Origin of the sequence: Bacteroides sp. 1_1_30, assembly GCF_020982715.1 — a bacterium.
Taxonomy (GTDB): domain Bacteria; phylum Bacteroidota; class Bacteroidia; order Bacteroidales; family Bacteroidaceae; genus Bacteroides; species Bacteroides xylanisolvens.
This window is the reverse complement of the sequence record NZ_JAJKHN010000001.1, coordinates 57,672-115,342: the sequence shown is the minus strand read 5'-3', so window position 1 is coordinate 115,342 and position 57,671 is coordinate 57,672. Positions and strand designations below refer to the sequence as shown.

The 57,671-nt window shown below is 42.1% G+C and carries 55 protein-coding genes and 1 tRNA gene (2 of these 56 cut by a window edge); 38 read left to right on the top strand and 18 right to left on the bottom strand.

Annotated elements, in window-relative coordinates:
• The 3 genes from LPH68_RS00535 to LPH68_RS00525 all read left to right on the top strand — a co-directional run.
• Nucleotides 1-80, top strand: the end of a protein-coding gene (locus LPH68_RS00535; RefSeq protein ID WP_004314386.1) for a hypothetical protein. 220 nt of this gene lie to the left of the window's left edge; the window shows 80 of its 300 coding nt (coding positions 221-300); its start codon lies beyond the left edge, outside the window; its stop codon occupies nucleotides 78-80.
• Nucleotides 81-97: 17 nt separating this feature from the next.
• Nucleotides 98-1,999, top strand: a complete 1,902-nt coding sequence (gene mutL, locus LPH68_RS00530) for a DNA mismatch repair endonuclease MutL (RefSeq protein WP_151922986.1) — start codon at nucleotides 98-100, stop codon at nucleotides 1,997-1,999.
• Nucleotides 2,000-2,102: 103 nt separating this feature from the next.
• Nucleotides 2,103-3,290, top strand: a complete 1,188-nt coding sequence (locus LPH68_RS00525) for an OmpA family protein (protein WP_004314384.1) — start codon at nucleotides 2,103-2,105, stop codon at nucleotides 3,288-3,290.
• Nucleotides 3,291-3,452: 162 nt separating this feature from the next.
• On the opposite strand, the gene LPH68_RS00520 is transcribed toward LPH68_RS00525, so the two are convergent.
• The 3 genes from LPH68_RS00520 to LPH68_RS00510 all read right to left on the bottom strand — a co-directional run bounded on the left by LPH68_RS00520 (nucleotide 3,453) and on the right by LPH68_RS00510 (nucleotide 5,236).
• Entirely contained in the window at nucleotides 3,453-3,713 is a 261-nt protein-coding gene (locus LPH68_RS00520; protein ID WP_227237090.1) for a DNA-binding protein, read from the bottom strand.
• Between the two features lie 325 nt (nucleotides 3,714-4,038).
• A complete protein-coding gene (locus LPH68_RS00515) occupies nucleotides 4,039-4,740 on the bottom strand; it encodes a hypothetical protein (RefSeq protein ID WP_118220094.1) in 702 nt (233 codons plus the stop codon).
• 37 nt (nucleotides 4,741-4,777) lie between these two features.
• Nucleotides 4,778-5,236 carry a hypothetical protein gene (locus LPH68_RS00510; RefSeq protein ID WP_015533043.1) on the bottom strand — a complete coding sequence of 153 codons (459 nt, stop codon included), beginning with the start codon at nucleotides 5,234-5,236 and terminating at the stop codon, nucleotides 4,778-4,780.
• 281 nt (nucleotides 5,237-5,517) lie between these two features.
• Here LPH68_RS00510 and LPH68_RS00505 point away from each other — a divergent pair, with 281 nt between their 5' ends.
• Nucleotides 5,518-7,941, top strand: a complete 2,424-nt coding sequence (locus tag LPH68_RS00505) for a DUF2339 domain-containing protein (RefSeq protein WP_151936681.1) — start codon at nucleotides 5,518-5,520, stop codon at nucleotides 7,939-7,941.
• A gap of 94 nt (nucleotides 7,942-8,035) precedes the next feature.
• Here the strand turns inward: LPH68_RS00505 and trpS are convergent, their stop codons facing one another.
• On the bottom strand, nucleotides 8,036-9,130 hold the full coding sequence (trpS, locus tag LPH68_RS00500; RefSeq protein ID WP_004314379.1) for a tryptophan--tRNA ligase: 1,095 nt from the start codon (nucleotides 9,128-9,130) through the stop codon (nucleotides 8,036-8,038).
• A gap of 426 nt (nucleotides 9,131-9,556) precedes the next feature.
• Here trpS and carB point away from each other — a divergent pair, with 426 nt between their 5' ends.
• The 8 genes from carB (at nucleotide 9,557) to LPH68_RS00460 (ending at nucleotide 19,931) form a co-directional block, all read left to right on the top strand.
• The gene (gene carB, locus LPH68_RS00495) at nucleotides 9,557-12,778 is read left to right on the top strand and encodes a carbamoyl-phosphate synthase (glutamine-hydrolyzing) large subunit (protein WP_004314378.1); all 3,222 of its coding nucleotides are present in this window, start codon (nucleotides 9,557-9,559) and stop codon (nucleotides 12,776-12,778) included.
• Nucleotides 12,779-13,021: 243 nt separating this feature from the next.
• Nucleotides 13,022-13,795 (top strand): peroxide stress protein YaaA, encoded by a 774-nt coding sequence (gene yaaA, locus LPH68_RS00490; protein WP_008641863.1) that lies wholly within the window; start codon nucleotides 13,022-13,024, stop codon nucleotides 13,793-13,795.
• 3 nt (nucleotides 13,796-13,798) lie between these two features.
• Nucleotides 13,799-14,353 (top strand): sugar O-acetyltransferase, encoded by a 555-nt coding sequence (locus tag LPH68_RS00485; RefSeq protein WP_008641864.1) that lies wholly within the window; start codon nucleotides 13,799-13,801, stop codon nucleotides 14,351-14,353.
• 312 nt (nucleotides 14,354-14,665) lie between these two features.
• A tRNA-Val gene (locus LPH68_RS00480) sits at nucleotides 14,666-14,740 on the top strand.
• Between the two features lie 142 nt (nucleotides 14,741-14,882).
• A complete protein-coding gene (gene purB / locus LPH68_RS00475; protein WP_151936680.1) occupies nucleotides 14,883-16,229 on the top strand; it encodes an adenylosuccinate lyase in 1,347 nt (448 codons plus the stop codon).
• Between the two features lie 74 nt (nucleotides 16,230-16,303).
• Nucleotides 16,304-17,791 carry a pseudouridine synthase gene (locus LPH68_RS00470; RefSeq protein WP_008641865.1) on the top strand — a complete coding sequence of 496 codons (1,488 nt, stop codon included), beginning with the start codon at nucleotides 16,304-16,306 and terminating at the stop codon, nucleotides 17,789-17,791.
• 105 nt (nucleotides 17,792-17,896) lie between these two features.
• Nucleotides 17,897-19,300: an asparagine--tRNA ligase gene (gene asnS, locus LPH68_RS00465; RefSeq protein WP_134985016.1), complete on the top strand. Its 1,404-nt coding sequence runs from the start codon at nucleotides 17,897-17,899 to the stop codon at nucleotides 19,298-19,300.
• 139 nt (nucleotides 19,301-19,439) lie between these two features.
• Nucleotides 19,440-19,931, top strand: a complete 492-nt coding sequence (locus LPH68_RS00460) for a DUF4488 domain-containing protein (protein WP_049701811.1) — start codon at nucleotides 19,440-19,442, stop codon at nucleotides 19,929-19,931.
• A 307-nt stretch (nucleotides 19,932-20,238) separates the two neighbouring features.
• Here the strand turns inward: LPH68_RS00460 and LPH68_RS00455 are convergent, their stop codons facing one another.
• On the bottom strand, nucleotides 20,239-20,415 hold the full coding sequence (locus tag LPH68_RS00455; protein ID WP_153882612.1) for a hypothetical protein: 177 nt from the start codon (nucleotides 20,413-20,415) through the stop codon (nucleotides 20,239-20,241).
• Between the two features lie 236 nt (nucleotides 20,416-20,651).
• Nucleotides 20,652-21,026: a helix-turn-helix transcriptional regulator gene (locus tag LPH68_RS00450; RefSeq protein ID WP_049701812.1), complete on the bottom strand. Its 375-nt coding sequence runs from the start codon at nucleotides 21,024-21,026 to the stop codon at nucleotides 20,652-20,654.
• A 78-nt stretch (nucleotides 21,027-21,104) separates the two neighbouring features.
• Here LPH68_RS00450 and LPH68_RS00445 point away from each other — a divergent pair, with 78 nt between their 5' ends.
• The 5 genes from LPH68_RS00445 to tsf all read left to right on the top strand — a co-directional run bounded on the left by LPH68_RS00445 (nucleotide 21,105) and on the right by tsf (nucleotide 25,353).
• Nucleotides 21,105-21,623, top strand: a complete 519-nt coding sequence (locus LPH68_RS00445) for a transposase (protein ID WP_225450273.1) — start codon at nucleotides 21,105-21,107, stop codon at nucleotides 21,621-21,623.
• 802 nt (nucleotides 21,624-22,425) lie between these two features.
• Nucleotides 22,426-22,887, top strand: a complete 462-nt coding sequence (gene rplM, locus LPH68_RS00440) for a 50S ribosomal protein L13 (RefSeq protein ID WP_087322380.1) — start codon at nucleotides 22,426-22,428, stop codon at nucleotides 22,885-22,887.
• 6 nt (nucleotides 22,888-22,893) lie between these two features.
• On the top strand, nucleotides 22,894-23,280 hold the full coding sequence (rpsI, locus tag LPH68_RS00435; RefSeq protein ID WP_004297203.1) for a 30S ribosomal protein S9: 387 nt from the start codon (nucleotides 22,894-22,896) through the stop codon (nucleotides 23,278-23,280).
• A 121-nt stretch (nucleotides 23,281-23,401) separates the two neighbouring features.
• Complete coding sequence (gene rpsB / locus LPH68_RS00430; protein WP_004297204.1) at nucleotides 23,402-24,238, top strand: 30S ribosomal protein S2; 837 nt, start codon at nucleotides 23,402-23,404, stop codon at nucleotides 24,236-24,238.
• Between the two features lie 122 nt (nucleotides 24,239-24,360).
• On the top strand, nucleotides 24,361-25,353 hold the full coding sequence (gene tsf / locus LPH68_RS00425) for a translation elongation factor Ts (protein ID WP_151936068.1): 993 nt from the start codon (nucleotides 24,361-24,363) through the stop codon (nucleotides 25,351-25,353).
• 204 nt (nucleotides 25,354-25,557) lie between these two features.
• Here tsf and LPH68_RS00420 read toward each other — a convergent pair whose 3' ends face one another.
• Both LPH68_RS00420 and LPH68_RS00415 read right to left on the bottom strand, forming a co-directional pair.
• Nucleotides 25,558-26,067, bottom strand: a complete 510-nt coding sequence (locus LPH68_RS00420; RefSeq protein WP_151936069.1) for a TlpA disulfide reductase family protein — start codon at nucleotides 26,065-26,067, stop codon at nucleotides 25,558-25,560.
• 36 nt (nucleotides 26,068-26,103) lie between these two features.
• Nucleotides 26,104-26,454: a translation initiation factor gene (locus LPH68_RS00415; protein ID WP_151936070.1), complete on the bottom strand. Its 351-nt coding sequence runs from the start codon at nucleotides 26,452-26,454 to the stop codon at nucleotides 26,104-26,106.
• Nucleotides 26,455-26,619: 165 nt separating this feature from the next.
• Between LPH68_RS00415 and LPH68_RS00410 the strand changes: the two genes are divergently transcribed.
• Genes LPH68_RS00410 through LPH68_RS00395 form a run of 4 tightly spaced genes read left to right on the top strand, consistent with a single transcriptional unit; the run spans nucleotide 26,620 to nucleotide 29,431 of the window.
• Nucleotides 26,620-27,270 (top strand): redox-sensing transcriptional repressor Rex, encoded by a 651-nt coding sequence (locus tag LPH68_RS00410; protein ID WP_004297208.1) that lies wholly within the window; start codon nucleotides 26,620-26,622, stop codon nucleotides 27,268-27,270.
• On the top strand, nucleotides 27,270-27,884 hold the full coding sequence (locus LPH68_RS00405) for a fumarylacetoacetate hydrolase family protein (protein ID WP_120067230.1): 615 nt from the start codon (nucleotides 27,270-27,272) through the stop codon (nucleotides 27,882-27,884). The genes LPH68_RS00410 and LPH68_RS00405 overlap by 1 nt, the downstream gene beginning before the upstream one ends.
• A 38-nt stretch (nucleotides 27,885-27,922) precedes the next feature.
• Complete coding sequence (gene ispF / locus LPH68_RS00400; protein WP_151936071.1) at nucleotides 27,923-28,405, top strand: 2-C-methyl-D-erythritol 2,4-cyclodiphosphate synthase; 483 nt, start codon at nucleotides 27,923-27,925, stop codon at nucleotides 28,403-28,405.
• 18 nt (nucleotides 28,406-28,423) lie between these two features.
• The gene (locus LPH68_RS00395; RefSeq protein ID WP_151936072.1) at nucleotides 28,424-29,431 is read left to right on the top strand and encodes a metallophosphoesterase family protein; all 1,008 of its coding nucleotides are present in this window, start codon (nucleotides 28,424-28,426) and stop codon (nucleotides 29,429-29,431) included.
• Here the strand turns inward: LPH68_RS00395 and LPH68_RS00390 are convergent.
• Nucleotides 29,421-30,284, bottom strand: coding sequence for a hypothetical protein (locus tag LPH68_RS00390; protein ID WP_015532290.1), 864 nt, complete (start codon nucleotides 30,282-30,284; stop codon nucleotides 29,421-29,423). The two genes, LPH68_RS00395 and LPH68_RS00390, sit on opposite strands and share 11 nt — an antisense overlap.
• A 110-nt stretch (nucleotides 30,285-30,394) precedes the next feature.
• Between LPH68_RS00390 and mnmA the strand changes: the two genes are divergently transcribed.
• From mnmA to LPH68_RS00350, 8 genes are all read left to right on the top strand, one after another.
• Nucleotides 30,395-31,480: a tRNA 2-thiouridine(34) synthase MnmA gene (gene mnmA / locus LPH68_RS00385; RefSeq protein ID WP_151936073.1), complete on the top strand. Its 1,086-nt coding sequence runs from the start codon at nucleotides 30,395-30,397 to the stop codon at nucleotides 31,478-31,480.
• A 24-nt stretch (nucleotides 31,481-31,504) separates the two neighbouring features.
• Nucleotides 31,505-32,860 carry a S8 family serine peptidase gene (locus tag LPH68_RS00380; RefSeq protein ID WP_118407944.1) on the top strand — a complete coding sequence of 452 codons (1,356 nt, stop codon included), beginning with the start codon at nucleotides 31,505-31,507 and terminating at the stop codon, nucleotides 32,858-32,860.
• Nucleotides 32,861-32,872: 12 nt separating this feature from the next.
• Nucleotides 32,873-34,105 carry an exodeoxyribonuclease VII large subunit gene (gene xseA, locus LPH68_RS00375; RefSeq protein ID WP_151936074.1) on the top strand — a complete coding sequence of 411 codons (1,233 nt, stop codon included), beginning with the start codon at nucleotides 32,873-32,875 and terminating at the stop codon, nucleotides 34,103-34,105.
• Between the two features lie 60 nt (nucleotides 34,106-34,165).
• Nucleotides 34,166-34,375 (top strand): exodeoxyribonuclease VII small subunit, encoded by a 210-nt coding sequence (xseB, locus tag LPH68_RS00370; RefSeq protein ID WP_004314727.1) that lies wholly within the window; start codon nucleotides 34,166-34,168, stop codon nucleotides 34,373-34,375.
• Between the two features lie 39 nt (nucleotides 34,376-34,414).
• Nucleotides 34,415-35,446 carry a branched-chain amino acid aminotransferase gene (locus LPH68_RS00365; RefSeq protein WP_255344217.1) on the top strand — a complete coding sequence of 344 codons (1,032 nt, stop codon included), beginning with the start codon at nucleotides 34,415-34,417 and terminating at the stop codon, nucleotides 35,444-35,446.
• 45 nt (nucleotides 35,447-35,491) lie between these two features.
• On the top strand, nucleotides 35,492-36,115 hold the full coding sequence (locus LPH68_RS00360) for a DUF975 family protein (RefSeq protein WP_118407946.1): 624 nt from the start codon (nucleotides 35,492-35,494) through the stop codon (nucleotides 36,113-36,115).
• Nucleotides 36,116-36,227: 112 nt separating this feature from the next.
• Entirely contained in the window at nucleotides 36,228-36,986 is a 759-nt protein-coding gene (gene trmB / locus LPH68_RS00355; RefSeq protein ID WP_004314730.1) for a tRNA (guanosine(46)-N7)-methyltransferase TrmB, read from the top strand.
• Nucleotides 36,987-37,080: 94 nt separating this feature from the next.
• Nucleotides 37,081-38,181: an Mrp/NBP35 family ATP-binding protein gene (locus tag LPH68_RS00350; protein WP_004309381.1), complete on the top strand. Its 1,101-nt coding sequence runs from the start codon at nucleotides 37,081-37,083 to the stop codon at nucleotides 38,179-38,181.
• A 309-nt stretch (nucleotides 38,182-38,490) separates the two neighbouring features.
• Here the strand turns inward: LPH68_RS00350 and LPH68_RS00345 are convergent, their stop codons facing one another.
• The 3 genes from LPH68_RS00345 to LPH68_RS00335 form a co-directional block, all read right to left on the bottom strand.
• Entirely contained in the window at nucleotides 38,491-40,404 is a 1,914-nt protein-coding gene (locus tag LPH68_RS00345) for a TlpA disulfide reductase family protein (RefSeq protein WP_151922989.1), read from the bottom strand.
• 190 nt (nucleotides 40,405-40,594) lie between these two features.
• Complete coding sequence (locus LPH68_RS00340; protein WP_008020471.1) at nucleotides 40,595-42,412, bottom strand: M56 family metallopeptidase; 1,818 nt, start codon at nucleotides 42,410-42,412, stop codon at nucleotides 40,595-40,597.
• An 18-nt stretch (nucleotides 42,413-42,430) separates the two neighbouring features.
• On the bottom strand, nucleotides 42,431-42,796 hold the full coding sequence (locus LPH68_RS00335; RefSeq protein WP_004305524.1) for a BlaI/MecI/CopY family transcriptional regulator: 366 nt from the start codon (nucleotides 42,794-42,796) through the stop codon (nucleotides 42,431-42,433).
• 398 nt (nucleotides 42,797-43,194) lie between these two features.
• Between LPH68_RS00335 and LPH68_RS00330 the strand changes: the two genes are divergently transcribed.
• Nucleotides 43,195-43,764 (top strand): porin family protein, encoded by a 570-nt coding sequence (locus LPH68_RS00330; RefSeq protein WP_004314733.1) that lies wholly within the window; start codon nucleotides 43,195-43,197, stop codon nucleotides 43,762-43,764.
• Between the two features lie 147 nt (nucleotides 43,765-43,911).
• Here LPH68_RS00330 and LPH68_RS00325 read toward each other — a convergent pair whose 3' ends face one another.
• From LPH68_RS00325 to mdh, 5 genes are all read right to left on the bottom strand, one after another.
• Nucleotides 43,912-45,171 (bottom strand): ABC transporter permease, encoded by a 1,260-nt coding sequence (locus LPH68_RS00325; RefSeq protein ID WP_004297229.1) that lies wholly within the window; start codon nucleotides 45,169-45,171, stop codon nucleotides 43,912-43,914.
• On the bottom strand, nucleotides 45,172-46,353 hold the full coding sequence (locus tag LPH68_RS00320; protein ID WP_004307832.1) for an ABC transporter permease: 1,182 nt from the start codon (nucleotides 46,351-46,353) through the stop codon (nucleotides 45,172-45,174).
• A 2-nt stretch (nucleotides 46,354-46,355) separates the two neighbouring features.
• A complete protein-coding gene (locus LPH68_RS00315; protein ID WP_004315462.1) occupies nucleotides 46,356-47,348 on the bottom strand; it encodes an HlyD family secretion protein in 993 nt (330 codons plus the stop codon).
• Nucleotides 47,349-47,447: 99 nt separating this feature from the next.
• Nucleotides 47,448-48,911 (bottom strand): TolC family protein, encoded by a 1,464-nt coding sequence (locus LPH68_RS00310; protein WP_128859338.1) that lies wholly within the window; start codon nucleotides 48,909-48,911, stop codon nucleotides 47,448-47,450.
• 268 nt (nucleotides 48,912-49,179) lie between these two features.
• Complete coding sequence (mdh, locus tag LPH68_RS00305; RefSeq protein ID WP_004297234.1) at nucleotides 49,180-50,121, bottom strand: malate dehydrogenase; 942 nt, start codon at nucleotides 50,119-50,121, stop codon at nucleotides 49,180-49,182.
• Between the two features lie 885 nt (nucleotides 50,122-51,006).
• Between mdh and LPH68_RS00300 the strand changes: the two genes are divergently transcribed.
• On the top strand, nucleotides 51,007-51,879 hold the full coding sequence (locus tag LPH68_RS00300) for a hypothetical protein (RefSeq protein WP_008020481.1): 873 nt from the start codon (nucleotides 51,007-51,009) through the stop codon (nucleotides 51,877-51,879).
• 8 nt (nucleotides 51,880-51,887) lie between these two features.
• Here LPH68_RS00300 and LPH68_RS00295 read toward each other — a convergent pair whose 3' ends face one another.
• Nucleotides 51,888-52,757, bottom strand: coding sequence for an NAD kinase (locus LPH68_RS00295; RefSeq protein ID WP_004307836.1), 870 nt, complete (start codon nucleotides 52,755-52,757; stop codon nucleotides 51,888-51,890).
• A gap of 148 nt (nucleotides 52,758-52,905) precedes the next feature.
• Here LPH68_RS00295 and LPH68_RS00290 point away from each other — a divergent pair, with 148 nt between their 5' ends.
• The 7 genes in view from LPH68_RS00290 to recG are tightly spaced (at most 27 nt apart) and all read left to right on the top strand, a layout consistent with a single transcriptional unit that may run on beyond the window.
• Nucleotides 52,906-53,622, top strand: a complete 717-nt coding sequence (locus LPH68_RS00290; protein ID WP_004307837.1) for a pyridoxine 5'-phosphate synthase — start codon at nucleotides 52,906-52,908, stop codon at nucleotides 53,620-53,622.
• Nucleotides 53,619-54,335 (top strand): MotA/TolQ/ExbB proton channel family protein, encoded by a 717-nt coding sequence (locus LPH68_RS00285; RefSeq protein WP_004307838.1) that lies wholly within the window; start codon nucleotides 53,619-53,621, stop codon nucleotides 54,333-54,335. The genes LPH68_RS00290 and LPH68_RS00285 overlap by 4 nt, the downstream gene beginning before the upstream one ends.
• 7 nt (nucleotides 54,336-54,342) lie before the next feature.
• Complete coding sequence (locus LPH68_RS00280; protein WP_004305499.1) at nucleotides 54,343-54,759, top strand: biopolymer transporter ExbD; 417 nt, start codon at nucleotides 54,343-54,345, stop codon at nucleotides 54,757-54,759.
• 6 nt (nucleotides 54,760-54,765) lie between these two features.
• A complete protein-coding gene (locus LPH68_RS00275) occupies nucleotides 54,766-55,638 on the top strand; it encodes a TonB family protein (RefSeq protein WP_015532306.1) in 873 nt (290 codons plus the stop codon).
• Between the two features lie 27 nt (nucleotides 55,639-55,665).
• Nucleotides 55,666-56,217, top strand: a complete 552-nt coding sequence (locus tag LPH68_RS00270) for a DJ-1 family glyoxalase III (RefSeq protein ID WP_008020485.1) — start codon at nucleotides 55,666-55,668, stop codon at nucleotides 56,215-56,217.
• 7 nt (nucleotides 56,218-56,224) lie between these two features.
• Complete coding sequence (locus LPH68_RS00265) at nucleotides 56,225-56,884, top strand: 2-C-methyl-D-erythritol 4-phosphate cytidylyltransferase (protein WP_015532307.1); 660 nt, start codon at nucleotides 56,225-56,227, stop codon at nucleotides 56,882-56,884.
• Nucleotides 56,885-57,671, top strand: partial view of an ATP-dependent DNA helicase RecG gene (gene recG / locus LPH68_RS00260; RefSeq protein WP_151922990.1) — the beginning only. Its footprint extends 1,310 nt past the window's final position; the window shows 787 of its 2,097 coding nt (coding positions 1-787); the start codon lies at nucleotides 56,885-56,887; the stop codon falls past the right edge of the window.

Sequence of the window (57,671 nt, the reverse complement as noted above, 5' to 3'; positions counted from 1 at the left end):
CTTTCGGAATCATACTGATAATCATTGCTTTCCTTCTTTATCTGTGGCATTATTTGGCGACAGGAAGCTGGAACTTTTAATTATTAATTTACGAAGAATGAGCGATATAATTCATTTGTTACCTGATTCGGTAGCTAACCAGATTGCTGCCGGTGAAGTGATACAACGTCCCGCGTCTGTCATCAAGGAGCTAGTGGAGAATGCGATTGATGCAGATGCACAAAATATACATGTATTGGTGACTGATGCAGGTAAAACCAGCATTCAGGTGATTGATGATGGAAAAGGAATGTCCGAAACGGATGCCCGTCTTTCTTTTGAGCGACATGCCACTTCCAAGATACGTCAAGCGGCGGATCTGTTTGCTTTGCGTACAATGGGATTTCGCGGAGAGGCATTGGCTTCTATCGCTGCTGTGGCACAGGTAGAGTTAAAGACACGTCCGGAATCGGAAGAGCTGGGCACGAAACTGGTGATTGCAGGCTCTCAAGTGGAAAGTCAGGAGGCTGTGTCCTGTTCTAAAGGAAGTAACTTCTCTGTAAAGAACCTATTCTTTAATGTACCTGCCCGTCGTAAATTTCTAAAGGCTAATTCAACGGAATTGAGTAACATCCTTGCCGAATTTGAACGGATCGCTTTGGTGCATCCGGAGGTTGCTTTTTCGCTTTATAGTAATGATTCGGAGTTATTTAATCTTCCGGTATCACAATTACGTCAACGTATCCTTGCTATTTTCGGTAAGAAGCTCAATCAGCAGTTACTCAATATAGAGGTCAATACTACCATGGTGAAAATCTCCGGATATGTAGCCAAGCCGGAGACAGCCCGTAAGAAAGGGGCACATCAGTATTTCTTTGTCAACGGGCGTTATATGCGTCATCCTTATTTTCATAAGGCAGTCATGGAGGCTTATGAACAGTTGATTCCCACTGGTGAACAGATTTCCTACTTTATCTATTTCAATGTAGATCCGGCTAATATTGACGTGAATATCCATCCGACAAAGACTGAAATCAAGTTTGAAAATGAACAGGCTATCTGGCAGATACTTTCAGCATCCGTGAAGGAGTCGTTGGGTAAATTCAGTGCGATCCCTTCTATTGATTTTGATACGGAAGACATGCCTGACATTCCGGCATTTGAGGAGAAAATGTCTTCCGAGCCTCCGAAGATACATTATAATACAGATTATAATCCGTTTAAAGTTTCTGCCGGTGGCGGTGGTGGCGGATCGTACAGCCGTTCGAAAGTGGAATGGGAAGATTTGTACGGAGGGCTGACGAAAGCCAGTAAGATGAATAACCCGCAACCGGAACCAGAAATGGATTGGGAAGACTCTTCTATTGGCGGCCAACCCACTTTCGTTGAAGAAAAGATGGAGACGGTCACCTCTGCCGCTTCTTCTACTTTGTATGCCAGTGAACCGGTGATAGAGAAAGGAAATCAGCATTTGCAGTTTAAAGGGCGGTTTATCCTGACTTCAGTTAAATCCGGTTTGATGCTAATCGATCAGCACCGGGCACACATACGGGTGCTTTTTGATCGTTATATGGTACAGATCCAACAGAAACAGGGGGTATCACAAGGCGTCCTGTTCCCGGAAATCTTACAGTTGCCGGCTTCGGAAGCTGCTGTACTGCAAAGTATTATGGATGATTTGTCTGCAGTCGGTTTCGATTTGAGTAATCTGGGAGGCGGTAGCTATGCCATTAATGGTATTCCTTCGGGGATTGAAGGTCTGAATCCGGTGGAACTGGTGCGTAATATGCTGCATACGGCGATGGAAAAAGGAAGTGACGTCAAGGAAGAAATCCAAAGTATTCTGGCATTAACATTGGCTCGCGCGGCGGCTATTGTTTACGGACAGGTGTTGAGTAATGAAGAAATGGTAAGCCTTGTAGACAACCTTTTTGCCTGTCCCTCACCGAATTACACCCCTGATGGGAAAACTGTTTTGACAACAATCAAGGAGGAAGACATCGAAAGATTATTCAAATAAAACAAATAATTTCATCTTTTTCTAAAACCTTTTAGTTCGGTTCGTGTTATTTAAATAGTTCAACAAAGAAAAAGATTTAAATAACCACTTAACTATTAGGTATATGAAAAAGATTCTGATGTTGCTGGCATTTGCCGGCGTTGCGTCTGTCGCTTCTGCGCAGCAGACAATGACTGTAACTGAATACGAAGTGATTCAGGTACAAGATAAATATCAAGTAATAACTAATCCTTTCTGGAGTAACTGGTTCTTCTCTGTAGGAGGCGGCGCCCAGGTGCTATATGGAAACAATGACCATATCGGCAAATTCAGAGACCGTGTTGCTCCTACATTTAACGTGTCTGTCGGCAAATGGGTAACTCCGGGATTCGGATTGCGTTTGCAATACAGCGGATTGCAGGCAAAAGGATTCACTACCAGCGAAACTGCTAATTATGTAGTGGGTGGTCCGAGAGAAGACGGTTCTTACAAACAAAGATGGGACTACATGAACTTGCATGGTGATTTGATGATTAACCTGAACGCACTTTTCGGTGGATACAATCCGAATCGCGTATATGAAATTATCCCTTATATAGGTGCCGGTTGGGCTCATGCTTATTCTCGTCCTCACACTAACTCCGCTACTTTCAATGCAGGTATTATCAACCGCTTCCGTTTGTCGAATGCTGTTGACTTGAATCTGGAGTTGAGCGCAACAGGTCTGGAAGGCAAGTTTGACGGAGAACATGGAGGTAGACCCGATTATGATGGTATCTTAGGTGCTACCCTCGGTGTGACTTATTACTTCCCTACCCGCGGATTCCAACGTCCTACTCCACAGATTATCTCTGAACTTGAATTGAATCAGATGCGTAATCAGATGAATGCAATGGCAGCAGCTAATATGCAATTGCAACAACAGTTGGCAAATGCACAACAACCAGTAGAAGTAGAAGATACTGAAGAAGTTGTTATCACAGATACTAACATTGCTCCGCGTACCGTATTCTTCAAGATCGGTTCTGATAAATTATCTCCGCAAGAAGAAATGAACTTGTCATATCTTGCCAGCAAGATAAAAGAATCTCCGAATGCTACATACACAATCAACGGATATGCTGACTCTGCAACCGGTACTCCTGCTTTCAATCAGAAGTTAAGTTTGGAACGTGCACAGGTTGTTAAAGACTTGTTAGTTAAGAAGTATGGCATCTCTGCCGATAGACTGAAAGTTGCAGCCGGTGGTGGTGTTGACAAATTCGGTCAACCGATTCTGAACCGTGTAGTATTGGTAGAATCTGCACAGTAATAAAAAGTAAAAAAGCGATTTCAGCATTCAGCGATTCTCTGTAATCGCTTGCTGGAAAGAGATAGCGGCTGAAAGCGAACCCTGAAAAGAGGGGTTCATGCTTTCAGCCGCCTTTTTTATATCTGTTCTTTGGGGGTATCTCCTCTGATATTTTGTTTTAGTTTATTTGACAGGCTGATAATCTCTGGACTTTCCATAAAATCCTGGGGCCGGCACATAAGTAGGTTGACTGGGAATGCCGATATTCTGCGGCTTGCCTTCCTGACGGAGTCGGCGAATATGAATCATGGCTGTGGAACGTACCATCCCCGTGATGCCTTGAAAGTCGGAACGTTGCATAATCTGATGATCGCTGAAATACTCTTTTAGCCGCATGTCTATCTCTATTTCCGATAATTTGGCAGAGTGCTTGACCCGCTTCATTTGCTTTATTTTTATATATCCGACAGATTGTTTCAGCTTCTTGTCCGAACGAAACTGTATCGCTTTTAATTTTACTTTTGAATTTCTGCGGGGAGTATCTGCAGAGATCTGTTCAATCGGATTTTTAACCTGTTTAATCGGATTTGTAATCCGATTGCTTTGAGCATCAGGATTTTCAATCCGAACTATATATTAAAGTATAGGTGTATTGCGGATTATAAATCCTGATACTCGGAGAACGGCGGATTGCAAATCCGCCGGGACGCATAATGTTTGGTAACTAGCTAACCTTCCGCTGTTATTTTTTCTAAGTATATGTCCTTCTTTAGCTAAATATCGGCAATGAGACTTTCAAATTAGGATATTTGTCACCCAATTGTTTCAAGAAGTCATTGCCAATGATAATATCCTGTATTGTTTCTTGTGGATCTGTCGGAATCTCCGGGATATTTGTAAATATCAGACAGGAGTAGATAATGAGTTCAACAGGTTTCTCGTCGGTTTGCAATGAAAGTTTGTATGCTTTCACGTTGTTTCCTCTGGCTTGTGCCTGTGCTTGTACTTGTCCCTCCATAGGAATTGCGATGAGACGGGAGTTTTCAAGACGCGCCTGATTGAATACAAAATGATTGTCGATTTCTCCATCTGTGTCTGTATCGAATAGGTGCAGATTGTCTCCGCTTAATACCAGATATTTGGGAGTTTGTACGGTATTGAAACGTACAGTTCCTAAGGTGGCCATTCCTTTCAGCTTATCTTTCATTCCGTCTTTGAGTGCGGATGCTACACCATACTCATTGCTGGCATAGTTGAAAGCGTCAATTTTTTCTTCTCCCATAGCTTCTTTCAGGAAAGATAAATCAGAGTTTAAGCAGAGTTTTTTATACTGTTCTGCATTTGCAAATTCAGCTTTGAAATCGGTGTTGTTCACTACTTGTGCCTGTTTCGAGTTTTTGTTTTTCATGTAAAACCAGTATCCTAGATATAGAACAATGAAAATGACCGGAATAAAGGTGTAAATAGACATAGTTTGTACTTTTTAATGTTATTAATAATGGTTTGTTTTATACTTCCACGGGTTTCACTTCTTTCTTTTTTCCAGGAATACATCCCCAAATGATAAGGGCAATTATAAGAAGTCCGACAGCTTTACCGCCATAACGGGAATAGAAACCGATCTTGTTCAACTTCTCTCCATCCAAATTATTTTCTTTTAGGATGGTAGCCAGTTGTTCTTCCGTCAGTTCATAGTAAGTGTCTTCCTTTTCGCAATAGCCGACCAGGCGAGGCTCTTTCTCTATGTATAGAGGGAGAAGGTAAGCGATGTTGAACTCCTGATGGAAAGTTGCCAGATCAATGTAGTTTCCATCGTCTGTTTGGTACTCTTCGGTATCAGGCAAATCTGCTACTTTGGTTAATACTTCGCGGTCGCCGAAAGGGATTTTTAAACCACGTGCGGATACTGTTTGGCAAGATAAGAAAAGAATGCCGCCAAGTGCAAATAGAAATTTAAGATGCTTCATGCTTCTTGTGTTTAAGTGAATAATTTGTGTGATTTTTATTGATATTGTGGCAAAGATAGGAAAAAGAAGAATAAAAGCCGTATAATTGTTTGGAATTTGTAAGCTCTATTCTTTTTTATAAAAAGAGGAGATTTTTTTCCTGATTTAGAGGATTTGTATCCTGATTTATGTAATTGATGTAAAATTGCATTATTGGGATAATCCAAATAATTTAATAACAATTGATTGGAGCTATTAATAATTATCTATATTTGTGATATAGAACTCAAATCTGGAATATTATGGACGACTTTAATACCGTATATGCACTACTTGTTTTAGTTATGTTATTTATTTTATTGAGTAGGTTGGACAATCGCTTCGGAAAGATAGAGAAAGAGTTGAATGAGATAAAGAAACGGATGGAAGATTATCTCAAGGTTCAGCAAAATTCTGTTGCTGAAGCCTCCAAGCCGAAAGAGGAAATATCAGAAAAAGAAACAAAAGATATTCCTGTGATGCCTCAAGCGGCAGAGCATGTTACGGTAGTAAAGACCGGACAACGAGAAGAGGCTGTTCAGGAAAAACACGAACCGGTTGTTGAAGCAGTTGTCCGTGAGACATTGGAAAAGACGCCTGAAAAGACGCTTGAAACAAGAATGGAGGAAGTTTGTGTAGAGGCTGTTCGGAAGGAATCCGCTAAATCTTCGACTGTGCCAGTTGTATTGGTTACTCCGGCTACTCCGGTTGTTCCGGTTGCCCCGACTGTTCCGAAACAAAAGAAACAGGTGAACTATGAAAAATTCATCGGTGAGAATCTTTTCGGGAAGATTGGTATCCTTATATTTGTAATCGGTGTAGGTTTCTTTGTAAAGTATGCCATTGATAAAAACTGGATTAATGAAACCTTCCGTACCGTGCTTGGTTTCTTGACGGGAGCTGTATTGCTGGCTGTTGCCGAACGGTTGCAAAAGAAATACCGAACCTTCAGTTCGCTGCTTGCGGGTGGTGCTTTCGCTGTGTTCTATCTTACAGTTGCCATTGCTTTCCATTATTATCATATTTTCTCGCAGACTATGGCCTTTATCATTCTGATTGGTGTCACAGTGTTTATGTCTATTCTGTCTGTGGTATATAATCGGCGTGAGTTGGCTATCATTTCTCTTGTAGGAGGATTCCTTGCGCCATTCATAGTGAGTAGCGGGGAAGGAAGTTATTTGGTACTGTTCACTTACGTGAGCATATTAAACCTGGGTATGTTCGGACTTTCCATTTATAAAAAGTGGAGTGAACTTCCAATGATTTCATTTGTCTTTACTTGCCTGATAATGGGAATCTTTCTTTTGTTTAACTATACCTCTAGTTCTACGGTTATTTCGAGCCATCTGTTTTGGTTTGCTACTCTGTTCTATTTTATCTTTCTACTTCCGGTGTTCTCTATCCTTCGTGGAGAGAATATGCGGACGATGAGCCGGGGATTAGTATTCGTCATTATAACGAATAATTTTATCTATTTGCTTTCAGGAGCCTTATTCTTGCAGAATATGGGATTGTCTTTCAAAGCAAGCGGCTTGTTGAGCCTGTTTATCGCTCTTGTTAATTTAGGACTGGTTCTTTGGTTGTGGAAGAATAGGAAGGAATATAAATTCCTCGTGCATACCACGTTGGGGCTTGTGCTGACATTTGTCTCCATTACAGTTCCGATTCAACTGGACGGAAACTATATAACCTTGCTTTGGGCATCGGAAATGGTATTGCTGTTGTGGCTCTATGTTAAGTCGAAAATTAGAGTATATGAGTATGCGGCTAAAGTTCTGGTAGGACTCACTTTCGTTTCTTACTTGATGGATGTGTATAGTGTGATGTTTGAATATCATTCCTTAGATACAATTTTTCTGAATAGTTCATTTGCCACCTCTTTGTTTGTGGGATTAGCGACAGGAGCATTTGCTTTATTAATGGAATATTATCATTCCTTCTTCTCTACGGCACGCCGGTTGAAATACAGCTTCTGGAATCCTTTTATGCTTATCGTCTTCGTAATCATACTTTATTATACATTTATGATGGAATTCAATTTGTATTTTGAAGGGGCGACGAGAAGCGGAGCTATGTTCTTGTTTACAGCCATATCCATTTCGAGTGTTTGCTATGCTTTCAGAAAACGATTCCCGATAACGAAACATCTCACTTCTTATATCTTGACTATCGGGGCAAACGTACTTGTATATATTATAAATATATGGGGCGACCAGAGAATATGGACTTCCCCTCCTGTTGTACTACCATGGCTGACAGCTGTGTTCGTAATAGCGAATTTGTATTATGTAGCACGTATGTACTATACATCAATCGGCATAAAATCCCGTTTCACCGTATATCTGAATATTCTTGCCACGCTCCTTTGGCTGACAATGGTACGCTCTTTCCTTTGGCAAGTAGGAGTGGACGATTTCAGTGCCGGGCTGTCACTCTCATTAAGCATTGCCGGGTTCGTCCAAATGGGGTTGGGCATGCGCCTGCATCAGAAACTACTCCGCATGGTGAGCCTTGCGACTTTCGGATTAGTCCTGCTCAAACTCGTCTTTGATGATTTATGGGCTATGCCGACCATTGGCAAGATTATTGTATTTATCATTCTGGGATTGATATTGCTGATACTTTCATTCCTTTATCAGAAATTAAAGGATGTGTTGTTCAAGAATGACGAGGAAGAAACAAACTGAATCTTTGAAAAATATCCGATAAGAAAGGCTGCCTGTTCTACAAAAGAAGGGCAGCCTTTACCTTATAATTATGTTTATTCCCAGACGAAATCTTTTACTCTTGCGAGAAACGTTTCACCTGCTCTTCGATTAATTCCTTATCATCAAAATAATTAATCTTCATCGCCTTCTTCACGTCAGCCAAAGTCTCGGCAGCCGCAGCCCTTGCCACTTCGCAGCCTTGCTGAAGCATCTCGTAGATAGCAGGGATATCCTTGCTGAACTCCTTGCGACGATTGCGAATCGGTTCCAAAGTCTCCTGCATGATGGAATTTAGGAAACGTTTTACTTTCACGTCACCCAATCCGCCGCGTTGATAATGCGCTTTCAGTTCTGCCAGATTCGGATAATCCGGTAAATAACGTTCGAAATGTTCGGGGAGGCAGAAAGCATCTAGGTAAGTAAATACCGTATTACCTTCAATTTTTCCCGGATCTTGTACGCGGAGATGCCCCGGGTCGGTATACATACTCATGATTTTCTTTTGGATTTCTTCCGGTTCTTCCGAAAGGTAGATGCAGTTTCCGAGCGATTTACTCATTTTAGCTTTACCGTCAGTTCCCGGAAGACGCAGACAAGCTGCATTGTCCGGCAACAGGATTTCCGGTTCTACCAATGTTTCACCATATATATAGTTGAAACGGCGAACGATTTCGCGAGCCTGTTCGAGCATCGGTTCCTGGTCTTCACCCACAGGGACAGTCGTTGCGCGGAATGCTGTAATGTCTGCTGCCTGGCTGATGGGATAAGTGAAGAAACCTACGGGAATACTTGCTTCAAAGTTACGCATCTGGATTTCCGATTTCACAGTCGGGTTACGTTGCAGGCGGGATACGCTGACAAGGTCCATATAATAGAAACTAAGTTCGCATAGTTCCGGTATTTGCGACTGGATGAAAATCGTAGCTTTAGTCGGATCAATACCACAAGCCAGATAATCAAGAGCAACTTCGATTACATTCTGACGCACCTTTTCCGGATTGTCTATATTGTCTGTCAATGCCTGTGAATCGGCAATGAAGATAAACATCTTACTATAATCACCTGCGTTTTGCAGGTCAACTCTGCGTTTCAACGAACCTACATAGTGACCGATATGAAGTCTTCCGGTAGGACGGTCGCCCGTCAATATGATTTTTTCTTTTCCCATATTTATTACCTTATTATATAATGGCGACAAAGATAAGGATAAAAACTGAAAGAAACATCAAAATACAGTTACTTCATGATTTGTGCCTGCTTAAGATAAGAATGTAATCATTAAAAGCCAATGGAAAAACGACTGTTTCATTAACGCGGTAAATTATTTCAGTAAAAAAGTGAACATATCTTTTTGTCATGTGCAAAATATGTCGTTACTTTGCACAAATTTTGAAGTCAACAATGAATCAACAGGAAATTAGAAGCAAGTATTATTTACATTCGGATGTTTTTCATCCCGAAACGAAAGTCTTCTTCTCTTATTTCCAAAAACAATATTTTAGTTCTTTGGTAATGCGTTAATCCTTTTTTGAGGGTAACGCATTTTTTTTATGAACGAACTTAGAAATAACAACTTATTATAACAACAAAAGAAATGGAAAAGGAAATCAAGAAAGTTCTCGTTTTGGGTTCTGGAGCACTCAAAATCGGACAAGCCGGAGAGTTCGACTACTCAGGCTCACAAGCACTGAAAGCTTTGAAAGAAGAAGGTATCAGCTCAGTATTGGTAAACCCGAACATCGCAACCATTCAGACTTCTGAAGGTATTGCCGATAAAGTGTATTTCCTTCCCGTGAATACTTATTTCGTAGAAGAAATTATCAAGAAAGAACGTCCCGATGGTATCCTTTTAGCATTCGGCGGACAGACTGCATTGAACTGTGGTGCTGAACTTTACACACAAGGTGTTCTTGATAAGTATGGAGTAAAGGTACTTGGAACTTCGGTAGAAGCTATCATGTATACAGAAGACCGTGACCTGTTTGTGAAGAAGCTGGACGAGATAGAAATGAAGACTCCGGTCAGCCAGGCAGTAGAAAACATGGAAGATGCCATTGCTGCTGCACGCAGAATTGGTTATCCTGTCATGGTGCGTTCTGCTTATGCACTGGGTGGTCTTGGTAGCGGTATCTGTGCCAATGAGGAAGAATTCCTGAAATTGGCAGAGAGCTCATTTGCTTTCTCCAAACAAATTCTGGTAGAAGAGTCTTTGAAAGGCTGGAAAGAAATCGAATTTGAAGTGATCCGTGACGCTAACGACCATTGCTTCACAGTAGCCAGCATGGAAAACTTCGATCCGCTGGGTATTCATACCGGCGAATCAATTGTAGTAGCTCCCACCTGCTCACTGGATGATAAAGAACTGGCTTTGTTGAAAGAACTTTCTACCAAATGTATCCGTCACCTCGGTATCGTGGGTGAATGTAACATTCAGTATGCTTTCAACTCTGAAACGGATGACTACCGTGTGATTGAAGTAAATGCCCGTTTGAGCCGTTCTTCTGCATTGGCTTCTAAGGCTACCGGTTATCCGTTGGCATTCGTAGCTGCTAAAGTGGCACTTGGTTACACACTCGACCAGATTGGTGAGATGGGAACTCCGAACTCTGCATACGTAGCTCCGCAACTTGACTACTATATCTGTAAAATCCCTCGTTGGGACTTGACGAAGTTTGCCGGTGTATCCCGTGAAATCGGTTCAAGCATGAAATCGGTAGGTGAAATCATGTCTATCGGTCGCTCTTTCGAAGAAATCATCCAGAAAGGCCTTCGTATGATCGGTCAGGGAATGCACGGTTTCGTAGGTAATGACGAACTGCACTTTGATGATCTTGATAAAGAGCTTTCTCGCCCGACTGACTTGCGTGTTTTCGCCATTGCACAAGCAATGGAAGAAGGGTATACCATCGAACGTATCCACGACCTGACAAAGATCGACCCATGGTTCCTTGGCAAACTGAAAAATATCGTAGACTACAAAGCGAAACTGTCTACCTATAATAAGGTGGAAGATATACCTGCCGATGTAATGCGTGAAGCTAAAGTGTTAGGTTTCTCTGACTTCCAGATTGCCCGTTTCGTACTGAATCCAACCGGAAACATGGAGAAAGAAAACCTGGCAGTGCGTGCTCATCGTAAGTCTATGGGTATCCTCCCGGCTGTAAAACGTATTAATACAGTTGCTTCCGAACATCCGGAACTAACTAACTATCTGTATATGACTTATGCAGTGGAAGGTTATGATGTAAACTATTATAAGAATGAAAAATCAGTAGTCGTACTAGGTTCGGGTGCTTACCGTATCGGTAGCTCTGTAGAATTTGACTGGTGCTCGGTGAATGCAGTTCAGACTGCCCGCAAACTGGGTTACAAGTCTATCATGATTAACTACAACCCTGAAACGGTTTCTACTGACTATGATATGTGCGACCGTCTCTACTTTGACGAACTTTCGTTCGAACGTGTACTTGACGTAATCGATCTCGAACAACCTCGTGGTGTGATCGTTTCGGTAGGCGGACAAATCCCGAACAACCTGGCTATGAAACTTTATCGTCAGTCGGTTCCTGTATTGGGTACTTCTCCGATTTCTATCGACCGTGCTGAAAACCGTAACAAGTTCTCTGCTATGCTCGACCAACTGGGTATCGACCAACCGGCTTGGATGGAACTGACCAGTCTTGAAGAAGTGAAGGGATTTGTAGAAAAAGTAGGCTACCCGGTATTGGTTCGTCCTTCTTACGTCCTTTCAGGAGCAGCAATGAATGTTTGCTATGACGATGAAGAATTGGAAAACTTCCTGAAGATGGCTGCCGAAGTTTCTAAAGAATATCCGGTTGTTGTTTCCCAGTTCCTTGAAAATACGAAAGAGATTGAATTTGATGCCGTTGCGCAGAATGGTGAAGTGGTAGAATACGCAATCTCCGAACACGTAGAGTTTGCCGGTGTTCACTCCGGTGATGCTACTTTGGTATTCCCGGCACAGAAGATTTACTTTGCAACAGCTCGTCGCATCAAGAAGATCAGCCGTCAGATTGCTAAAGAACTCAATATCTCCGGTCCGTTCAATATCCAGTTCCTGGCTCGTAACAACGAAGTGAAAGTAATCGAATGTAACTTGCGTGCTTCTCGTAGCTTCCCGTTTGTTTCTAAAGTTCTGAAACGTAACTTTATCGAAACTGCTACCCGCATCATGCTGGATGCTCCATACTCACGTCCGGATAAGTCGGCATTTGATATCGACTGGATTGGTGTAAAAGCTTCTCAATTCTCTTTTTCTCGTCTGCACAAGGCTGACCCGGTATTGGGCGTAGACATGTCTTCTACTGGTGAAGTGGGATGTATCGGTGACGATTTCTCTGAAGCATTGCTGAATTCAATGATTGCTACCGGATTCAAGATTCCTGAAAAAGCAGTGATGTTCTCTTCCGGTGCAATGAAGTCGAAAGTAGATTTGCTGGATGCCAGCCGTATGCTGTTTGCTAAGGGCTATCAGATTTACGCAACTGCCGGAACTGCTGCCTTCTTGAACGCTCACGGTGTAGAAACGACTCCAGTTTACTGGCCGGATGAAAAGCCGGGTGCAGAGAATAACGTCATGAAGATGATTGCTGACCATAAGTTTGATTTGATCGTTAACATTCCGAAGAATCACAGCAAGCGTGAGTTGACGAACGGTTATCGTATCCGTCGCGGTGCAATCGATCATAACATTCCGTTGATTACCAATGCTCGTTTGGCAAGCGCCTTTATCGAAGCATTCTGCGAATTGAAACTGAATGATATTCAGATTAAGAGCTGGCAGGAATATAAATAAAAACAGCTTTAGCTGTCTATTAGATAAGGAGAACTCTCTCTTTGGCTTGTCCAAAGAGGGAGTTTCTTTTTTATTAGTAAATATAGCACATCAGAGTGTGTTCTATATAGGGAGTGTTTTGTTATTAATAAATGATTAAAGTTAATTATTGGTTGAAACTAAGTAGAATCTGTCTATCCATCAGCAAGAGAAGCGATTTATTTTTTATTTTTGTTTCTTGAAAAGATAAAATCAGATAAAACAATGTTAGTACTTCTATCTTGTGCCAAGACTATGAGTGAGACTTCAAAGGTGAAAGTACCTTTGAAGACAGTTCCACGATTTCAAAAAGAAGCTTCCGGGATTGCTTTGCAGATGTCACAGTTTTCGGTGGATGAACTGGAACGCCTGTTGCGTATAAATGCCAGGATGGCGGTGGAGAATTATAAGCGTTATCAGGCTTTTCATGCAGAAGACACATCGGAACTGCCCGCTTTGCTGGCTTATACCGGAATTGTATTCAAGCGACTGAATGCAAAAGATTTCTCGAAAGAAGAATTTGAATATGCGCAGGAACATCTGCGGTTGACTTCTTTTTGTTATGGGTTGTTGAGGCCTTTAGATGTCATTCGTTCCTACCGCTTGGAAGGAGACGTAGTGTTGCCGGAACCGGGTAATCAGACCATGTTCTCTTATTGGAAATCCCGTCTGACAGATGTCTTCATCGAAGATATAAAGAAAGCGGGAGGCATACTCTGCAATCTGGCCAGCGACGAGATGAAAAGTTTGTTCGATTGGAAACGTGTGGAGAGAGAAGTGCGTGTCGTTACTCCCGAATTTCAGGTGTGGAAGAACGGGAAATTAGCTTCGATAGTGATCTATATCAAGATGTCCCGTGGTGAAATGACGCGGTTCATTCTGAAGAACAGAATCGAAAATCCGGAGGGTTTGAAAAGCTTCTCCTGGGAAGGATTCGAATTTAACGAATCTCTTTCGGATGAAAAGAAGTTTGTATTTACTAACGGTAAAGAAATATAAAGTATGACGGAAGTAGAAAAGATGCGTAGTAGCCAGTTGGCTGATATGGCTGCGCCGGAATTGCAGGTGCGTTTTGAACATGCCAAGAAGCTGCTGGCGCGTATGCGGGGAATGAGCACTTATGATGCGGGGTATCGGGAATTATTGGAAGAACTGGTACCGGAGATTCCTGAAACTTCAATAATCTGCCCGCCTTTCCATTGCGATCATGGAGACGGAATCAAATTGGGTGAACATGTATTTGTGAATGCCAATTGCACTTTCCTGGATGGAGGATATATCACGATAGGCGCCCATACGCTGGTTGGACCTTGTGTGCAGATTTATACGCCGCATCATCCGATGGATTACCTGGAAAGAAGAGGCTCTAAGGAATATGCTTATCCGGTGACGATTGGCGAAGACTGCTGGATTGGTGGCGGTGCTATTATCTGTCCCGGCGTGACGATTGGCAATCGCTGTGTGATAGGGGCGGGGAGCGTTGTGACGAAAGATATTCCCGACGACAGTGTGGCAGTCGGGAATCCGGCACGTGTTGTTCGCAAACAGGTTGTTTAACGTTTGACCGGAAAAGTTATTTCCCGGATTTAAGCGTTCCTGCGTTACTATCTTTATTGGGAATTCGTTTTCCTGCAGATTCTATTTTAATTATTAATGATAGAAAAAGAGGCGCGGCTATCTTTATTTTGTTCTGTTTATTAGATGAACCGGAAGAAGTGAAAGTGGCAAGAAAAAAGTTTTTATTATTATTTGCTGATAATCAGAGTGTTTCTTTATTTGATAAAAACTTTCTTGAAAAATAATACATGAAATGTTTGCAGAATTCAAAAAATGCCGTACCTTTGCATCGCTTTTGAAACGGAAGTGTACGGGCGTTTAGCTCAGCTGGTTCAGAGCATCTGCCTTACAAGCAGAGGGTCGGCGGTTCGAATCCGTCAACGCCCACACAAAAAACGAAGTCTTACGAAGAAATTCGTGAGACTTTTTTTATTTCTTACCTCTTTTATACAAACTTTCTTTCTCCTTTTATCTTATAACTCAGGAAAAAGAGTTAATTTTGCAGTCTGATAATTATCTAAGAAAACGTATGGAACTTGATGTATTAACGGCCATATCTCCGATTGATGGTCGATATAGAGGCAAAACTAAAGCTTTGGCAGCTTATTTCTCTGAATTTGCACTGATTAAATACCGTGTACAGGTAGAGGTGGAGTATTTTATCACCTTGTGCGAACTTCCTTTGCCGCAATTGAAAGGAATCGATAGTAGCGTGTTTGAAACTTTACGGAATATCTACCGTAACTTCTCCGAAGCAGACGCACAACGCATTAAAGATATCGAAAGTGTAACTAACCACGATGTGAAAGCCGTAGAATACTTCCTGAAAGAAGAGTTTGACAAGATGGGCGGAATGGATGACTATAAAGAGTTTATCCACTTCGGACTGACTTCTCAGGATATTAACAATACGTCTGTTCCTCTTTCTATCAAAGAGGCATTGGAACAGGTTTATTACCCATTGATTGAAGAGCTGATTGCACAGTTGAAAACCTATGCGACAGAATGGGTTAACATTCCGATGCTTGCCAAAACTCACGGTCAGCCGGCTTCTCCTACCCGTCTGGGTAAAGAAGTGATGGTATTTGTTTACCGTCTCGAACGTCAGTTGGCTATGTTGAAAGCATGTCCGCTTACCGCTAAGTTTGGCGGTGCTACCGGAAACTACAATGCGCATCACGTGGCTTATCCTCAATATGACTGGAAACAATTCGGCAATCGGTTTGTTGCAGAAAAACTGGGACTGGAACGCGAAGAATATACAACGCAGATTTCGAACTATGATAACCTCTCTGCTGTTTTTGATGCTATGAAGCGTATCAATACCATCATGGTGGATATGAATCGTGACTTCTGGCAGTACATCTCTATGGAGTACTTCAAGCAGAAGATCAAAGCCGGAGAAGTGGGCTCGAGCGCTATGCCGCATAAAGTGAATCCGATTGACTTTGAAAATGCGGAAGGTAACTTGGGCATAGCAACGTCTATTCTGGAACATTTGGCTGTGAAGCTTCCTGTTTCCCGTTTGCAGCGTGACTTGACAGACTCAACGGTGTTGCGTAATGTCGGTGTACCTTTCGGGCACATCGTGATTGCCATCCAGAGTTCTTTGAAAGGATTGCGCAAACTGTTATTGAACGAACCGGCTATTTATCGTGATTTGGATAATTGTTGGAGTGTAGTGGCAGAAGCTATTCAGACCATCCTGCGCCGTGAGGCTTATCCGCATCCGTATGAAGCTTTGAAAGCGTTAACCCGCACCAACCAAGCTATTACAGAAAGTTCTATTAAAGAGTTTATCGAAGAATTGAATGTAAGCGAAGATATTAAAAAAGAGTTAAGAGCAATCACTCCCCATACATATACGGGGCTTTAATTGTTTACTTATATAATAAACGTGTTTTTTAAATAGGCCGTGAGGCCAAAGTCTAATTTTATTCGAATAAAAAAATGAGCACAGAAAACGAAGAATGGCGCGAAAATTCTTTCAATGAAGAGAATACAGGTGCCGGCCGTGATGGTAACAGGTCTTACAACAGAGAAGGTGGAGAACGTCCGTATCGCCCTTCTTACAACCGTGAAGGCGGGGATCGTCCGTATCGCCCGCGATTTAATGCCAACAATGAAGGAGGCGAACGCCCGCAGCGTTCGTACGGTGACCGCTCTTATGGCGACCGTCCCCAACGTCCTTCTTACAATCGTGAAGGTGGAGATCGTCCGTATCGTCCTCGCTTCAATAACAATAATGAAGGAGGTGAACGCCCGCAACGTCCTTACAACCGCGAAGGTGGTTCTTATGACCGTCCTCAACGTCCTTCTTACAACCGTGAAGGTGGTGACCGTCCTTACCGTCCCCGCTTCAATAGCGGCGAAGGTGGTGAGCGTCCGTCTTATGGCGACCGTCCTCAACGTCCTTCCTACAACCGTGAAGGTGGCGACCGCCCTTACCGTCCCCGCTTTAATAACGGCGAAGGTGGCGACCGTCCTCAACGTCCTTCTTACAACCGTGAAGGTGGTGACCGTCCGTATCGTCCCCGTTTCAATAACGGCGAAGGTGGCGGCTATCGCAGCAACAACGGCGGTGGAGGTTATCGTCCGAGATATAATAACGACCGTCAAGGAGGATATCGTCCTCGTCCGCGTACCGGCGATTATGATCCGAACGCTAAGTATAGCGTAAAGAAACAGATCGAGTACAAGGAACAGTTCGTTGATCCGAATGAACCGATTCGTCTGAATAAGTTCCTGGCTAACGCAGGTGTTTGCTCCCGTCGTGAGGCTGATGAATTTATCACAGCAGGTGTGGTTTCTGTAAACGGTGAAGTGGTAACGGAATTGGGTACGAAGATCAAACGTTCGGATGTGGTTAAGTTCCACGACGAACCGGTAAGCATTGAACGCAAGGTATATGTATTGCTGAATAAACCGAAAGATACCGTTACTACATCGGACGATCCGCAGGAACGCCGTACAGTAATGGATTTGGTGAAAGGCGCTTGCAACGAACGTATTTATCCGGTAGGACGTCTGGACCGTAACACGACTGGTGTACTGTTACTGACGAATGACGGTGATCTGGCTTCCAAGCTGACACACCCGAAATTCCTGAAGAAGAAAATTTATCATGTTCATCTGGACAAGAACCTGACTAAAGCAGATATGGAACAGATTGCAGCTGGTATCCAGTTGGAAGATGGCGAAATCCATGCAGATGCGATCAGCTATACAGATGATTTCAAGAAAGACCAGGTCGGTATCGAAATTCACTCCGGTAAGAACCGTATCGTTCGCCGTATTTTCGAATCACTGGGTTATAAAGTAGTAAAACTCGACCGTGTGTTCTTCGCCGGACTGACCAAAAAAGGTCTGCGTCGCGGAGACTGGCGTTACCTGTCGGAAGCAGAAGTAAACTACCTCCGCATGGGTTCGTTTGAGTAATAAGTCAATAAATAATAACTTGACAGAGGACGGGGAAAGAAAGCAGGAAAGAATTCATCCTGCATTTGAAACCTCGTCTTCTTGTATCTAAAAAGAAAAAGTTAAATGGAAAAGATTGGTAGAACAAAAATTGTTGACCTGTTGAAGCGCACAGACATTGGCGCTATGGTCAATGTGAAAGGATGGGTTCGCACCCGTAGAGGTAGCAAACAAGTAAACTTTATCGCACTGAATGACGGTTCTACAATAAATAATTTGCAGATCGTAGTAGATTTGGCTAATTTCGATGAAGAGATGCTGAAACTGATTACTACCGGCGCTTGTATCAGCGTGAACGGAGAAATGGTAGAATCAGTGGGTTCCGGACAGAAAGTGGAAGTACAGGCTCGTGAAATCGAAGTGCTGGGTACTTGCGATAATACATATCCATTACAGAAGAAAGGTCACTCTATGGAATTCTTGCGCGAGATTGCTCACTTGCGTCCGCGTACCAATACATTCGGTGCAGTGTTCCGCATCCGTCACAACATGGCGATTGCTATTCACAAGTTCTTCCATGAAAAGGGCTTCTTCTATTTCCATACGCCGATTATTACGGCTTCCGATTGTGAAGGTGCCGGACAGATGTTCCAGGTGACTACCATGAACCTGTATGACTTGAAGAAAGACGAGAGAGGTTCTATCTCATACGAAGATGATTTCTTCGGTAAGCAGGCAAGTCTGACTGTTTCCGGTCAGCTGGAAGGTGAGTTGGCAGCTACTGCTTTGGGATCTATCTACACATTCGGTCCTACGTTCCGTGCCGAAAACTCCAACACTCCCCGCCACTTGGCAGAGTTCTGGATGATTGAGCCGGAAGTGGCTTTCAACGACATTACAGACAACATGGACTTGGCAGAAGAGTTCATCAAATATTGTGTGAAATGGGCGTTGGATAACTGTGCGGATGATGTGAAGTTCCTGAACGATATGTTCGATAAAGGCTTGATTGAACGTCTGCAAGGTGTATTGAAAGATGATTTCGTACGTTTGCCTTATACAGACGGTATCAAGATTCTTGAAGAAGCTGTTGCAAAAGGACATAAGTTTGAATTCCCGGTTTACTGGGGCGTGGACTTGGCTTCCGAACACGAACGTTTCTTAGTGGAAGAACACTTCAAACGTCCGGTGATTCTGATTGATTATCCGAAGGAAATCAAGGCCTTCTATATGAAGCAGAACGAAGATGGTAAGACTGTACGTGCCATGGACGTTCTTTTCCCGAAAATTGGTGAAATTATCGGTGGTTCCGAACGTGAAGCCGACTATAACAAGCTGATGACCCGTATTGAAGAAATGCATATCCCGATGAAGGATATGTGGTGGTATCTGGATACCCGTAAGTTCGGTACTTGTCCTCACTCCGGTTTCGGATTAGGATTCGAACGTCTGTTATTGTTTGTAACAGGTATGGCGAATATCCGTGACGTGATACCGTTCCCGCGTACACCAAGAAATGCTGATTTCTAATATTTCGGTATATTTATGTAAAACTCGCATAATCTTTAGGTTATGCGAGTTTTTTTATGCTCTGAATTGCTGTATTCTCAAAATAAATCTTTATATTTGGAAATACGCATTCGAGAGTGTTAACTAAAATAATACAACAATGAAAAAGCTCTATTTTTTTACCATGCTTTCAATAATGTTGTTAGCGGTAACAGGTGCGACGGCCCAGAAGAAAACCAAATTCAAAGCGGCTGATTTGAAAGGTATTTGGCAGCTCTGCCATTATGTATCCGAGTCTCCCGATGTTCCGGGAGCGTTGAAACCCAGTAATACATTTAAAGTATTGGGTGATGACGGACAAATCGTTAACTTTACCATTATTCCCGGTGCGGATGCGATTATTACTGGATACGGTACTTATAAACAACTCACGGACGATTCTTATAAGGAAAGTATCGAGAAGAACATTCATCTCCCGATGCTGGACAATCAGGACAATATTTTGGAATTTGAGATTAAGGACAATGATTATCTCCATCTGAAATATTTTATCAAGAATGATTTGAATGGAAATGAGTTGAACACCTGGTATTATGAAACCTGGAAGAGGGTGGAGATGCCGGCTAAATTCCCGGAAGATATTGTGAGATAATTTCCAACGCACATGTGCAGGAAGGGGATAAAACCGATATATAGAGGGGTGGCAGATAGATATTACTATGTAAATATCCACCTGCCACTTATTCTTTTAGTATGTGAGGTATGAGCTATCGGGAAAAAGGGAGGCAGTCCTAAAACCCTGTGGGTATATTAAATTTCTGTTGCTTATTGAACGGTTATTTTATTTTTTGTTCTTATGCTCTTCTGTCTGTATTAAATTCTCATTTAACTAAAAAGCGGTGTGGTTTTGAACTAATTGTGCCGAAAATTACCAAAGCCCCAATTAAGTTTAGTTTTTCTCATTCACATCCTTCACGGATGGTAACCATCTGTTTGATAGGTGTTTTCTGTGAACAAATAAAGAAAAGTCTTATCTTCACGCTCTTCACGCCTTCACAATCCCCACAGTTTACACTTTCACAGTCCGCAACCTTCGCATCGACATTGTCAATCTTAGCAAATTGAACAGCTTGCATCTAAGAAGCCGACTAGAGTTGTCCATCTAGTCGACTATTGTTGTCTAATCAGCCGACTATAGTCAGCCAGGCAGACAACTATAGTCGGCGATTAATAAATAGAAATAAAGTATACGAGAAGGCGGTAGTTTATCAGTAATAAGAAGGCTGATTCTTAATATTGGTAATGAATAAAAGATATTCATTACCGTGCAGACATGAATAAATTATTGTGATATAGGATGCCCTGAAGCACATTATCCAGACTTCCAAACTGTCTCCCCCGATTTTTTAGACTGATCCAACAATTGTTGCTTCAACCACTCCAGCAGTTCGTTCGGAAGCTGTGAGGTGTCGATGCCTTTCTCTTTGACAGGGATTACAATGCAAGGTATATTCTCGTCCGTGGATTTCAGTTTCTGCAGATAGACTTCTTCAATGAAGTTGTATTGAAGAACTTCAGAGATGAGTAGAAGACGTTCCATATCTATGTTTTTACTGTTGAAAATATGGTAGAGAGAAGTCCGTGCGCAATGAATTTGCCGGGCGAACTCTGCATAACTGATACCGCGTTCATCTACTTTCTGCTGTATGAGTTTTTCAATATAGATGTCTTTAAATTTAGATTCCACAGTTTGTGTGCTTGTAATGTGCCTGCACCTGTTCCCCTGTGGCAGCGGGCTTTCCATTGTTAAAAAAGCAAGCATTTAATGTCTGAGATTGATAATGCCATCAAGGAATGCGACCTGATGATAGACCGCATCATAGAAAGTGATGCCGAACTTAAGGAGAACTATGCTATCATCACTTCGATAAAAGGCGTTGCACGTCAAAACGGAGCCTGTTTGCTTATCTTCACCAACAACTTCAGACGTTTTGACCTGGACGCACGCAAAATAGCCTGTTATTATGGTGTTGCCCCGTTTGGAAAAGATTCAGGCACAAGTATCCACTCTCCGGCTAAAACAAGCCATTTCGCCAACAAGCTCATAAAATCCTTGCTGGGACAGGCTGCTCATTGTGCAAAAAAATTCAATCCAGAGATAAGAGAGTATTATAACCGACTAATTGGGCGTGGTAAAAAGCCACAAGTGGCTTTAAACAATGTCAAGAACAAACTCATCAGGATTATTGTGGCTCTTGTGCGAAAGAAGGTCTATTACGACCCAAAAACATACATGTTTTACAATGCTAAATTTACCGATGTTAAGCAAATGTTAAACTCATAAAATGACTTGGATAGAAACATAGAATACGTGGTATCGCCAAACACCAGACTGATAAATGAACTGAATAAACACCCCACGCTGATAGTATATATGTGTGCACCCTTTTGCAAGGGTGCACACACATACAACAACAGAAGCATCATACTGTTCCATCCTTTATCAGTCGAAATTTTGGCGATTTTCGTTTTTTAGGATGAAGCTGATAAGGCTTTCTTTTCTTATTTATAATAATGTATGCCTGTCCGGGAAGTTTGTCGCTTTTCCGTTCAGACTCTGCAAATATATAAAAGAAAACTGAACAGCATGATATAAAAGGGCGTTTATTCGTGCAAAAGGTATTAATTCTATCTTTACACTTGCCTCTAGGGAGAGGCTGTCTTTGGGTAGATGACAATAGTTCACCACAGAGGACGCGGAGGACACAGAGGTGAATTTTGCTCATGCGGGTACAGAAATGAATGAGAGTTTTTTTATCTTCCATAAACCTGAAAAATATAAAAACATTTGCCATCTGCAACATAAGCGTCTCCGCGATTTTCCCTCTGAAAGAGATACAAAGTAATCCGAAACTCAATGGAATGATATAATGACGGGTATTAGTAAGTCCCTCAATAGAATAGGCGACTGGAAAAATATACAAAAATAGTTTGCCAATTCAAAGAAAAGCCGTACTTTTGCAAGCCGATTATTATCACAAAATGATAAGAGATTAATTCATAGCAAGTTAGTATTCCTTTGTCCGGGGAAGACTAATGAGTGGTGAAGAAATTTTTAGTAGTAACATTTAAAAAACAAAATTAGAGTGGATACTTTAAGTTACAAGACCATTTCTGCAAACAAAGCGACTGTAACCAAAGAATGGGTTATCGTTGACGCTACAGACCAAACATTAGGCCGTCTGGGAGCAAAAGTTGCAAAATTGCTGAGAGGAAAGTACAAACCAAACTTTACTCCTCACGTAGACTGCGGTGATAACGTTATCATCATCAATGCAGACAAAGTAAAACTGACTGGTAACAAATGGAATGACAGAGTTTATTTGTCATATACAGGTTATCCTGGTGGTCAGAGAGAAATGACTCCTGCCCGTTTGATCACAAAACCGAACGGTGAAGAGAGATTACTGAAAAAAGTAGTGAAGGGCATGCTTCCTAAGAATATCCTGGGAGCTAAATTGCTGAATAACTTGTATGTTTACGCTGGTAGCGAACACAAACAGGCTGCTCAGAACCCGAAAAAGATTGATATTAATTCATATAAATAAGATATAATGGAAGTAGTAAATGCATTAGGCAGACGTAAACGTGCTATTGCACGCATATTCGTAAGCGAAGGTACAGGAAAGATTACTATTAACAAGAGAGACCTTGCAGAGTACTTTCCATCAACTATTCTTCAGTATGTTGTAAAACAACCATTGAACAAGCTGGGTGCTGCTGAGAAGTATGACATCAAGGTGAACTTGTGTGGTGGTGGTTTCACGGGTCAGTCTCAGGCATTGCGTTTGGCAATCGCTCGTGCACTGGTTAAGATGAACGCTGAAGATAAAGCTGCTCTTCGTGCAGAAGGCTTCATGACTCGTGACCCTCGTTCTGTTGAACGTAAGAAACCGGGACAGCCGAAAGCTCGTAGAAGATTCCAGTTCAGCAAGCGTTAATGTGCTGCCTGATAGAGGAATATGTTTAGTATCTAAACTACTGGGACTCTGCTCATAGACTACCCAGCGGTTGGTTTAGAAAAAACAAAAAAGAAAGTAAACGATTTAAAGAAAAAACAAGATGTCAAGAACAAATTTTGATACATTATTGGAGGCTGGTTGCCACTTCGGACACCTTAAGAGAAAGTGGAACCCTGCAATGGCTCCTTATATTTTCATGGAACGTAATGGTATTCATATCATTGACCTCCACAAAACAGTTGCAAAAGTAGACGAAGCTGCTGAAGCTTTGAAACAGATTGCCAAATCTGGCAAGAAAGTTCTTTTTGTTGCTACTAAAAAACAAGCTAAACAAGTTGTAGCTGAGAAAGCTCAATCTGTTAATATGCCTTATGTAATCGAACGCTGGCCGGGTGGTATGTTGACTAATTTCCCGACTATCCGTAAGGCTGTGAAGAAAATGGCTACTATCGATAAATTGACTAACGATGGTACTTACTCTAACCTTTCTAAGAGAGAAGTTCTTCAGATTTCTCGTCAACGTGCAAAATTAGACAAGACTTTGGGATCTATCGCTGACCTGACTCGTCTGCCGTCTGCATTGTTCGTTATCGACGTAATGAAAGAAAACATCGCAGTTCGCGAAGCTAACCGTCTGGGTATCCCTGTATTTGGTATCGTTGATACTAACTCTGATCCTTCAAACGTAGATTTCGTAATTCCTGCTAACGATGACGCTACTAAATCAGTAGAAGTTATCTTGGATGCTTGCTGCGCTGCAATGATCGAAGGTTTGGAAGAAAGAAAAGCTGAAAAGATCGATATGGAAGCTGCTGGTGAAGCTCCTGCTAACAAAGGCAAGAAGAAATCAGTGAAAGCTAGACTCGACAAGTCTGACGAAGAAGCTATCAACGCAGCTAAAGCTGCTGCTTTCATCAAGGAAGACGAAGAGGCTTAATATATAAAATGTGCCAATTTGCTAATGTGCAAGAGTATATTTATACGCTTGTATCTTGATTGGCAGATTGGCACATTTTTTTGTTTCGAAAATTATTATTCATTTAAATAAAGGAAATTATTATGGCTGTAAGTATGGCTGATATTACCAAGCTGCGCAAAATGACCGGAGCTGGTATGATGGATTGCAAAAACGCGTTGACTGAAGCTGAAGGCGATTTCGACAAGGCAATGGAAATTATCCGTAAGAAAGGACAAGCTGTTGCTGCTAAGCGTTCAGAACGTGAAGCTTCTGAAGGTTGCGTTTTGGCTAAAACTACCGGTGACCGTGCTGTTATCGTTGCTTTGAAGTGTGAAACTGACTTTGTGGCTCAGAATGCTGATTTCGTGAAACTGACTCAGGATATTCTTGATCTTGCTGTGGCTAATAAATGCGCTACTTTGGACGAAGTAAAAGCATTGCCGATGGGTAACGGTACTGTACAGGATGCAGTGACTGACCGTAGCGGTATCACAGGTGAGAAAATGGAACTGGATGGTTACATGACTGTAGAAGGTGTATGCACTGCTGTTTACAATCACATGAACAGAAATGGTCTTTGCGCGATTGTTGCTTTCAACAAGGAAGTGAACGAGCAGTTGGCTAAGCAAATAGCTATGCAGATTGCTGCCATGAACCCGATTGCTATTGATGAAGATGGCGTTTCTGAAGAAGTAAAACAGAAAGAAATCGAAGTTGCTATTGAGAAGACAAAAGCAGAACAGGTACAGAAAGCTGTAGAGGCTGCTCTGAAGAAAGCTAACATCAACCCGGCTCATGTGGACAGCGAAGAACACATGGATAGCAACATGGCTAAAGGATGGATTACAGCTGAAGATGTAGCTAAAGCAAAAGAAATTATTGCTACTGTTTCTGCAGAGAAGGCTGCACACCTGCCTGAACAAATGATTCAGAACATCGCGAAAGGTCGTCTGGGCAAGTTCTTGAAAGAAGTTTGCTTATTGAACCAGGAAGATATCATGGACGGTAAGAAAACTGTAAGAGAAGTGTTGGCTGCTGCTGACCCTGAACTGAAGATTGTTGATTTCAAGCGTTTCACTTTGAAAGCTGAATAATCAATCAGATTCAAATTCTATGATGTGTCCTTAAAAACGGAACACGTTAACTTAATAGAGGTATTCATTAAGACTCTCTATTTGAAGATACAAGAAAGGCAACTAATTTATAACGAGTTAGTTGCCTTTTCTTTTGATTTGATCTTATCATTCCTTTCCTCAAGAAACTGCCATGTATAACATGAGGCACATTCTTGGGGAGGATTATTTCAATGCTTTGTCTATTTCCTTCATCAGCTTGTCCATTTCTTCTTTTTTATAACCGACAGTGGCGGATATCACTTTCCCGTCTTTGTCGATTAAGTAACTTCTGGGAATGTATTGACTGGCAAACTTACCTGTGACTTCCCGTTTCGGGTCCGGGTAGAGAGGAAATGTAAACCCTTTGCGCTTGTTGTATTCCGTTAATTGATTGTCGGTATGTTCGCGTCCGATTACTAACATGCAGAAATCTTTGTTGTCCTTATATTTAGGCCAGAGTGTTTTTTGAACTTCAGCCAGTTCGCTTTGGCAAGGACCACACCAAGTCGCGAAAATATTGATTAATACAACTTTCCCTTTCAAGTCCTCGGAGTTTACAGAACCGTTCACTGTTGAATGAAGCGTGAAAGCAGGCATACTATCGCCTACCTTGACGATATCAGCATTGTTGTCTTGTGCAAATGACAACAGTGAGAATAACGCTGCTGCAAAGAATAATGTTACTTTTCTCATATCTTTAAAATTTCTAGTTACAAAATGCTATTTAGTTTAACCTCCTATACCTTTTGTTTTAGAGTATCCTTCTTTAATGAGCAGCTCTATGATTTTGGTTTTGAAATCTCCTTGCACCATAATCTCTCCGTCTTTAGCCGATCCGCCTACTCCGCATTTGCTTTTCAGTAGCTTACCCAGCTCTTTCAAGTCGTTTTCCGTACCTATAAATCCGGTAATTAATGTGACCACTTTACCGCCCCGGTTCTTTTTGTCAATGGAAACTCGCAGGTTTTGTTTGTTTTTGTCGAGAGTAATTTGTTCTTCATCGTTATCCATTTCATAGCCGAAGTCCGGATTCGTGGAATATACTACGTTTAATCTATCTTTCCAATCATTACTTTTCATACTCGCCATTTTTAATCTTTTTCAAAGGTATTAAACTTATGGAAAGGAGCAAAATTTGCACCTCTTTTTATCGTTTTGTTTAATCTCTATTAAGGTTTTCAGTTATAGGGTTGTCAGTCTCAAAAAAGATTGTACTTTTGCAAAATACCAAATTTAGTAAGAAGTATGAGCACATCTATACGAAAAGAGGCGGATAAAGTGCCGGAGCCTACCTTGCGCAGACTTCCCTGGTATCTGTCCAACATAAAACTAATGAAAGAAAAAGGAGAACAGTACGTCTCTTCTACACAAATCTCTAAGGAAATAAATATTGATGCTTCTCAAATCGCCAAGGATTTATCCTACGTCAATATCTCCGGGCGCACGAGAGTAGGGTATAACATTGATGCGCTGATTGAAGTGTTGGAGAGTTTTCTTGGATTTACCAATATGCACAAAGCCTTCTTGTTTGGTGTAGGTAGCCTGGGGGCTGCTTTGCTTCGGGATTCAGGTTTGCATCATTTCGGGCTGGAGATTGTGGCAGCTTTTGATGTGAATCCGGAATTGGTGGGAAAAGACCTGAATGGTATTCCTATTTTTCACTCTGATGATTTTGAGGCAAAGATGAAAGAATACGATGTAAATATCGGTGTGTTGACCGTGCCTATTAATATTGCTCAGGAAATTACAGATAAGATGGTAGACGGAGGTATAAAAGCCGTATGGAACTTTACTCCTTTCCGAATCCGTGTACCCGAGAATATTGTGGTGCAGAATACGTCTTTATATGCTCATTTGGCTGTTATGTTTAACCGATTGAATTTTAACGAGAAATAATGAAGATTATTGCAGTAGGCATGAACTACGCCCAGCATAACAAAGAACTGGGACATACACAAGTAAATACGGAGCCGGTGATTTTTATGAAGCCTGATTCTGCTATTCTGAAAGATGGCAAACCGTTTTTCATCCCCGACTTTTCCAACGAGATACATTATGAAACGGAATTGGTAGTCCGTATCAACCGATTGGGGAAAAATATCGCTCCCCGTTTTGCTAACCGCTATTATGATGCTGTGACAGTCGGTATCGACTTTACAGCCCGTGACCTTCAACGAAAGTTCCGTGAACAGGGGAATCCCTGGGAGCTTTGTAAAGGTTTTGATTCATCGGCTGCTATTGGGACTTTTGTTCCGGTAGAGCATTATAAAGATATTCAAAATTTGAACTTCAATCTGTTGATCGACGGTAAAGAAGTACAGCGTGGCTGTACAGCAGATATGCTTTTCAAGATAGATGATATTATCGCTTATGTCAGTCGGTTTGTAACGTTGAAAATCGGTGATCTACTCTTTACGGGGACTCCTGTCGGTGTAGGTCCTGTTAGTATCGGACAGCGTTTGCAAGGTTATCTGGAAGAGGAAAAACTGCTGGATTTCTATATCCGTTGATCTTTTTTATTCATTAGTACTCATTTGTTATACGAAATATGAAGATAAGAGTAGGCTTTGGCTTCGACGTACATCAGCTGGTCGAAGGGCGTGAATTGTGGCTGGGTGGTATTCTTTTGGAACATATAAAAGGATTGTTGGGGCATTCGGATGCTGATGTATTGTTGCATGCGGTTTGCGATGCTTTGTTAGGGGCGGCGAATATGCGTGATATCGGCTATCACTTTCCCGATACGGCAGGAGAATTTAAAAACATAGATAGCAAAATACTGCTGAAGAAAACAGTGGAATTGATTGCTACCAAAGGATATAAAGTGGGTAATATCGATGCAACCATTTGTGCCGAACGCCCGAAGTTAAAGGCACACATTCCTTTGATGCAAGAGACGATGGCAACTGTCATGGGAATTGATGCGGATGATATTTCCATTAAGGCGACTACTACCGAGAAACTCGGTTTTACGGGTCGTGAAGAAGGTATATCAGCCTATGCTACCGTATTGATAGAGAAGATTTCTTAACCCCTAAAACGAATAAATATGATTCGGCTCTTAAAAATTTACTTAACACTTACCTTTTTGTTGGTAACAACTTTTTGTATGGCTCAAAAGAGTGAACTGAAATTTAGTAAAGATGGTAAATTCAAAATTGTGCAATTTACCGATGTGCATTTTAAATACGGCAACCGGGCTTCTGATATCGCTTTGGAACGCATAAATCAGGTGCTTGATGATGAACGCCCGGATTTGGTGATTTTTACCGGCGATGTTGTTTATTCTGCTCCGGCAGATTCCGGAATGTTGCAGGTATTGGAACCGGTAGTTAAACGCAAACTGCCTTTCGTGGTCACTTTTGGTAATCATGACAATGAACAGGGAATGGCACGGGAACAGTTATATGATATTATCCGTAAAGTTCCCGGCAATTTATTGCCAGACCGGGGAACAGTCTTATCGCCGGACTATGTATTAACCGTGAAATCGTCTTCTAATGTAAAGAAGGATGCAGCTTTGCTTTATTGCATGGATTCTCATTCCTATTCTCCTTTGAAAGATGTGAAGGGATATGCATGGCTTACATTCGATCAGATAGATTGGTATCGCCAGCAGAGTGCAGCTTATAAAGCGCAAAATGGTGGACAGCCTTTGCCGGCTCTTGCCTTTTTCCATATTCCTCTTCCTGAATACAATGAAGCTGCCCGTACCGAAAACGCGATTCTTCGCGGAACTCGTATGGAGGAAGCTTGTGCACCTAAATTGAATACGGGAATGTTTGCGGCAATGAAAGAAGCGGGTGATGTGATGGGTATGTTTGTAGGACACGATCATGATAATGATTATGCAGTGATGTGGAAGGGTATTCTTCTGGCTTATGGACGCTTCACCGGTGGAAATACGGAATATAATCATTTGCCTAACGGGGCCCGTATCATCGTATTAGATGAGGGTGCTCGTACATTTACGTCCTGGATTCGTCAGAAAGACGGAGTGGTGGATAAAATTTCCTATCCGGCAAGTTTTGTCAAGGACGATTGGACTAAACGTTGAGGCTTGCGAACTTCACATGGCTAAGGCGCGTGTACTTTGAACCATAGCTTTCGTATTGGCGTGATACTTTCGCCGATGCAATGTAGATAATATCTCCCAGTCGGTATTCATGTTCTATCCCTGATAGAGTGCATGAAACCGCACTGGGATTTTTTGATGGAATACTTATAATAACTAGGTTTCCACTGGCATCGGTTAAAGTCAGTATCTGCTTGACAAAAAACTGTGGGGTAGTGCCGTTCACTCTTGTTTTGTATGGATCGTCTTCCAGTCGTACGCGTGTGACTTTTAATTTTAAGTCAGTCAGTTTTTCCCCTAATTCTCCCAAATAGCGGCTTGATGAACGTTTCTCTCTCGACTTTCTGATCATGATATCCAAATGTATGGAATGATAAGCCTGTGCTATTTGGACGAAGCGTTCCTGTTTAGGTATTTTGGGGGTGAACTTGTAAGCTACCCAACTTAAATAGGCAGGATCTATCTTCAAAATTTCATGAAGAAAATGTCCCCGGTATTTTCCGAAAAAGATAAGGTCGTCACCGTTACTCTGCATTCTTTTCTCATTGTAATCCATGAGAATAAGGCAACGCCTTGAATAGTAAAACATTGTACTGGCCATTCGGAGGGATTCGTTAATGTCCGGTGACAGGTCATGTATATAAAGAATAGATTGCTTTTCGGGCAGGGGAGAGTACAGCCAAAGGGAATAGTTTGGTTTCCCCGGTCGGGGCAACACCACCAAGTAGACTCCTGCCTCTTTAAAAGAGGCTCTGCCTCGGTTGTACTCATTCAATTTGGCATACAATAAGGCTTCTTCGTTTTCGGAAATGCCCGCTAATCTAGGGTTAGCCATAATTGTTCTCGCTTTTGGTATATTTCAAATATAAGGATTTTCTTTCAGAAAAGCAACTTTTCTCTTTGAAATCTCGTACATTTGTAACCATGTAAATTTTCAAAATTCGAATGGAAGAACGAAACAAGAGAGTATTGGTAGGTATGAGCGGTGGCATAGACAGCACCGCTACTTGCTTGATGCTGCAAGAACAAGGATATGAGATTGTAGGAGTTACCATGCGTGTGTGGGGGGATGAACCGCAGGACGCCAGGGAGTTAGCTGAACGAATGGGGATTGAACATTATGTGGCAGATGAGCGTATTCCTTTTAAAGAGACCATCGTAAAAAACTTCATAGACGAATATAAGCAGGGGCGTACACCGAATCCGTGTGTGATGTGCAATCCGTTGTTTAAGTTCCGTGTTTTGACGGAGTGGGCGGATAAGTTGAATTGTGCATGGGTAGCTACCGGACATTATTCGCGATTGGAAGAGAAAAACGGAAACATTTATATAGTAGCCGGAGACGATGATAAGAAAGACCAGTCGTATTTTCTCTGGAGATTGGGGCAGGATGTGCTGAAACGTTGCATTTTCCCGTTGGGAGATTATACGAAAGTAAAGGTCCGTGAGTATCTTGCGGAGAAAGGATATGAAGCAAAGTCGAAAGAAGGAGAAAGTATGGAAGTCTGCTTTATTAAGGGAGATTACCGTGATTTTCTTCGTGAACAGTGCCCCGAACTGGATAGTGAAATCGGACCGGGATGGTTTGTTAACTCTGAAGGAGTAAAACTGGGGAAACATAAAGGAGCACCTTATTATACGATTGGCCAACGAAAAGGACTGGAGATCGCTTTAGGAAAGCCTGCTTATGTGTTGAAAATCAATCCGCAGAAAAATACGGTGATGCTTGGAGATGCCGACCAATTGGAAACTGAATACATGTTGGCGGAGCAGGATAAGATTGTGGATGAACGGGAACTGTTCGGGTGTGAGAATCTGACAGTGCGGATTCGTTATCGCAGTCGTCCGATTCCCTGCCGGGTGAAAAGATTGGAAGACGGACGTTTGCTGGTACGTTTCCTCGAAATGGCTTCGGCCATTGCTCCCGGACAATCTGCAGTGTTTTATGATGGAAGACGGGTGCTGGGAGGAGCTTTCATCGCTTCCCAAAGAGGAATCGGGCTGGTGATTATAGAAAATGAAGAATTATGATTGATTAAAATAGAAAGATAACTTATGAAGAAGTTTATAGTATTGATTCTCGCTCTAAATATGTATTTGGGGGTATCTGCCCAATTTACTCCGGGAGATACCTTAAAATACCGGATTAGTCTGAAAGACAAAGCGGCTACGGACTATTCCTTGCAAAAACCGGAAAAGTATTTGTCTAAGAAATCTATAGAACGGAGAAAGAAACAGGGATTGCCCATTGATTCTACCGATTTACCGGTTTGCAGGACGTATGTAGATGCCATACGAAAGACTGGTGTTCATGTACTTGTGACCGGGAAATGGGATAATTTCGTTACTGTTTCTTGTAATGACAGTACCTTAATCAGCGAAATAGCTCAACTGCCTTTTGTACGTTCTACAGAAAGAGTGTGGAAAGGTATCACGCAAAGAGCATTTCAAAGAGACTCACTGATAAATAAACCGTTGCGCACCGATAGCCTTTACGGTCCTGCAATCACGCAAGCGGCTATGAGCCGCGTCGATCTCCTGCATGATGCAGGCTTTAAGGGACAGGGAATGACCATTGCCGTGATTGATGCCGGCTTCCATAATGTGGATAAGATTGATGCCATGAAAAATATCCGTATTCTCGGTGTGCGTGACTTTGTGAATCCGGAGGCAGATATTTATGCAGAAAGCAGTCATGGAATGTCTGTATTGTCCTGTATGGCTATGAACCAGCCGCATGTGATGATTGGCACTGCTCCTGAAGCTTCTTATTGGTTGCTGCGTAGTGAAGACGAATATTCGGAAAATTTGGTAGAGCAGGATTATTGGGCGGCAGCCATCGAGTTTGCCGATAGTGTAGGAGTGGATTTAGTGAATACATCGCTTGGTTACTACTCATTTGATGATCCTACGAAGAATTATAGATACCGTGACTTGAATGGGCATTATGCATTGATGTCCCGTGAAGCTGCGAAGGCTGCCGATAAAGGAATGGTCGTTGTGTGCAGTGCCGGAAATTCGGGCGCGGGTTCGTGGAAGAAGATTACTCCTCCGGGAGATGCGGAGAATATCATAACTGTAGGAGCTGTAACAAAAAGAGGAGAACTGGCGCCGTTTTCTTCTGTAGGAAATACGGCTGACGGACGTGTGAAGCCGGACGTAGTGGCTGTCGGTTTAAATTCGGATGTGATGGGAACGGATGGAAATCTTCGTCGCGCCAATGGAACTTCTTTTGCTTCTCCGATTATGTGCGGTATGGTAGCTTGTTTGTGGCAGGCTTGCCCGAAGCTGACGGCAAAGCAGATTATTGATTTGGTGCGTCAGTCTGGTGACAGAGCTGATTTCCCGGATAATATATATGGATATGGTATTCCCGACTTGTGGAAGGCATATCAATCAACTCAACGTTAACTGTTCTTTTTTATGGATTCTCTTTCCCTTTTAGAACTGAATTCACTCGTCCGCCGTAGTCTGGAGCAATGCCTGCCCGATGAATATTGGATACAGACAGAGTTGAGCGATGTCCGTTCCAATACGACGGGGCATTGTTATCTGGAATTTGTGCAGAAAGATCCTCGTAGTAATAATCTCGTAGCCAAAGCACGGGGGATGATTTGGAATAATATCTACCGCTTGCTGAAACCCTATTTTGAGGAAAGCACCGGACAACTATTTACCTCCGGTATTAAAGTGCTGGTGAAAGTAACTGTTCAGTTTCATGAGTTATACGGTTACAGTTTGACGGTGCTTGATATTGATCCTGCTTACACGTTGGGAGATATGGCTCGCCGTCGTCGGGAAATATTATTGCAGTTGGAAGAGGAGGGAGTCTTGACGTTGAATAAAGAACTTGAAATGCCGGTTCTTCCCCAACGTGTTGCCGTCATTTCTTCGGCTACCGCAGCCGGATATGGAGATTTCTGCCATCAGTTACAGCACAATCCGGGCGGATTCTATTTTTATACAGAACTTTTTCCGGCTTTAATGCAAGGCAATCAAGTTGAAGAGTCTGTATTGGCGGCTTTAGACCGTATCAATGCCCGCATCAATGAATTTGACGTAGTGGTCATTATTCGTGGCGGTGGGGCTACTTCCGATTTATCCGGTTTTGATACTTATCTACTAGCAGCTGCATGTGCGCAATTTCCATTACCTATCATTACCGGTATTGGTCATGAACGCGATGATACAGTCCTTGACTCTGTAGCTCATACCCGGGTAAAGACTCCTACGGCTGCTGCCGAGCTTCTGATTCATCAGGTAACGGAAGTAGCAGAGCATCTGGAAGAATTATCTGTACGTCTTCAACAGGGAGCTTATATGCTTCTTGAGCAGGAACAACGAAGGTTGGAGGCGCTCCAAATCCGTATTCCCAATCTTGTTCACCGCAAACTTGCGGATGCTCGTTTTTCTTTGCTGGCAGCAAAGAAGGATTTGTCACAAGTGGCGAAAGCATTGTTGGCCCGTCGGTCTCACCGGTTGGAACTTTTGCAACAGCGGATAGCAGACGCCTCTCCGGATAAACTCTTGAGCCGGGGATACAGTATTACAATCAAAGACGGGAAAGCGGTGACGGACGCATCTTCGCTGAAACCGGGAGATCGCTTGACAACCCGGTTGCTGAAAGGAGAAGTGCAATCTGTGGTGGAAAAGTAACTATCCGTCGACTGTTTATTTGTAAGAACATTCATCATTAACCATTAAATATCAATCATCGTGGCAGCAAAAAAAGAAACATATTCCCAAGCAATGGAACGTCTCGAAAAGATCGTTCGCCAGATAGATAATAACGAACTGGATATCGACATTTTGAGTGAGAAAATAAAAGAAGCCAATGAGATTATTGCTTTTTGCAAGGATAAACTGACAAAAGCCGACCGGGAAGTCGAAAAATTATTGCAAGAAAAGAGGCTATCTGAAGAATAAAAGTTATTTTTGCGTTTCAATGCAATAGAAAATAAACTAATACATAACAATATGAAAGAAATAGACTGGGCGAATCTGTCATTCGGATACATGAAGACAGATTACAATGTGAGAATCAACTTCCGTAATGGTGCATGGGGGGAATTAGAGGTTAGTAGTGATGAACACCTTAATTTGCACATGGCGGCAACCTGTTTACACTATGGTCAGGAAGCCTTTGAAGGGTTGAAAGCATTCCGTGGAAAGGATGGTAAAGTACGTATTTTCCGTTTGGAAGAAAACGCAGCCCGTCTGCAATCTACTTGCCAGGGAATTCTGATGGCAGAACTTCCGACAGAACGGTTTAAAGAAGCAATTTTGAAAGTCGTAAAACTGAATGAACGTTTTATCCCTCCTTATGAAACCGGTGCTTCTCTTTACATTCGTCCGCTATTGATCGGAACAAGTGCCCAAGTAGGCGTACATCCTGCTGAAGAGTATATGTTTGTAGTGTTCGTAACTCCGGTAGGTCCGTATTTCAAGGGTGGTTTTTCTACCAATCCGTACGTTATCATTCGTGAGTTCGATCGTGCCGCTCCTCATGGAACAGGTATTTATAAAGTAGGTGGCAACTATGCAGCCAGTCTTCGTGCTAATAAGAAAGCACACGATCTGGGGTATTCCTGCGAGTTCTATCTCGATGCGAAAGAAAAGAAATATATTGATGAATGTGGTGCTGCCAACTTCTTCGGTATTAAAGATAATACTTATATCACTCCGAAATCAACTTCTATTCTGCCTTCTATTACCAATAAGAGTTTGATGCAGTTGGCAGAAGACATGGGTATCAAAGTGGAACGCCGTCCGATACCGGAAGAAGAATTGGAAACGTTTGAAGAAGCAGGTGCTTGTGGTACTGCCGCAGTAATCAGCCCGATTCAGCGTATCGATGATTTGGAAAACGGAAAATCATACGTTATCTCTAAAGATGGTAAGCCGGGACCTATCTGTACAAAATTGTACAATAAGCTGCGTGGAATTCAGTATGGCGACGAGCCGGATACACATGGCTGGGTGACGATTGTAGAATGACGATATATTATGAAATAACACATTTATCAATTAATATTATTCACTATGTTAAAACTAAACTCAGAACTGCGTGCTCAGGCGCGTGAGGCACTTCGAGGAAAGTGGCCTATGGCAGCCGTTGCTGCACTTATTTATTCAGTTATTGCCGGTGGATTATCTGCTATTCCTGTGATTGGCGGATTATGTTCATTGTTTGTCGGACTACCGGTTGCATACGGCTTTGCTATCGTGATGCTTGGTGTATTCAAAGGTAAAGAAATTGATTTCGGAGTGTTATTCGAAGGCTTCCAGGACTATGGACGTATTTTTGTAACGAAGTTGCTACAGGGTATCTATACCGCTTTGTGGATGTTGCTGTTGGTTGTACCAGGAATTATTAAGCACTATTCTTATGCAATGACCGACTATATCTTGAAAGAAGACCCCGAAATGAAAAACAATGCAGCTATTGAGAAAAGTATGGCTATGATGGAAAACAACAAGATGAAACTGTTCATGCTTGATTTGAGCTTTATCGGTTGGGCTATCCTTTCTCTCTTTACTTTCGGTATCGGATTCTTTTTCCTGCAACCTTATGTGCAGGTTGCTCATGCTGCTTTCTATGAAGATTTGAAAGCACAACAAGGTGGAAATGTAGAAGTAAACGTTGAAGTGAATGTTGAGATTTAATAACACGAATCATTCAATATTATAGAAGAATGGAGCATAGAGAAATCTGTGCTCCATTTCTTTTTGTCAGTTGCGTCAAAATCAGTACCTTTGCGGCCTAATCAGGATTGATATGGGAAAGAATAAATTAGAAAAGTTTGCCGATATGGCGAGTTATCCACACGTGTTCGAATATCCTTATTCGGCAGTAGATAACGTGCCTTTTGACATGAAGGGAAAATGGCATGAGGAGTTTTTTAAAAACGATCATCCGATTGTGCTCGAACTAGGCTGCGGACGTGGTGAGTACACCGTCGGCTTGGGTAAAATGTTTCCCGAAAAGAACTTTATAGCAGTTGATATAAAAGGTGCCCGTATGTGGACGGGAGCAACGGAATCATTACAGGCCGGAATGAAGAATGTCGCTTTTCTGCGTACCAATATTGAAATCATTGAACGTTTTTTTGCCGAAGGCGAAGTAAGTGAAATATGGCTTACCTTCTCTGACCCGCAAATGAAGAAAGCAACCAAGCGATTGACTTCTACCTATTTTATGGAACGGTACCGTAAATTCTTGCAGCCGAATGGTATTATCCACCTGAAAACGGACAGCAACTTCATGTTTACCTATACAAAATACATGATTGAAGCAAACCGTCTTCCCGTTGAGTTTATGACCGAAGATTTATATCATTCCGATTTGGTAGATGATATTCTCGGTATCAAGACTTATTATGAACAACAATGGCTCGATCGTGGTTTAGCTATTAAGTATATCAAATTCCGGCTTCCGCAGGAAGGTCAATTGCAAGAACCGGATGTAGAAATAGAGCTCGATCCTTATCGTAGCTACAATCGTAGCAAACGTAGCGGATTAAGTACAAGTAAATAGTTTTGTGCAGTAACAATCGCCCTTAAAGTGAACTGACACTTAATCGAATGGTGATTTTAAATTGTAAATAGTAAATCGTCAAATAGTAAATAAAATGACTCTCTATCCTAAATTGATATTAGATGCATTGGCAACGGTGCGTTATCCCGGTACGGGAAAGAATCTGGTGGAAGCGGAGATGGTTGCCGATAATCTCCGTATTGATGGCATGACTGTCAGCTTCTCATTGATCTTTGAGAAACCGACTGATCCGTTTATGAAATCAATGTTGAAGGCTGCGGAAACAGCTATTCACACGTATGTTTCTCCTGATGTGCAGGTAACGATCACAGCGGAAAGTAAACAAGCTGCCCGTCCGGAAGTTGGCAAGCTCCTTCCGCAAGTGAAGAATATAGTCGGCATATCTTCCGGTAAAGGTGGAGTAGGCAAGTCTACGGTGTCTGCGAATCTGGCTGTTGCTTTGGCTAAATTAGGTTATAAAGTCGGTTTGCTTGATGCTGATATTTTTGGTCCTTCTATGCCGAAGATGTTTCAGGTGGAAGATGCACGCCCTTATGCAGAACGTATCGACGGTCGTGACATGATTATTCCGGTAGAAAAATATGGAGTGAAATTATTATCTATCGGCTTCTTTGTCGATCCGGATCAGGCAACTTTGTGGCGTGGTGGAATGGCTAGTAATGCGTTGAAACAGTTGATTGCTGATGCAGCTTGGGGAGAGTTGGATTATTTCCTGATAGACCTTCCTCCCGGAACCAGTGATATTCATTTGACAGTTGTTCAAACGTTGGCCATGACAGGGGCGATTGTTGTCAGCACTCCGCAGGCAGTGGCTTTGGCAGATGCCCGTAAGGGAATCAATATGTTTACCAATGATAAGGTAAATGTACCTATCCTTGGTTTGGTTGAAAATATGGCTTGGTTTACTCCTGCCGAACTTCCCGAAAATAAATACTATATCTTCGGAAAAGAAGGCGCAAAGAAACTGGCTGAAGAGATGAATGTTCCTTTGTTGGGACAGATACCTATTGTTCAAAGCATTTGTGAAGGGGGGGATAATGGTACACCTGTTGCGTTGGATGAAGATTCCGTGACCGGACGTGCTTTCTTATCCCTGGCTGCCAGTGTCGTTCGTCAAGTAGATCGACGGAATGTAGAGATGGCTCCGACTCAAATCGTGGAAATGCATAAATAAGTGGAATCTGGAGTTGGATAGCTTTGCAGTAAGTTATCCATAGGATATAAAACGAGCCTCTGTAGTCTTTTCAAAGACTATGGAGGCTCGTTTATTTATTGATTTTTAGGATTACGTATTCTTGCAAAATAATCTTATATTATAATCCGCGTAATCCGTGCCTAAATATATTATATAAACTAATTATGATGACATACTTATGTAGCAATTGTTGTTGGCGGATTTTCCTCTACAAGATAGTGACGGTATCATTATCATATACCGTCACTATCCTAAGCATATACCGTCACTATCTTTTTAACGTTCGAGTTACTTATTCAAAGCTTTCATAAGCTCTTTTTTCATGGTGTCTACTCCGGGAAATCCAGTTTGCTTGAAAGTAATATTACCCTCCGGATCAACAATAAAATAAGTGGGAACTCCCCGGATATTGAAGCTGGACATCAGAAAACTCCATTGTTCATTTGTCACACGGAAATGCTCACCATGAATGTCGGTAATCATATTTTCCCAAGTGCCTTTGGGTGAAGTTTCGCCTGTGATGTAGAGGTAGATAATATCCTTGTCTTTTAATTCCTCTTTCATTGGAGTAATGGCTTTATTGGCTGTGCGACAAGGGCCACACCAAGTTGCCCAAAAATCGACTAACAACGTGTGTCCGCGGAATTTAGAGATAATGGATGGGAATAAGTCCTCATTGGAGACTTGTCCCGTCTCGTTTACAGTGAAGCCTGTCTTTCTTTTGTTTAATTCAATTTTCTTTATTATTTCTTTGTTCGTTTGAGTAAGCATCTCTGCGTATGCCGGGGAAGAAAAAGTTTTTAGTTCGGCATTCTGCTCTGCTGTTAACGGGGTAAAATCCTTTATGGATTGATACAGTTTATTAAATTTAATGTTATCGAATAAGGGTCCCTGTCCCGTTCCCAGTGTCTCTTTAAGTACATCTAAAGAATTTGGCAGAAAACTTATCAAGTATATTGTTGATGCGTAATATTTACCGTATAGCGCTTTCAGAGTGTTGATAGAAGTGAACTCTTTCAATATGTCATAGTATCCTGTAGGAATGTCAATGCGGGTATTGTAGAAATAGTCGTCAGTCTGTTCTTTATTCAGTTTATTAACAGCGATATATGCTGATTTTAGTTCTCTCTCCGTCATGGCGATTTTACCAGTCGCTGCCAGATCTACCTGAATATTTAATAGCTCTTTACACGCATTGCTGTATGTGGATTGTGCAATTTCTTTTCGAATGGATGGAAGACGCTCCAATACATAAGCCTTGTATTCATCTGCGCTTTTTCCGGCAATGTCGTTATACATATCCATGTAATAAACGCTTTTCAACACAATATCTATATCTACGGAAGCTAGTTCTTGTTGCAGACTAGCCAGATAACCATTAAAGTATACAGGTTCTCCATACGTTTTATCCTTTTTTTGCAGATGCGCCTGTCTGCGGCATAGTTCCTTTGTATTGATGATGAGCGATGTCTCTTCGTTGGGAGCTATCAGACACTCGATCCAGCCAAAAGGAAGTTCTAATGATACACTTGTAACGGACGCTACTTTGACCTCCGCCTGAAAAGTGCCGTCTTCTTTGATCTTTATGATATTCTGTTCGTTGTGGACATTCAATGCAGGGCTTTCTATATGCATCTTCATTTGTTGCATCATCTCTTTCTGATAGTCCAGTATTTTTCCTTTGAGTGTAGCAGTTCCAAAAGCCAACTTTGGAGTAGGCAATATCGCTTTCTTATTTATTTTGTGTACGACTGCTTCTTTGGGGAGTTTTTGTTTATAGAATGTATCTTTGTCTAATTGTATTCCCCATATCTTATAGGCCCCGTCGAAGTCCCCTTCCGAGAAATCCAGACTGGTTACATTTTCAGGTATTGGGGGAAATAAGAGTTGAAACTCCGCTTCTCCCGATTCCGGCATCCAGAATTCCTTATCCAATGTGATTCCAACTCCCTTTCGGATAGGATAAAGCATTCCGTTATTATCTTTCAGAAAACTGCCTGTTGCTATTTTAATCCAGTATTTCGGACGATAAAAAGCCTTTATATACACTGTTGTTACGGTATCACTCATGACAATTTTATCAATCTCAATACTATTGGAGCTCCATGCTAGAAAAGGAGGCCGCTCGATAACTCTGTCTTTGGCTTGTATGGTGCAGATTGTGCAGAATATTAAACCGATAATCCATGCGAATCTTTTCATGTGAATAATGTTTTATTACACGAACAAATATAAGGATCTTTTTATAACTATCCTTGCGAAAAGCTGAAAAAGAAATGACTTTTTTCAGCACCGGGGAAAGATACGTCCGGCACCGGGAGGAGAGAGTTCCCCACCGATGAACGCCCCGTTCCTCACCGATGAGGAAAGGGAGCGGTATCGGGGAAGTTATTTATTGTAACCGGAACGTGATAGGGAGGGTATACTTAACAGGGACAGCCTGTCCTTTTTGCATTCCCGGTTCCCATTTAGGCATGTTTCCCACTACACGGATGGCTTCTGCATCCAGTGACGGAGATACGCTGCGTAATACTTTTACGTTTGACAAACTACCGTCTGTTCCGATAATCATTTGTATGATTACCCTGCCTTGTTCTTTGTTTTTTTGAGCAATGACAGGATATTTGATACTTCTAGCAAGATAACGCATCAACCCGGCTTGTCCCTCCGGGAATTTGGGCATTGTTTCTACTACAGTGAAAGCCTGATCTGCGTTTTCTCCTTTCACACCTACTGCACCGGGAGTTGAATCTTCCTGTGGACCGTATCCCACTACAACTACTTCGTCCAGATCAGACTGTTTGATCTCTTCCGCCTTGGGTAGTTCTGGATCGGATAGTCTGAAAGCAACGGGAACTGTAAATCTTACATTTACTGCTTCCCCTCTTTGTTTGCCAGGTTGCCATTTAGGCATGGCAGCAATGACACGCATGGCTTCTTTGTCGAGATACGGATTGACACTTCGTTCTACTTTTGTGTCAGCTATACTTCCGTCCTTTTTAACAGTAAAGCTTACAATTACACGTCCTTGTGCACCGATTGCATGTGCTTCAGCCGGATATTTGACATTTTTAGACAAGTAATCCATCAATGCCTTCATCCCTCCCGGAAAATCCGGCATTTCTTCTACAACCTGAAAGACAACTGAATCCGGTACACTCTTGATTTGTGTTTCCGTTACTTCCTTTCCTTTTGTACCTTGCGGAAGGCTGATTTCTTGAATTTCTCTTGTAGAAAGTTCGGGAATATTTGTGGTTTCAGCTTGCATGGCAACTTCTTCCGTTACTTGTCCCATCATTTCTTTTGCAAATTTTTCAGTAGTACGTGCTACCATTTCGATGTTACTGACAATCATCAAGATGCCAGCTAAGGGAAGAAACATCAGATATTTGGTTCTTCCTATTTCTTTCGTTCTTCGTTTATTCATCATTTTAATACGATTTTTGAGTGGTAAAACATTGAAACTATTTGATAAATTTGCTGCAGCCTTGTGATGTGCCAGTCCCAATAAGTGGTACTGGTATGATTTACTATCATGTCCCGTTTCTAATACACGATGGTCTGCCATGTATTCGAGGTTTCCTCTGACCTCCCGTTTCATTAACCAGATAAATGGGTTGAACCAGCAGAATATACACATTATTTCGCTGAAAAGCACATCCACCGAGTGGTATTGTCGGGCATGGGTCTCTTCATGCGTAATGATTTCACTGATTTCAGATTCCGTATGTGATTGCGGGTGTATGAATATCCAGTGGAAGAAAGAAAAAGGACCTGTTTCTTTTTTTAATAGATGTACGCGTACTCCTTGTATATTGCTTTTTGAGCATTGGAAATGCAATCGGATGATGCTACCCAGTTGTACGAAGAAACGTGCGGTAAGTAATAACATTCCGCTCCAATAAATAATTTTAGCGAACTGCGTGATAACCTCTTGCCAATTTATGACAGTCGCTTGTGTAGGAGTCACAACTTGCTCCGGAAGCAGGATGGTTGCATAAAGATCTGCCATTGCCACCATCGGTTCGTGAGCTTTTATCCATCCCTGAATATTCAATAGGGGATAAAGCATGGAGATGGCAAAGAAACATAGCAAAGCCATCCTACGCCAATGGAAGAAGGTGTCTTTATGGAAAAACAACCGATAGAATGCATAGAACAGAGCTATCGCTACATTTATCTTTAGAAAATAAGCTAGTTCCGGAGTCATGGTGATGAATGTTTTCTATTAATTTTCTTTTCCTTTTTCAATGAGTTCGATAATATCTTTGAGATCATCGGTCGAAATTTTCTGGTCTTTGGCAAAGAAAGAAACCATTTCTTTGTAAGAGTTCTCAAAGTAGTTACGAACTACGCCACTCATAAAATGGCGTTTATATTCATTTTCGCGAATGGCAGGAGTATATTGGTAGGTATTACCCACACGTTTCGGTGTGACATATCCTTTCCGCTCGAGGTTCTTTACGATAGATGCTACTGTGGTATAAGGAGGTGCCGGTTGCGTATACTTTGCAACAATGTCTTTTACGAAACAGCATTGTAACTCCCAAATGTAGATCATTACTTCTTCTTCTTGTATAGTTAACTTTTCCATGGAGATGTTGTTTAATTACGAATACTTCGCAAATCTACGAATATTTCGTAAACAAGCAATAGCTAGTCGGTTAATAATTGTAAATGTATAAATCTTGCAAGAATATTTTAATTGCATTGTTATTCGGAAATTATTTAAGCATAAAAAAAGACCGGATGAACATTATTTTTTTCTATATAGTCACTCTTTAATAACCTTTATGCAAAAAATAGACTATCAAGGATTTTTTTATATAAAATAAATGAAATATATTTGCGGCTACAAAACATACGTTAAATACGGAAGGGTGTGTTTCAATACTTTAACCGGTTGCGAATAATTCCCCACACTTCAAACAGAACTATTAACTAACAATGCCAACCAAAGGGAAGAGGAAGGCAAACTAAAAAATGAATGATATGAAAAAAGGTTTGATTTTTGTGCTATTTGCACTTGTTTCTATCGTTTCTTATTCTCAGATTTCTTGGAATGCCAAAGTTGGTATGAACATGAGTAACTTTACTGGGGATATGGATACTGACATGAGGATTGGATTCAATGTAGGCGTTGGCATGGAATATCAGTTCTCTGATATGTGGTCTATTCAACCTTCGTTGATGTTCACTCAAAAAGGTGCTAAACAGGATGAAGTGAAAATGAATCCAATGTATTTGGAGATTCCGGTATTGGCTGCTGCAAGATTTGCAATTGCTGATAACCAGAATATTGTAGTGAAAGCTGGTCCTTATTTTGCATTTGGTATTGCTGGTAAGTGTAAAATTGGTGATGAAAAAATTGATTTCTTTGGTGACGGTGATGATCAATTTGGAGCAAAAAGATTTGATGCAGGTCTCGGTGTAGGCGTTGCTTATGAAATTAATAAATTCTTTATTGACTTATCAGGAGAATTTGGTTTGGCTAAATTGGCTGATGGTGACGGTGCACCGAAGAACATGAACTTCTCTATCGGTGTAGGTTACAAGTTCTAAACTTATTATACTCTCTTTATAATATCTCTAAAATCCCTCGTTCTATACTCTCTTGGAACGGGGGATTTTCATGTTCTTATTTGAAAAAAACGGCATATCCCATTGAAAGGATACACCGTTAATTCTCTCTCTTGTAATTCTTACTCATTAATCACTTATCTGCTTGGATAAGTTTGCTTTCTCTTTTAATTCTTTGTATCTCTCTATTGCATGTTTGCGACTCATCAGTATTTGCCAGCGGTATACCCAACAGGTGGTCAGGAAATAAATGCCGGCTTGCAACCACAAAGCCTTATATTCAAAAGCTACTTCACTAAGAGTGGCTCCCATATTGTTGATTTTTACAAAGCCGTTAATTCCAAACGTTGAGGGGAAGATGTAGGATACATACTTCCAAAACGGAGGAATAGCTGCTCCCGGCCAGGAAATTCCTGAAATAAATAACAGGGGGACTGATGTGAATACAAAAATCAGCATACACGTTTCCCGATTGCGAATGGCAATAGAAGCTGTCATCGCAAAGAAGATACAAGCCGCAAGATAGGGGACAACGAATAATATTAATGAACTGGGTTGCCCAATTTGGTTGAGGCTAAACAATCTTGGAACGACATAAAGTACGTAGAAAGCTACCAATATATAAACTAGGAAATAACTCAATCCTTTTCCTAATACAATTCGTAACGTCCCGTTATAGTGACGATTAATAGGTACAAGATCCTTAAATCTGTTGTTCTCACGAGCAGTTCCTGCAGCGAGACCGATGCCGAGCAATAATGTCTGTTGGATAATCAATACCAATACAGCAGGAATCAGGAAAGCGGCGAACCCGGCAGTGGGGTTGAAGATGGAGATTTCTTCATATTCTATCGGATAAGCAGTGATTTCATCCTGACGGTCGGTCGTGTTTCCGCTACGTGCAATTTTGATATCCCTGTTCATATCCAGAGAAACGGCAGTGTTGGCAAGAAGCATCGATTTATAGTATAACAATCCGCTCATGTCGCAATAGATACTGACTTGTGTCTGTTTTCCTTTGGCAATATTGTCGCTGAAATCCGAAGGGATATAAATGATGCCGTATGCACGCCGGTTTTTCAGCATTTGTTTAGCTTCTTCCATATCGGCACAGTAGGAGACGATTTGAATATCGGGCGTAGCATCTACCTTGCGGAGATATTCGCGGCTAAGAGATGAATGTGAATCATCTACAACAACAGCAGGAACTTCACGCACTACTTCGTTATCATAGATGAAACTATATAGCAACGGATAACCTAACGGGACGAGTATAAAGAATATTAGTACCCCCTGGTCGCGGAAAGTTGTCTGAAACTCCCGTTTCCAGATATAAAACAGGTCATTGATGCCTTGAGCTATCTTATCTTTTAATTTTATATCTTTCATTTAGGGTATATATTTATAGTAAACCAATGCTTCCTTCAGGCGGTGAACCACGAAGAAGGGGAGCATCATAAATATTAATAGTGCCATATAGTTGGTCCATGAGTAAGCCATACTATATCCGTTGAGCGCCTGATCCACGTAAATAAGGAAATAGTGCCGCAAAGGAAATAGATTGCTCAAAGCCTGTAAAACAGGATGCATAGCCATGACCGGGAATGAAAATCCGGAAATGGAGAACGATATGACTCCCCACAGGGAAGCAAAACTTAATCCGAGTCGTAGAGTCGGCAGGGTTCCTATCATGACAATACCACAACATTGGGATGCCAGTACAAGACAGAGCGTGGCAAATATCATCGGAAATATACCGCTGTTGCAAGGAAAATGCAGGAATCCATACAGGTATACATTATAGAATATACCCATAATGAAAAAGACTACAGTGTGGGGAAGCAACTTCCCGGCCAATGCAATATAAATGGAGTTGTTACTCATTCGTAACCATTCGCGAGCCGTACGATCTTTGATTTCTACACCGATTGAATAGACAGTTACCATAAATATTAATAGCATGAGTACTCCCGGTATCAGTGTATTGCATAAGTATACCGAATAGTTTAGCCACGGATTATTCAGTGGGTGTGTATCGATAACAATCGGTTGCAGATATGCCATAGCCTGATCCTCTGTTGCACCTTTGGCATATAACATGGTCCTTGCAGCGGCTCCTGAAGTGAGTTCTCCCATCATTTTCATGTCTCTGAACAATAGAGAACCTGCGATCAGATAGGAGTAATTGGTGTAGAAGGAGATTGTCGGTTGTCGTTGGCTCTGTGCCTCTGCCGATAAACCTTTGGGAAGGTAGAAGAATCCGTAGATTTTTCCTTCTTGCATGGCAATACGTGCATCTGTCACATTACTGTAATGAGCTACAACCCCTGTCTGTGAAAAAGCATCCAGGTTGCGGACAATATTGCGGGAGGTGGACGAATCATCCATGTCTACCACTCCTGCAGGAAGATCCTTGGGAAGTCCCGAATCCATTAAGGTGGTGAAGAATATATAGCAAAACAGTGGGGCAATGACCATACAGAAGAGGTAGAGCGGGCGTGAAATCAACCGCCGGCACTCTCTTTGCATGACCTGCCACAGGGCTATATATTTCTTTTTTCTCTCTCTCATGATTACTTGTCAATGATGACAGACATACCCGGACGGAGGTTTTCCACTTTCTCTATCGGAGAAGCTTTCACTTCGAATGTTTTCAGGTCGAACTGTCCGGTTGTTTTGGTTGCTTTCCAAGCGGCATAAGTCCCTAAGTCTTTCAGATAATATACTTTGAGTTTGATCTTTTTATTATCCAGAGCAGGAATGACTGCTTCGAATTCCGAACCCATCGTCAGGTTCTTGAGCAGATCCTCGCGTACGTTGAATGTTACCCACATATCGTTGAGTTCGGCGATATTCATGATGGGGGCACCAGTACCTACCAATTCGCCTACCTTCGGGAAAATCTCTGAAACTTCTCCGGCAGCCGGAGCTATGAGATAAGTCTCCTTTATGTACGATTCTACTTCGGCAACAGCACCTTTAGCCCGGTTTACCAAAGCTTCCGCGGCCATCTTGTCTTCACGTTCCGCTCCGTTCTTTGCCATGGTATATTGTGCTTTGGCTGCTTTCTCCGTAGCAATACTTGCATCCCGTTGCGCAGTGACTTCATCCAATTTCTGTGCAGGCATTACTCCCTGCTCATAGAGGTTCTTTACACGTTGATATGATTTTTCGGCAATGGTGACGCCTGCTTGGGCTTTTTGCCACATTTCGTATGCCGCCTGGATTTGTTCCTCACGCGCGCCTTTGATTGCTTTTGCGTTTTGTGCTTGTGCGGCAGCTTCGGCAGCACGTGCCTGTTCCATTTTTGCCACCACGTCAGGGGCTTCCAAAATGGCCAGCGTATCTCCGGCATTGACACTTTGTCCTTCTTTCACGCGAAATTCCAATATACGTCCCGGAACTTTGCTCGAAACGCGATACTCGGTAACTTCAGCCTGTCCCTGTATGATTTCAGGACCTTTGCGAAGCATGAAGAAGCCAACGACTGCAACGATTGCAATAACTCCCAGTAGAGTAAGGAATGCAAGCAGCATATTGCTGTTTTGTGATTTTATAGGTGCCATATGATTTATGAATTATGATTTATGTTTTATGGATTGTGAGTTGGTTAGGGATTGGGTTGTTTCTGATTGGGTTCTTTACTTTATTTTTCTGCTTTTTATTTATTTCAGTGTTCCCAGAGATTTCTTCAGATAGATTTCTGTTAACTTCATATCTATTTGTGCGTCAATCTTTTCTGAATGAGCGGACAGCCATGCCGTTTGTGCTTCAAGAACATTACTGGTGGCAATCACTCCCTCTTTAAAACCAAGCGTTGCATAGCGCAGATTCTCTTCCGCTTTTTCCATGTTTTTGGAAGACATAACCAGTTTCTTACCTGCTTCCTTTACCTTGAAAGCGGCTTGATTGACTTGCAACTCTATTTTTTCGCGTGCGTCCTGAAGCTGGTATTGTGCAATGCGGGCTTCGGCTTTTGCCGCTCTCGTTTTATAAATACCTTCTCCCCAGTGCCATATAGGTATCTGTACCATCACTCCTACATTCCACATGCCTTTGAATTTGTTTTCAAAGCTATTGAAGACAGAAGGATTGGTTACCATATAATTCCCCATCAATGCGATAGAAGGAAGATGTTCGGCACGGGTTACGTTTACTTTCTGTTTATAAATCTGTGTAGCTAATTCGAGACTACGTATTTCCGGACGATTCTCATAGGCGGTAGATAAATCGAAATGAGGGTCTGTTGTCAGTAATGGAATATCTTCCATATTTTCATCTGCCAGCGTGATGGGAGAGCTAAGATCAATGCCACATAGTTGACACAGCAACATTCGGGCAAGGCTTAATCCGTCTTCCACTTTAGTGAGTGTCATTTCTGCTTCATTCACCTTGACGCGTACAGACAGACCATCCGCTTTGGTGGCTACTCCTTCATTAATCATTTTCTCTACATCGCTGTCCAGCTGTTGCAGAAGCTTTAGATAACCTTCCGCCAGCTTCTTTTTGTTAACCAGCGAAACGACTTGCCAATAAGCTTGGTCTGTACTCATAATCACTTCTTGCATACCGCCGTGATGTTGTTCTTGCGCCAACTCTTCGGCATACTTTGTTATTTTGTTGTACGCCCGGATTTTTCCACCCATATATAAAGGCTGTGTCAATGTAAGAGCACCTGCATAGACATTCCTAGTGTCTGTGCGGAGTGCATCCACTAAAGAGTTTCCCGCCTGATCGAGAGCAGGCAGCACTGCTCCTAATTTTCCGCTTAAGGAAGAAATTAGTGGTGCCAAGTCAGGATGTGCTGTTGCAATCTCGGTTGCGGCTTGTTGGATAGGACCTGCCAGATTAGTTCCTAGTCCTGAAAGCGCAGCTTTCTGGTCATTGTTTAATAATGAAAACTCTTTCTGGTTTCTCATGTAAGCTCCCGTTGCCGAGAAATTAGGCAAATAATTTGTAAATGCAGCTTTCCGTTGATAATGCGCAGCATTTATTTTCTCATTGCTTATCAACAAATCTTTGTTGTTGGCAAGAGCTAATGCGCGGCAACTATCCAGACTTAGAAAGTTCTGCGCTTTTCCTATGAAAGTGAGGCTTAGCAGAATTGTCAGAAGAAATACTTTTTTCATCGCATCTTGCATATTAATAAGGTGATACTTCTATATTTAATAACCCGGTTCTTATGTAATTTGTTTATTGAAGTAGTCTGTTTTTTTGAACTTGTTTACTTAAACAATAATTGCATAAACAACGATGCAAATGTATGAGCTTTACTTGAAAGTGCAAAATGAATTAGCTTTTTTTAAAATATAGTGGGGTAGGATTTGTAGAAAAGAAAGAAGGCTGCTCCTCGTAGTGAAGAACAGCCTTTCTTGATATATAAAGTAAGGGGATTAATTACAGAGCACCTACTTCTTTCAAAGCAGCGTTCGTTCCGTGAACAGCTTTTGCGCTAGCTGCGAACTTGGCTTTTTCGTCTTCGTTCAGGTTCAGTTCAACGATCTTTTCGATACCGTTCTTGCCAAGGATTACAGGAACGCCGATGCAAAGATCTGATTCACCATATTCACCTTCCAATAATACAGAACAAGGAACCATCTTCTTTTGGTCATGAAGGATAGATTCAACTACGAATGCTCCTGCTGCACCTGGTGCATACCATGCAGAAGTACCCAGCAATTTAGTCAGTGTAGCACCACCTACCATTGTAGCAGCGGCTACTTCTTCCAGTTTTTCGGCAGAGATGAAATTTGCTACAGGCATACCTTTGTAAGTAGCGAAACGAGTCAAAGGAATCATAGTAGTATCACCGTGACCACCGATAACCATACCTTCTACTTCGTTAGCGTTGCAACCGATAGCTTGAGACAAGAAATATTTGAAACGAGAGCTATCCAAAGCACCACCCATACCGATCACACGGTTTTTCGGCAAGCCCAAAGCTTTCAATGCCAAATAAGTCATTGTATCCATCGGGTTAGAGATAACAACGATGATAGCGTTAGGAGAATATTTCAACAGGTTTTCTGCTACCGATTTAACGATACCAGCGTTCACACCAATCAGCTCTTCACGAGTCATACCCGGTTTACGAGGAATACCTGAAGTAATCACAACAACGTCAGAGTTAGCGGTTTGAGCATAGTCGTTAGTGCAGCCTACCAATGTAGTGTCGAAACCCAGCAATTGAGCTGTCTGCATCATATCCATTGCTTTACCTTCTGAAACGCCTTCTTTAACGTCCAGCATTACTACTTCGTCTGCTACTTCATTAAAAGCAAGTACATTTGCACATGTAGCACCTACGTTACCTGCGCCTACTACGGTTACTTTTGACATAATACTATATATTTAAAAAGTTGATAATTTGTTTTATCTTTTAGCGCGACAAAATTACAACGATAATCCTGATTAAAGAAATTTTTCCGTAATAATTTTAGTTAAAGGTCTAAGTTCTCCGGAATGGATGGCTATCATGAAAAAAAAGTGGTCGAACAAGCCGTTGGCAAGCGTGGAAGAGAAGCGGAGAATAAACAACGAAAACGATACAAAAACGAGGGTGTTCGGAGAGGGGGGTACAAAGCGCTGAAACGCCCGCCAGTAAAGGGGAAAAACCCAATGAAAACCAGTAGAGTAGAGAAGAGTAAAGTAAAGAAGAGTAAGTAAAAGTATTATTTCTGTTATAAACAACAGCAATAATACTGGGCAGAGAAGATGGCTTTGGCTGCTGCCGTTGTCGGTTCGGATCACTTCGTCGGTGTCGTTTCTGTTCCCGTGTCCCTCATGAACTGTTCGTCCGGCAGATGACCGCCTTTTGTCTGGTAGGTTGTTGATGCTCGCCCGGTGGGTAACGGACATTCACACGGTAGATAACGTACATTTGTACGTTAGGTGAATTCTATATTATTTCTCGGGCTACCGCTTCATTAAAAAATAATTTCAATACTTGTTTGCTAAAGTATCATTTGCTTCAAAACCAGTACGCAAACGAGGTAAAAGTCGCAAATAAGGCTGCTTCGATCAGGTAATGTCAGTGGCCGCTTAGGATCATAAAGGAGAATCAGTCGGGGTACTTTGCGTCTGTCGGTTCGGCCTGGTTGACTGGTTAATAAATTAAAATTGCATAGATTAGTCGGGAGTTTTTCAAAAACTCTCACTTTTTATACTTGACTTCTGTTGCGAAATGATTACTTTTGCGCACGTTATCAATTCACAACTGAAACTATGAGTAAAAAAAGCCTTCTTATTGCGGCCGTGGCTATCTTGGTGATAGCTATTATTGGTATTACTTATTTATTGTTTACCGAAAAAAAAGCTAATCGGGAGTTAGTGCAGGAATTCCAATTGGATAAGGAAGATCTGGAAAACGAATATAGTCGTTTTGTGCAAGAATATGATGAATTGAAGTTTAAGGTTACTAATGACTCATTAGGAGTATTGTTAGAACAGGAACAGTTAAAGACCCAACGTCTATTAGAAGAACTTCGTACTGTGAAGAGTTCGAATGCAACAGAGATTCGTCGTTTAAAGAAAGAATTGGCTACCTTACGTAAAGTAATGGTTGGTTATATTAATCAGATTGATTCACTAAATAAACTGGCTGCACAGCAGAAACAGGTCATTGCAGAAGTAACACAAAAATATAATCAGGCTTCACAACAAATCAGTAACCTTTCCGAAGAAAAGAAAAATCTGGATAAGAAGGTGACGTTAGCCGCACAACTCGATGCAACTAATATTCGTATCGAACCACGCAATAAACGCGGTAAAGTGGCGAAGAAGGTGAAAGATGTGGTGAAATTGGCTATCAGTTTCACAATCGTGAAGAATATAACTGCTGAAAACGGGGAACGTACCATTTATATACGTATAACCAAACCGGATAATGATGTTTTGACTAAGAGTGCATCCAATACTTTCCCTTATGAAAACCGTACACTGGTTTACTCCATCAAGAAATATATTGAATATAACGGAGAAGAACAGAACGTGAATGTATTCTGGGATGTAGAAGAATTCTTATATGCCGGAAACTATCGCGTTGATATCTTCGAAGGTGGTAATCTGATTGGTTCGCAGACTTTTACGTTAGATTAGTTTCCCATCTATCGTCTTCCATCCGCTCCCCACATCATTTTGCTGCGGAGTGTATCGAAAAAAATGTGATTAAAACGTTTCACTACCTTTATGCTGTAATCTGCCCGACGGATGGTTAGTTGAGTCGTTTCTTTGCAAGTTTCGCTCCTCCCGTCGATGGCGACGAGGAAGTTGTGACTTCTGCTTTCTACATCTAATGTAATCTCCCAGTCATCCCGAATAACGATAGGGCGGACGTTGAGACTATGTGGAGCCACCGGAGTGATGGCAATAGTGTTGGAATGAGGGACGATGATCGGGCCTCCTACACTCAAAGAGTAGGCTGTGGAACCTGTTGGAGTGGCAATTACTAACCCGTCAGCTTGATAAGTATTCAGATACGCGCCATTAATAGCTGTCCGGATACTAATCATTGAGGAGCTGTCTCGTTTGAGAATAGCTATTTCGTTGAGGGCATAAGGAGAATCTTGGAGATGTTTGTCGTTGCAGATCAACTGAAGTACGCTCCGTTCCTCCACACTATATCTGCCGTTTTGGATTTCATCAAATGTTTCCTCCATTTCCTCCGGCGAAATATCTGCCAGAAATCCTAAACGTCCTGTGTTAATTCCCAAAATAGGAATCCCTTTTCTTCCTACGCGGCGGGCAGCTTTCAGAAATGTTCCGTCGCCTCCGATGCTGATTACCATATCGGCAGTAAAATCATCACCATCAAATAATTGATCTGCTTTAATATCCATATTTTCAGAAACTAGGAATTGATAAAATTCCCTGCACATACCAATCTCTGCTCCCTGTTTCTTTAAAAGTTTAAACAAGGTGACAGCATGAGAGGACTTTTTAGCCTGATAAGTATTTCCGAAAATGGCGAATTTCATAAGCAATATCATTAGTTCAGGATGCAAATTTGGCATTTTTTCTTGGATTTCTACTTTAAATAACCAAAAAAGAACCCATAATGCGTTTCGTATTATTAGGCAACTAATAATAATATTTGTATTTTTGCGGCAAATATAACGTAGAACTATGACTAAATTAAGTGTAAACATAAACAAGATTGCTACGCTAAGGAATGCTCGCGGAGGAAATGTTCCCGATGTAGTAAAGGTAGCGCTTGATTGTGAATCTTTTGGTGCAGACGGTATCACTGTTCATCCTCGTCCCGATGAACGCCACATTCGTCGTTCAGATGTATATGATTTGCGCCCTTTGTTGCGCACGGAATTTAATATCGAAGGTTATCCCGCTCCGGAATTTATTGACCTGGTGTTGAAAGTTAAACCTCATCAGGTAACTTTGGTTCCCGATGATCCTTCACAAATTACTTCTAATTCCGGTTGGGACACCAAAGCAAATCTGGAATTCCTTACTGAAGTTCTCGATCAGTTTAACAGCGCTGGTATTCGTACTTCCGTTTTTGTGGCAGCCGATCCTGAAATGGTGGAATATGCAGCAAAAGCGGGAGCGGATCGTGTCGAACTGTATACCGAACCATACGCAACGAACTATCCGAAGAATCCGGAAGCTGCCATCGCTCCTTTTATCGAAGCCGCGAAGACTGCCCGTAAACTGGGTATCGGATTGAACGCCGGACACGACTTGAGTCTGGTTAATTTAAATTATTTCTATAAAAACATTCCTTGGGTGGATGAAGTCTCCATCGGACATGCGTTGATTAGCGATGCATTGTATCTGGGACTCGAACGTACCATTCAGGAATATAAAAACTGTCTACGCTCATGAATGCAATGATCTTGTTAGCCCAAGGGGCTATGAATATGGCCGACTCGCTGGCTACTGCCAACCCCGTATTGACGGAGGTGAACGCTCCTGAAATGAACATGCTTGATATGGCTATCAAGGGTGGATGGATTATGATTGTATTGGGCGTACTGTCGGTTGTCTGTTTCTATATCCTGTTTGAACGTAACTACATGATTCGCAAGGCAGGAAAAGAGGACCCGATGTTTATGGAGCGGATTAAAGACTATATTCATAGCGGTGAGATCAAAGCGGCTATTAACTATTGCCGTACGATAAACACCCCTTCGGCACGTATGATAGAAAAAGGGATCAGCCGTTTAGGACGTCCTATTAACGATGTACAGGTAGCTATTGAGAATGTAGGTAATATTGAAGTGGCAAAGCTGGAAAAAGGATTGACTGTAATGGCAACTATTTCCGGAGGTGCTCCGATGCTCGGATTCCTCGGTACGGTGACCGGTATGGTACGTGCATTCTATGAAATGGCGAATGCCGGAAGCGGAAACATTGATATCACTTTGCTTTCTGGTGGTATCTATGAAGCTATGATTACTACGGTCGGTGGTCTGATTGTCGGTATCATTGCTATGTTTGCCTACAATTATCTGGTGATGCTGGTAGACCGTGTGGTAAATAAAATGGAGTCTCGTACAATGGAGTTCATGGACTTGTTGAACGAGCCGGCAAAATAATAGGCTGATGGGATTAAAAAGAAGAAATAGAGTATCGCCCAATTTCAGCATGGCTTCCATGACGGACGTCATCTTCCTGTTGCTGATATTCTTTATGATAACCTCTACGGTGGTGTCGCCCAATGCTATCAAAGTCCTGTTGCCGCAAGGCAAGCAGCAGACTTCGGCCAAACCGCTGACAAGAGTGGTTATCGATAAAGACTTGAATTTCTATGCCGCTTTCGGCAATGAAAAAGAGCAGCCGGTGGCGCTGAACGATCTGACTTCATTCTTGCAGAGTTGCGCAGAGAAGGAGCCGGAAATGTACGTGGCATTGTATGCAGATGAATCGGTACCTTACCGTGAGATCGTAAGGGTATTGAACATTGCAAACGAGAATCATTTTAAGATGGTGTTGGCTACACGCCCGCCTGAAAATAAATAAGAAACAATGGACAGAAGAAAAAAGGGTGAATACATAGGAGCGCTGGGTGCACTGTTGGTGCATGTGGCAGTGATTGCTCTTTTGATTCTGGTGAGCTTTACTGTCCCTCAACCGGATGAAGATGCAGGCGGAGTGCCTGTAATGATGGGAAATGTAGACGCAGCGAGTGGCTTCGATGATCCCTCTCTGGTAGACGTGGATATCATGGATGAAGATGCGGCAGCACCCGCGGAAACAGCACCGGAACTTCCTTCGGAACAGGATTTATTGACGCAGACTGAAGAGGAAACAGTAACCCTGAAACCTAAGACGGAAGAACCGAAAAAAGAAACGGTGAAACCTAAAGAGGTGGTCAAGCCGAAAGAACCGGTGAAGAAGCCCGAAAAAACGGAAGCCGAAAAAGCTGCGGAAGCGAAACGGCTGGCAGAAGAAAAAGCGGAACGTGAACGTAAGGCTGCCGAAGAAGCTGCCAGAAAGAGGGTGTCCGGTGCGTTTGGAAAGGGAGCGCAAATGACAGGAAATAAAGGAACAGCGGCTAGTGGCACGGGAACCGAAGGTAGCAAGGAGGGAAATTCTTCTACCGGAGCGAAGACCGGAACCGGAGGTTATGGAACATTTGACCTTGGCGGACGTTCTTTAGGTACGGGCAGTTTGCCGAAGCCTGTATATAATGTGCAGGAAGAAGGACGTGTAGTGGTGAATATCACCGTGAATCCTGCAGGGCAAGTGATATCGACCAGTATTAGCCCTCAAACGAATACGGTAAATTCCGCTTTGCGTAAGGCGGCGGAGGATGCAGCGAAGAAAGCCCGTTTTAATACGATAGATGGGGTGAATAACCAGACAGGGACAATCACCTATTATTTTAACTTGAGATAGTATCATTAACCAAATATATAAAGGATTATGGGAACTGTATACGCTTTTTTTGCAGATGGTTTTGAAGAAATTGAAGCCTTTACTGCTATTGACACGTTGAGACGTGCCGGACTTAATGTAGAAATCGTATCCGTTACGCCGGATGAAATTGTAGTGGGAGCACATGACGTATCCGTCCTTTGCGATATCAACTTCGAGAATTGCGATTTCTTCGATGCTGAACTGCTGCTGTTGCCGGGAGGAATGCCGGGAGCTGCCACACTTGACAAGCACGAAGGGTTGCGTAAATTGATTCTTGATTTTGCCGCAAAAGGTAAACCTATTGCGGCCATTTGTGCTGCTCCGATGGTATTGGGTAAACTGGGACTGCTGAAAGGAAAGAAGGCTACCTGTTATCCGAGTTTTGAACAATATCTGGATGGTGCAGAATGTGTAAATGAACCTGTCGTACGTGATGGAAACATCATTACCGGTATGGGACCGGGTGCTGCCATGGAATTTGCTTTGACAATCGTTGACCTGTTGGTAGGTAAAGAAAAAGTAGACGAACTGGTAGAAGCGATGTGTGTTAAACGCTAAACCGTCCATGAAGAAATATGTAATCATTGTCGCCGGTGGAAAGGGCTTGCGAATGGGAAGTGACCTCCCGAAACAATTCCTTCCCATGGGTGATAAACCTGTGTTGATGCATACCCTGGAAGTATTTAGGAGATATGACGAAACACTTCAAATCATAGTAGTGCTTCCACGGGAACAACAGGACTTTTGGAAGCAACTTTGCCAAAAACACAGCTTTGCGGTGGAACATACCCTTGCCGATGGAGGCGAAACGCGTTTTCACTCTGTAAAGAACGGTCTGGCACTGGTGCAAGGGCCGGGACTGGTAGGGGTGCATGATGGAGTACGTCCGTTTGTGTCGGTAGAAGTGATTCGCCGTTGTTATGACTTGGCAAAAGTGCAGAAAGCAGTGATTCCTGTGGTGGATGTGGTAGAGACACTTCGCCATCTGACAGATACCGGAAGTGAAACGGTCAGCCGGAATGATTACAAGCTGGTTCAAACACCGCAGGTGTTCGATGTAGAGTTGTTGAAACAAGCCTATGCACAAGAATTTACTCCCTTCTTTACAGATGACGCTTCCGTTGTCGAAGCAATGGGAATGCCTGTGTATCTGGCGGAAGGTAACCGTGAAAATATAAAAATAACGACTCCTTTCGATTTAAAAGTGGGGAGTGCTCTTTTATAAATGTTCGATTTAGCCACACGCGACATAAAATTTATCTCCGGTGTAGGCCCTCAAAAAGCCGCTGTATTAAATAAGGAGTTGGAAATCTACTCCTTGCACGATTTAATTTATTATTTCCCTTATAAATATATTGACCGGAGCCGCATCTATTACATTCACGAAATAGATGGCAATATGCCGTATATCCAGTTGAAAGGAGAAATTCTCGGTTTCGAAACCATTGGCGAAGGACGTCAACGTCGTTTGACGGCGCACTTTTCGGATGGTACGGGAGTCGTGGATTTGGTGTGGTTTCAAGGCATTAAGTATATCTTAGGCAAGTATAAGCTGCACGAGGAATATATCATCTTCGGCAAACCGACAGTTTTCAACGGACGTATCAATGTGGCGCATCCCGATGTAGACAAGACGGAAGATTTGAAACTTTCTTCGGTGGGATTGCAACCTTATTATAATACGACGGAGAAGATGAAGCGCAGTTTCCTCAACTCTCACGCGATTGAGAAGATGATGGCAACGGTGATTCAGCAAATACAGGAGCCTCTGCCTGAAACACTTTCTTCCAAATTGCTGGCGGAATATCATCTGATGCCTTTGACGGAAGCTCTCCGGAATATCCACTTTCCGACCAATCCCGATGTGCTTCGCAGGGCGCAATATCGCCTTAAGTTCGAAGAGCTGTTTTATGTTCAACTGAATATCCTCCGCTATGCCAAAGACAGACAAAAAAGATATCGTGGATATATCTTTGAGAAAGTGGGAGAGGTGTTCAATACATTTTATACAA

What these genes read in the sequence shown, in the direction of transcription:
- LPH68_RS00415 (WP_151936070.1), bottom strand. Translation starts at nt 26,454, where the DNA reads ATGAAAAGTAATGATTGGAAAGATAGATTAAACGTAGTATATTCCACG.
- LPH68_RS00395 (WP_151936072.1), top strand. Translation starts at nt 28,424, where the DNA reads ATGATTCGGCTCTTAAAAATTTACTTAACACTTACCTTTTTGTTGGTA.
- LPH68_RS00300 (WP_008020481.1), top strand. Translation starts at nt 51,007, where the DNA reads ATGAGTAAAAAAAGCCTTCTTATTGCGGCCGTGGCTATCTTGGTGATA.
- LPH68_RS00455 (WP_153882612.1), bottom strand. Translation starts at nt 20,415, where the DNA reads ATGCAAGCTGTTCAATTTGCTAAGATTGACAATGTCGATGCGAAGGTT.
- xseA (WP_151936074.1), top strand. Translation starts at nt 32,873, where the DNA reads ATGGATTCTCTTTCCCTTTTAGAACTGAATTCACTCGTCCGCCGTAGT.
- LPH68_RS00470 (WP_008641865.1), top strand. Translation starts at nt 16,304, where the DNA reads ATGAGCACAGAAAACGAAGAATGGCGCGAAAATTCTTTCAATGAAGAG.
- LPH68_RS00390 (WP_015532290.1), bottom strand. Translation starts at nt 30,284, where the DNA reads ATGGCTAACCCTAGATTAGCGGGCATTTCCGAAAACGAAGAAGCCTTA.
- tsf (WP_151936068.1), top strand. Translation starts at nt 24,361, where the DNA reads ATGGCTGTAAGTATGGCTGATATTACCAAGCTGCGCAAAATGACCGGA.
- LPH68_RS00520 (WP_227237090.1), bottom strand. Translation starts at nt 3,713, where the DNA reads ATGAAGCGGGTCAAGCACTCTGCCAAATTATCGGAAATAGAGATAGAC.
- LPH68_RS00295 (WP_004307836.1), bottom strand. Translation starts at nt 52,757, where the DNA reads ATGAAATTCGCCATTTTCGGAAATACTTATCAGGCTAAAAAGTCCTCT.
- purB (WP_151936680.1), top strand. Translation starts at nt 14,883, where the DNA reads ATGGAACTTGATGTATTAACGGCCATATCTCCGATTGATGGTCGATAT.
- LPH68_RS00275 (WP_015532306.1), top strand. Translation starts at nt 54,766, where the DNA reads ATGGACAGAAGAAAAAAGGGTGAATACATAGGAGCGCTGGGTGCACTG.
- LPH68_RS00510 (WP_015533043.1), bottom strand. Translation starts at nt 5,236, where the DNA reads ATGAAGCATCTTAAATTTCTATTTGCACTTGGCGGCATTCTTTTCTTA.
- LPH68_RS00340 (WP_008020471.1), bottom strand. Translation starts at nt 42,412, where the DNA reads ATGACTCCGGAACTAGCTTATTTTCTAAAGATAAATGTAGCGATAGCT.
- LPH68_RS00485 (WP_008641864.1), top strand. Translation starts at nt 13,799, where the DNA reads ATGACGGAAGTAGAAAAGATGCGTAGTAGCCAGTTGGCTGATATGGCT.
- mnmA (WP_151936073.1), top strand. Translation starts at nt 30,395, where the DNA reads ATGGAAGAACGAAACAAGAGAGTATTGGTAGGTATGAGCGGTGGCATA.
- trmB (WP_004314730.1), top strand. Translation starts at nt 36,228, where the DNA reads ATGGGAAAGAATAAATTAGAAAAGTTTGCCGATATGGCGAGTTATCCA.
- asnS (WP_134985016.1), top strand. Translation starts at nt 17,897, where the DNA reads ATGGAAAAGATTGGTAGAACAAAAATTGTTGACCTGTTGAAGCGCACA.
- LPH68_RS00360 (WP_118407946.1), top strand. Translation starts at nt 35,492, where the DNA reads ATGTTAAAACTAAACTCAGAACTGCGTGCTCAGGCGCGTGAGGCACTT.
- LPH68_RS00325 (WP_004297229.1), bottom strand. Translation starts at nt 45,171, where the DNA reads ATGAAAGATATAAAATTAAAAGATAAGATAGCTCAAGGCATCAATGAC.
- LPH68_RS00515 (WP_118220094.1), bottom strand. Translation starts at nt 4,740, where the DNA reads ATGTCTATTTACACCTTTATTCCGGTCATTTTCATTGTTCTATATCTA.
- LPH68_RS00290 (WP_004307837.1), top strand. Translation starts at nt 52,906, where the DNA reads ATGACTAAATTAAGTGTAAACATAAACAAGATTGCTACGCTAAGGAAT.
- rpsB (WP_004297204.1), top strand. Translation starts at nt 23,402, where the DNA reads ATGTCAAGAACAAATTTTGATACATTATTGGAGGCTGGTTGCCACTTC.
- LPH68_RS00505 (WP_151936681.1), top strand. Translation starts at nt 5,518, where the DNA reads ATGGACGACTTTAATACCGTATATGCACTACTTGTTTTAGTTATGTTA.
- trpS (WP_004314379.1), bottom strand. Translation starts at nt 9,130, where the DNA reads ATGGGAAAAGAAAAAATCATATTGACGGGCGACCGTCCTACCGGAAGA.
- carB (WP_004314378.1), top strand. Translation starts at nt 9,557, where the DNA reads ATGGAAAAGGAAATCAAGAAAGTTCTCGTTTTGGGTTCTGGAGCACTC.
- LPH68_RS00270 (WP_008020485.1), top strand. Translation starts at nt 55,666, where the DNA reads ATGGGAACTGTATACGCTTTTTTTGCAGATGGTTTTGAAGAAATTGAA.
- mdh (WP_004297234.1), bottom strand. Translation starts at nt 50,121, where the DNA reads ATGTCAAAAGTAACCGTAGTAGGCGCAGGTAACGTAGGTGCTACATGT.
- LPH68_RS00285 (WP_004307838.1), top strand. Translation starts at nt 53,619, where the DNA reads ATGAATGCAATGATCTTGTTAGCCCAAGGGGCTATGAATATGGCCGAC.
- LPH68_RS00345 (WP_151922989.1), bottom strand. Translation starts at nt 40,404, where the DNA reads ATGAAAAGATTCGCATGGATTATCGGTTTAATATTCTGCACAATCTGC.
- LPH68_RS00320 (WP_004307832.1), bottom strand. Translation starts at nt 46,353, where the DNA reads ATGAGAGAGAGAAAAAAGAAATATATAGCCCTGTGGCAGGTCATGCAA.
- mutL (WP_151922986.1), top strand. Translation starts at nt 98, where the DNA reads ATGAGCGATATAATTCATTTGTTACCTGATTCGGTAGCTAACCAGATT.
- LPH68_RS00410 (WP_004297208.1), top strand. Translation starts at nt 26,620, where the DNA reads ATGAGCACATCTATACGAAAAGAGGCGGATAAAGTGCCGGAGCCTACC.
- LPH68_RS00265 (WP_015532307.1), top strand. Translation starts at nt 56,225, where the DNA reads ATGAAGAAATATGTAATCATTGTCGCCGGTGGAAAGGGCTTGCGAATG.
- LPH68_RS00330 (WP_004314733.1), top strand. Translation starts at nt 43,195, where the DNA reads ATGAAAAAAGGTTTGATTTTTGTGCTATTTGCACTTGTTTCTATCGTT.
- LPH68_RS00525 (WP_004314384.1), top strand. Translation starts at nt 2,103, where the DNA reads ATGAAAAAGATTCTGATGTTGCTGGCATTTGCCGGCGTTGCGTCTGTC.
- LPH68_RS00335 (WP_004305524.1), bottom strand. Translation starts at nt 42,796, where the DNA reads ATGGAAAAGTTAACTATACAAGAAGAAGAAGTAATGATCTACATTTGG.
- LPH68_RS00460 (WP_049701811.1), top strand. Translation starts at nt 19,440, where the DNA reads ATGAAAAAGCTCTATTTTTTTACCATGCTTTCAATAATGTTGTTAGCG.
- LPH68_RS00405 (WP_120067230.1), top strand. Translation starts at nt 27,270, where the DNA reads ATGAAGATTATTGCAGTAGGCATGAACTACGCCCAGCATAACAAAGAA.
- LPH68_RS00310 (WP_128859338.1), bottom strand. Translation starts at nt 48,911, where the DNA reads ATGAAAAAAGTATTTCTTCTGACAATTCTGCTAAGCCTCACTTTCATA.
- LPH68_RS00380 (WP_118407944.1), top strand. Translation starts at nt 31,505, where the DNA reads ATGAAGAAGTTTATAGTATTGATTCTCGCTCTAAATATGTATTTGGGG.
- LPH68_RS00420 (WP_151936069.1), bottom strand. Translation starts at nt 26,067, where the DNA reads ATGAGAAAAGTAACATTATTCTTTGCAGCAGCGTTATTCTCACTGTTG.
- rpsI (WP_004297203.1), top strand. Translation starts at nt 22,894, where the DNA reads ATGGAAGTAGTAAATGCATTAGGCAGACGTAAACGTGCTATTGCACGC.
- ispF (WP_151936071.1), top strand. Translation starts at nt 27,923, where the DNA reads ATGAAGATAAGAGTAGGCTTTGGCTTCGACGTACATCAGCTGGTCGAA.
- LPH68_RS00315 (WP_004315462.1), bottom strand. Translation starts at nt 47,348, where the DNA reads ATGGCACCTATAAAATCACAAAACAGCAATATGCTGCTTGCATTCCTT.
- LPH68_RS00445 (WP_225450273.1), top strand. Translation starts at nt 21,105, where the DNA reads ATGTCTGAGATTGATAATGCCATCAAGGAATGCGACCTGATGATAGAC.
- LPH68_RS00350 (WP_004309381.1), top strand. Translation starts at nt 37,081, where the DNA reads ATGACTCTCTATCCTAAATTGATATTAGATGCATTGGCAACGGTGCGT.
- LPH68_RS00280 (WP_004305499.1), top strand. Translation starts at nt 54,343, where the DNA reads ATGGGATTAAAAAGAAGAAATAGAGTATCGCCCAATTTCAGCATGGCT.
- yaaA (WP_008641863.1), top strand. Translation starts at nt 13,022, where the DNA reads ATGTTAGTACTTCTATCTTGTGCCAAGACTATGAGTGAGACTTCAAAG.